Here is a 57,671-nt window from a genome sequence, read left to right as displayed (position 1 = left end):
ACCTGATTCTTCCCAAGTAAGATATGCCGGCTTTTCTACTACATTTTCAGCCGGTACAATTACATATTCAGCAAACGTTCCATCTTTTGGTCCACCTAGCACTTCCGGTAACTCCGGTACTTCAGTAGCATGTTCCCATCCAATACTAGGATTAATGATAACTTCTGTATGTAGTGTAATATTTGAAACTCCTTCTCCCATTTCTATAACCATTCCTGATCCATCTGACCCTATTACTAACGGTAGATCCATTTCTTTTCTATTATTTATAATAAATAAATCCCTATGATTTAATCCTGCAGCTTTTAACTTGACTTTTACTTCACCTGCATTAGGACTTATCTCAGGTAGAAATTTATATTCTAACCCCTCTAATCCTTTTTCATATTGATGTACAATAGCTTTCATTGCTTAATACCCCCTTAATATTTCCAATGTACTAGAAATATCAAAATAAATAAAATAGTTTGCCTCCAATAATTAGAAATTATATATTTTGTCATGAAAAAAACAAAAAATCCTCTCCCTATAAAAAGTATAGGAAGAGGTTTCAAAACTAGTTAGATAAGAATCTATAAATTTATTGAATTCTAGCCAATTCTAATATTTTTCGAATAAATGGCGCTTTTGCCTTTGTATATGAAACACGATCAAAAGCATATGTAATAGCAAGCCTCTCTTTTAATTCTCTATATTCTTTACGTGCCCATTCATGGCTTATTAGAAAGTCACGAAATAAAATATTGTTTCTCCACTCATCACTATTATAAATATAAATATGCAAATGATGAGTACCCGCTCTCCATTTTCCCTTTCTAAAAAAACGCCAATTGGTTGTATCTTTTGGAACATACTCATATCCAATTTCCGATAGAACTTCAATCCAGTTTTCAGTAATTTGTAAGTCTGTTACGCCAATCATCATATCAATTAGAGGTTTAGCTCCTAATCTTTCTACTGCTGTGCTTCCTATATGTTCAACAGCAATTATTTCTTGTCCTAACAAGGAACAGAATTTCTCTTTTTCTTTTATATACTCTTCAACCCAGTCTTTTTGATATGCTTTAATAACAATTTGTTGATCCATTGTATTCACCTCTTTATAAGTGTTTATCATTATATTTATAAAATTTTATATTATTAGCATAGGATTTCCATAAAATATGTCGAATAGTGGAATATACAACATAATTATATTAAATGTGAGGTAATCTATGAAAGATAATTCCGTGGAAATTCAGTTAAATAACGTAACATTCCAATTAAAAGAATATCATAATTTTGATTGGCTTATTAAATTAGGGACCGTATTTGCAGTTTTTGACCAGCAAGACTCAGGTAATATAAGTTTTGGTGTAGAAAAAGATGGGCATAAGAAATTTATCAAATACGCAGGAGCACAAACAATTGCATTTGAAGGAACAACGGGTCACGCTATTAAAAGGCTAAAAAATTCAGTTACTATCTATGAAGATTTAAAGCATGAATCGCTCATAAGACTAATTGATCATTTTCCAGTCCAATCTGGATATGTATTAATTTTCGATTGGTTTGATGGTGAATGTCTTCATTCGCATTGGAGTTTCCCACCTCCTGAAAAATATAAAAATCCAAACTCACCATTTTATAAATTTAGACATTTATCTGCTATAGAACGAATTCATTCCTTACATTCCCTTTTTTCTTTCCATACTTATGTAGAAAAGAAAAACTATGTAGCAATAGATTTTTATGACGGTAGTATTCTATATAATTTTAATACAAACGAGACAAAAATTTGTGATATAGATTTATACAGTAAGAAACCTTACATAAATAAAATGGGCCGGCTATGGGGTTCCTCCCGTTTTATGTCACCAGAGGAATTTGAACTAAACGCTATAATTGATGAAAGAACAAATGTATTTAATATGGGAGCAATGGCTTTCTCACTTTTAGGCGGTGAAAAAGATCGTTCCTTTATAAAATGGGAAGCAAGTAAGGAATTATATGAGGTAGCGTATCGTGCTGTAAATAAAGATCGCGCAGAACGGTATGCATCAGTTACAGAATTCTACGAAGCGTGGTTAAAAGCAGCTAACGCAGAAAAGATATAACCCTAAATTATTAAAAGAAATATAGAGTTTATACTATACTTGTTTTGTTTTCTTTGCTATTGCAAACTTCAAAAAAGCTGCAAGTAGGAGGAGGAGCGGTATTCCCTGAATAAAGAGACATCCTCCAAAAAAATCAAGCGTAGTGCTATATGGAGAGTCTGTTGCCATCACACCTATAAATAAAGCCATTGGACTTGTGAGTAGATTTATCCCTAAACAGATCATTATCAATGATAGATTTTTAGCCTTAATTTTTGATGAACCAGACAAGAAAAATAAAAATATCGCAGTACCAAATATAAGAAACAGTGTTACATAAAAACTTACCATAATATCCCTCCATGAATCTAATTGTACCATTAGAAAGGACAAATTTGAATAAATAGGATATTTATGTAAGTCAGATATAGTGTCTCTTTATCAGTGGCAAGAAAAAAGTGGATCCCTACTCTCTCACAAGGAATCCACTCTTTCTATTTCTACAACTCTATTTATATACGTTCCTCTTTTTGTCCTTACGAGAACTGCCATCACTAGATCATTAACATAATTATCTTTAGCGGAAGTTAAAGGTTTTTATTTTCTTGCTCAATTAAAGCACCTGTTAGTTAAAGATTATGGATAATTAATTTGAAAGTTTTTTATCTAAATACACCTTTTCTTTTGGAAAGCCAATCTTCTAAGGCATCTTCGTGTAGTTTTGTGAATAATTTTGGTATTTGGTCTATTGGGAAGTATTTTAAATCCAAAGTCTCAATACCATCTACAGTAAGTTCTCCACCAATTGGCTTACATTGAAAACAATGAGTGATAGTCTGAGCTTTATCTCCGTTCGGAAACTCACCAGAATATTTAGAATAGACACCTATAAGATGTTCAACTTCAACATTTAATCCTGTCTCCTCAAATATTTCTCGTTTAGCGGTTTCTTCAAGAGATTCTCCAAGTTCCATAGCACCACCTGGAAGACCCCATTCATTTCTATCTCCCCGTTTTTGTAAAAGAATTTCATTTCGTTCGTTATAAACAATACCTCCAGCAAAATTAAGAAATATTAAATCATGCCCTACTTTTCCCCGGATATAACGAATGTAGTCCTTATTTGTAGTCATAAATTCCCTCCTAATTTATATATAAAATACAAATTAATTATATATAAAGATAGAAGAAAATAGTAACAAAAATGATAATATTCCTTATTCTCATAAGGGATTTGCCCTTTACTTTTTATCAATCTATGCGTTTATTAACCATTTCTATTCTAATACCTTCATTTCCTAAATCCCCTTTCAAAATAAAGAGACCACCATTTCTTAAAACAATTTTATCGCAGTTCTAAAAATTGGTGTCCTCTAGTTTTCTAGCCGGACTATATTCTATTTTCAAGCCCATTTCTATCTCCCCATGAATAAAACTCAATGTTCTGTTTATACTACAACTACATCTAGAGACACATCACTGTTTAGAGCGGCTAGGTTTTGTTAGCTGCTCTTTTGTGTTTTACACAAATAAAATCAATAACTCAGCATATAATATCTATGTAGCTAGACTATTACCTCTGTATCGAGCAGTTAGGCTGGGCTAAATGCTCTTTTATTTATGACAAAATAAAACTTTTAAACAAAATTACTTTCGTATAACATTTTCAATCTCGCTTACACTATAACTGTAACTTTAAATTACACATCTATTACTTGTAGGGCCTAATTTTCTTTTGCGGAACAGGTGGTTAGCTCATAAATTTAACCACTTTGTTGCGTTAAATATTTTTTATTTCTCAATACTTAATACCTGGAATTATTTCTAATTTATTGGTATTAAGTATTGACATTGATTTTCCTCATATGCAATTTTTGAAAAGGCCTTTTCTCTCATATCAGGCTCTTTTATTTATTAAAAAAAGATTATTTTATATAGATTACTATAAGCATCCATAAAGCCAAAGCACCAATGATAGCGAGTACTATACGTGTTGATAGTATCCTTACTTCAAAGTCTGTTTTCTTGGAGGGTTCAGGATATGCAATTATGTAAATTCCCTTTAATAATGCAAGCCATGCAATAACCGTTAGGAATCCCTGCCAGTTGAATACCCATACATTATGTAGAATTACAGTACCTAATCCTAGGAAAATCGATAGAAAACCATACATAATACCAAATCCTCTGTCTTCAACCACTAATTTTTTTAAGTCACGTAGCACAGATGGACGGACGAAAAGTATTCCCGATACGATAACCGTCATCCATCCCCAGAACAGCCCTAAAAAAGTACTAGTTTCCATTATTATTTCACTCCCCTCAATTATATTTATATTTCAGATATTCCTTCCTTTAGAACAATTCCAGCACTTTTCACATTTACAATAACTAAATATCCCCATCTTACCAGTTTTAAAATCTTCATTGTCATGACTATTAATAAGTTTATATCTTTGTATACATTTAGGTTATTTTAATTTACCCAACCAATTTCCTAATATAAATTAATTCCTTTCCTCTCGAAGATATTCTTTCTATTCCCACCCTCTTAAGGATACCTTAGAAAATATTTCTAATTATTGTAACGTGGTAGCTTGTTTTTCTTTAAACAAAAGGCTTATTTTGTTTAAAAATTCATTCCAATTTATAACCACTATATTTTTCCTATATTTTCTATTACAATTTAATAGAAATATTTTGATAACAAAGGAGCAACCTATGAAGCATAATATAAATCTATGGTCTTTTATTTTTTCATTCATTTGCATTGCTTTTTTTCTTATATATCTTGAAATATGCACACCTGAAATGAATGCGTCGTTTATAAATATCGTTTATTTTCACCCTTTATTTTTTGTACTCATTTTTTCAATAGGAACTTTTTTTGCTGGTATTAAAGGCTTCTCTAAAGCAGGTAATTGGATAACAATGCTTAGAAGCATAGTAACAGTTCTGCTAACATTGTTATTATCAGTGTTTTTAACACTAACTTTAATCATTGGTTATGCATTAAGTTAAATGTAATTCTTCACGAATAAAACTAAATATTACGTCAATAATATATATGACATTAGATTTTCTCCTTGTTCCCCCTTGGAGATGAGCAGTTAGTTTTTGTTATCTACTCTTATTTTCTACAATTGGTTTCATTTACCTGATGTATTTAACGTAATATTAAGTTACGATATAAACGAATAAAATATATTTGGCTGTTATACCATTACCCTAGGAAACTAGGGTTTTTATTTCTATAAAATGAAATTTTTATTGTAATTACTCACCTATAGTTTTATATTTTTCAAACATTCCTTCCTGAGAGTATTTACTAGCTGCCTTATCATTAATTCCGTTCTTCCTAATGCTAAAGCAATTTCCTTCACCTTTCCGAATCCATAATACTTATATATGTAGGCTAATCCTTTCGTTGTATACGGCTTCTTATGATTCGGATGGTAATCGGGATGATACTTCATTCGGCCCTGCGCATCATATTGAACTTCCACCTTGATTACTTTCCTTTCAAATGAAGTTTTTATTAAGCTACTTGATAAGCTTTACAAACTCATGATTCATCTTCGTCTGCATCAATCCGCAAAGAATATTTCTACCTTCAATTTCAAACCATTCTTCATTACGGCCGTCGCCTCAAATACTCCGCTTATATGATCAAATTTCTTGATATCCTCGTCCTCTAACATTCCGAATTCTTCTGGGAGACTATCGTAGAATTTTTCTACTGCATTTTCTAAATCATACTGACTTTTATATGTTTATTTGTGAATTAACTGGACCTCCATTTTCATCCTCCTTTTCTAATAAAATAGCGTTTTTGTTTAGTTTCACTCTAAAAGTAAAATTTTCATTTTTTCATTCAACCAAGTTCATAACATATTCTTTTCCCCCGATAAAATAATGATTAGGTGTCCCATGCGCATTTTATTCATTGGAAATAATACCTTTCACGTACTTACGTATTAGAAACTTCATTTCTGCTTCTTCTCCACTAGCAATTTTGTTCACTTTTTTGATACATTTATGAAACATTCACATGTTATCTTCAATATGTTCTATTCTTTTTGAAAAACCATGTGAGAATACCAAAATAAGAAGCCCTAGAGCCCTAACTCTAGGGCTTCTTGTTTTCAAATAAGGATTTTGCTAAAAAACTACACATTTATTAAGAACATGCATAAAATATAATGTGGTATTCTTTTTCAATATTAATGTTTATCCGAGAGCGCCTTGAATGGCGCTCTTTAATTTCCAAATAACATTTTTAGATCATTACGAGAGCGGATTTTATTATGTTGTACAAGCACTACTTCACTTTATTAAATAGACTATATAGATATTTAAAAGAAGGGAGCTTTAAATTCATATGGCTGATTACTTTTATAAAGATGGTAAAAAATATTATAAAAACCAATCACATTCCAACAATCAAAAAAATAACTGTTTTATTGAAACTCATACGATAGCTGGTTCTGCAGAAAATGAAAATGGAAATATACCTGTGTCAGTTTTCCTTGAAACCACCGCTCCACAAACTGTATTTGAGGATTTTACAAACAATCATAACAAAACATTAATTCAGTTATTCGTTGTCGGTATGAGTGCACCCGTTCAAGTAACTATTCTAACAAGAAGATCTAGCGTACCAATTACTACTACATTACAACCTGTTCAAACAAAAATATTTCAAGTTGAAGATTTTCAAAGTCTTACTCTTACAAAGCAGGAAGGTTCTACTAGTGTAGTTAGTTTATTTGTTCAAAAAACATTTTGTATATGCTGTAACGATAATAACGATTCATGTGATAAATATTACCAAGAATGTAATTGATAGATTAAATCACCAGAAAAACCCTTTATATAAAGGGTTCTTTTCCTTTTACTCCCCTCATTTTCCCGTTTTTTATTAAAATAACGATTTTATTATGTTTCCTAACTTACAGTAATGTCCTTAAAAAACATTCATATATATTTATCAGATGCACTTTTAAATTCCAGAGTATCAAATACTTTTAAGAGTTGACTGACCAATAATATTCGAATTATCTTTAAAAACTTATTAAAAATAACTTAGATACAAAAAAGCTACGTTTTATATAGGATAAAAAATTATCTTAAGTAAAGGAGCTTGATTATTTGTGAATTATCAAAATGATAACAACTCTAACATTCACAAACCTTGTTCTTGTCCATCTCCCACGGCTAACAGTTTAAATGTTGTTCAGACTACCCCATCAATAGTTTCTGTAAACTCTGCGATTCCACTAGATACTGTGGTAAATTCTAATGGCACGGCAATCTCATTCACACCACCAACAACTGTTTTACTTGAAGGTGGAAGAACCTATTTGGCAATCTATGAAGTGCAAGTTATCATTCAACCAGGAGGTAATTCGGCAGGTATCACTATGTATCTGAATAATAATCCAATCATTGGATCAGGTACTTCTCTAGGATATACAGCCGGATTCACTTCTGTATCAGCCCCCGCAATTTTCACTACACCTCCAGGTATAACAAGTACTCTTACTGTAAATGTAGGACCATATTCTAATACATTAAATACGTTGGGCTTAACTCTTGCTGTTGTAGCATTGACATAATGAAATGTAAAACTCTCTACTATGATTTTCTTTGTCCTTTAACTGTTTTTTGGGCTAGCCTCTAGGAACTCAACATAACTACATATAGAAAAAGAACATTATTTGGTTCGATAGTACTAGGTGACTCGGCTAGCACAATTGCTGAGTCACCTATTTATCTATAACAAAATAAAGCATTTGTTTAATTTATTACTTGTTCTTTTTAATGCATTATTCTATTACAATCCATTTTCATGTTATAATTACCAACAGTACATATTTTAATAGGCACAACAAATTCCTATTATTTCTAAATGGATTAACAAATAAAAATACGTGTAGAAGAATTCAGAGTTTCACTGAATTCTTTTTTTATGGATCTTTCAAAATCTTTTACATCTTCCTTCATTCCTTCTTTTTAATAAACTTCAACTTTTATTACAATAACGCTTTTTTAAAATACAATCGTTTTTCTATAAACTTTGTAACCTTCATTTCCTTTCCTATGATTACAATTTCCTCCTAGCAACCAAGTATTGGCTATATCCCCCATATGAACACCTCAATTTTATTGGCATATACTTTGAAGGAAAAAACATTTCAATTAAAAATATACCTACAAATTCAGTTGCTAATAATTTACCAAAAATTACTTAACATTTAATTTTTTAAAGGAGGTATTTATGAGATATAATCGAAAATCAAATTCGTGTGATAAATTTCAGCAACCCTGCTTTGTTTCTATATCCCCTTGTGATCAAAGTAATTGCTGTACACCTGTTTTTTTCTCGAATGCTCAACAACAAGAATTATTGCAAATAATAAATCAATTAAATCAAGCCATCCTTTCTTTTTTCACAACACCAAATCCAACAACTATACAAATACTCCAATCAGCATTACAGGCATTAAATGATTTATTAATAGCAGTACAACCAAATACACCAAATAGAAATTTAGTTATAAGAACTATAAATCAATTAATTAATTCTTTACCTACCGCATCTCTCACTCAAATCTCAGCATTATTCCAATTTCTATTCCAAAGCTTGTCTTCACTTATAAGTTGTTCAAATATATTGGACCCCTTATTACAGCAAACATTCAACTTAATTTTACAAGGAATCTTAAATAGTTCGCTATTAAGTAACATCGGAACACCGGGGCCGACTGGAGCCACTGGACCTAGAGGATTTCCTGGACCTAGAGGCGCTCAGGGTTCTCAAGGTGTGCCAGGAATTCAGGGGCCTGAAGGACCAGAAGGACCTGAAGGACCTCAAGGTGTGCCAGGGATTCAGGGACCGGAAGGGCCTGAAGGGACTCAAGGACCTCAAGGTGTACAAGGAATTCAGGGGCCTGAAGGACCTGAAGGACCGGAAGGACCTCAAGGTGTACAAGGGATTCAAGGACCACCAGGACCACCTGGGCCTACTGGTTCAGGGACCGGAATGGGAATTCCTGGACCACCGGGACCTACTGGGCCTCAGGGTATCCAAGGGATTCAAGGACCGGAAGGACCGGAAGGGCCCACTGGACCTCAGGGTGTACAAGGAATTCAAGGACCGGAAGGACCGGAAGGAGCCACTGGACTTCAGGGTGTGCCAGGAATTCAAGGGCCGGAAGGACCACCAGGAGCCACTGGACCTCAAGGTGTGCAAGGAATCCAAGGGCCGGAAGGACCACCGGGACCTACCGGAGATTGTGATTGTCCACCGGGACCTACTGGACCGACCGGACCTACTGGGCCAACCGGACCTGCATGTAATTTCCTAGTATATGCTACAAATGCAGGACTCATAGATGACCCTACAAATGATACAGTATCTGTAATTAACACCGGAACAAATATAGTAGTTAATACAATTACTGTAGGTAATGCACCACTTGAAGTAACGGTTTCACCAAATGGAGCTCGTGCCTATGTTACTAATATTTTTTCTGATACCGTTTCCGTTATTGATACTGCTACGAATACTGTTATCGCTACCATTCCCGTTGGAACTGATCCAATCGGTGTAGCTGTTTCTCCAGATAACACAACGGTTTATGTTGGAAATCATGGTAATAATACTGTTTCTGTTATTAATGCAGCTACCAATGCAGTTATCACTACCATTCCTGTTGGCCTCGCTCCACAAGGAATCACTGTTTCACCAAATGGGACCTTTGCATATGTTGCAAACGAATTAAGCAACACAATTTCTGTTATTAATACTGCTACCAATGCAGTTATCGCTACCATTCCTGTCGGTATTCGTCCTAGAATAATCGTCTTCACACTAGATGGTACTCGTGCTTATGTCACAAATCAAAATAGCAATACTGTTTCTGTTATTAACACCGCTACCAATGCAGTTATTAATACAATTAACGTAGGTACCGAACCTGTTGGTATAGATATTACACCGGGTGGAAATCTTATATACGTTGTAAATAAAGTTAGCAATAATGTATCTGTAATAAATGTGGCGACAAATACTGTGATTGATACAATTTCTGTTGGTTTATCCCCTGATCAAGTAACTATCATACCTGATGGCACTCGAGCATATGTTACAAATCAAGCTAGTAATACTGTTTCCGTTATTGATATTGCTACGAATACTGTTATCACTAATATCCCAGTAGGTGTCGCTCCAACCGGAATAGCTACTGGAACTATTTGTGAATAAAATAAAGAAATGAAAGCCACAGATAGTTTTTATTAACATTGATAGTATGTGATATTCTTTCTTTAACTACGTTCAAACAACCAGGATAAACCTCTATATTCTGTTAATATTCTTTTCTGTTTTGTCTTACAGAACCTGCCGAGCCGCTAGCTGTTGTTAGCTGCTCTCTTTCTATAAAATCCAAATCAAATACCAATCATTTTACTGAAATTGATTTTTTTGGAATTATATTATAATATTTACCTATAAAATTATTACTCTTATACAAAGAGCTATGAGCCTTTCCACTCATGGCCCTTTTTTATTACGATTTTCACTTCACATCTACACGATCAACTTTACCGTTTATCCAAACCGCGACTTGCTCACCAAATCCACTCATTGGTGGATTGACTACTGTTACATTTCCGCCCTTCACTATTAAAAGTTTGTTGCTACCAACATCAATTTCTACTTTTTTCAAATGTCCATCTCCCTTTTACTACCGCATGTACTCGACAACATCAGTTTTAAAGCCACTTCCCAAATAAACCCTTACTGGAATTACTACACGACCTAGCGCGTCCACTTTTCTTGCAACACCTGTTTTTTCATAGCTTACTCTCCTTTAGTATTTTTATATTTATTTAGAATCTCATCCAAACGTTTCTAATTACGAATGGTTTCTGCTTATCAAGATTTAGATTTAATTAATTGTAATAAATCGGTTGGGGGTTTATACAGAAATGCTTTCAGGGAAATTTTTATAAAGAAATCAAAAATGCAGCAGTGAAAAAAATTAAAACTCATAATTTAAGATATACACACGCAACTATACTATTGAAACAAGGAGTTAACCCTAAAATTATCAGTGAGAGATTAGGTCATACTGACATTTCATTAACTCTTAGTATTTATTCTCATGTTTTATCGAACATACAGGAAGAGGGAGTAAAAAATTTTGGTAAAAGTATCATTGGATAGTTAACGTTTGCAAACTGTTTGTATTTTATAACAAAAAGCCAAACAAATCTTGTATTAACAAGGTTTATTCACTTTAACATATGTTATCATGTATAATACATATGTTAAGTAAATTTTGAATAACGAGGCAAATATTATGGACTTTGTTTATATTAATCAAAACGTATTAAATAATCTTCTATACATTTTATGTAGTATATTTGTTTTTTATTTCATATATGATAGCAGGCATTATTTGAAAAAATACAAAATATTACTGATTACCCTTTGTTCTAGTATCCCGCTTATTTTATGTATGCGATACCCTATCTATATGGATGAAAGTTGTATTCATGATTTAAGACAAATTCCGGTCATAATAGGTACTCTTTATGGTGGATTTCCTGTCGGTATCATATTGTTTACAATTTTATTAATTACAAGATTTATATTTTATGGCTTTAATATGCTGACAGTCGTTGTTTACGGAATAATGTTCATCGTTACAGCACTCGCATCTTCAAAATTTAATACATATAATAGAAAGCTTAAAGTAGCTTTTTCCATGTTTTTAACCTTTTTCCTAGCAATATTTACAACTGTAATTGTATTAACTTTATCAGATTTTGAAGTGAATAATTTGTATATTATTTATTTCATGGTATTACCGACTACTTTAATGTTATTTATTGTTTATATAAATGAAGTTATAAAAGATGCTGTATTAATGCGCTCAAAATTAATTAAAATGGAAAAAATGGAGATTGTTAGCCAACTCGCTGCAAGTATATCGCACGAAGTAAGGAATCCTTTAACGGTTGTAAAAGGATTTACACAGCTTTTGAAAACACCAAATTTAACTCCTGAATCAAGAGACGAATATATTAAACATATACTTGAAGAGTTAAATCGTGCCCAAGAAATTATCGATGATTACTTAACGTTTGCCAAACCTGCTCCAGAAAAATTAGATCAAATTTCAGTAAAACAAGAGTTAAATCGAGTTATTAATATGATATTGCCATTGTGTAATATGAATACGATACATATTACACAGGATTTTTCTGAGGCAACCATTGTTGGTAATAAACAGCACTTTCAACAATGTTTTTTAAACTTAATAAAAAACAGTATTGAAGCAATGCCTAATGGTGGTACCTTAAATATTTCCTCATCTATCAATAATAGTAAAGTTGAAATACGAATTGAAGATAGCGGAGTTGGAATGTCACAGGAGCAAATACATCGATTCGGTGAACCGTATTTTAGTACAAAAACAAAAGGAACTGGTTTAGGTACGATGGTTGCTGTTAAGATTATTGAGACGATGCATGGAAGTTTAAAAATCCGAAGTATCGTTAGTAAAGGAACGACTTTAACGATTACGTTCCCGAAATATAGTGAGAATACGCATTTAAACAAATAAAAAAGGAGCATAGTTGCTCCTTTTTTATTTGTTTCGATACATAAGTATCTTCAATGTTTTTTTAGTTTACATTTGTGAAGACTAATTAAAAATTAGTATCCTCCGCCCCAGCAGCTGCATCCTACAATTATTAATAGAATGAATAACACAACCAATAAAGCGAAACCTCCACCAAAACCACAAGAACCACCGTAACTCATATTTTCTCCTCCTTTTGGTTTGAAAACTAATAGGTAGTTGATCATTTTAACTGGTTCGTATTATACATTATGTGTATATCCCTTTTTTGAGCATGTCTACATAAAAATAAGTAAAAACACTCGTTTAAAGAGTGCTTTAAAATGGATACCAAAAGTTTTGAAATACGTTTAATTTTAAATATACCGCAACAATGAATATGAAAACACCGGCAAATAAAGCGATGAAATCTTCACGTTTCGCCTTACTTGTATAAAACCATGTACGTTTATCCTTCTTTCCAAATCCTCTTAAATCCATTGCATTTGAAACCGTATCTATTCTTTCTAGAGAATGAATGATTAGAGGCCAGAAAATTAAAACGCGATTCTTCATACGAACCCATAAACTTGCTTCTCCTTTTTCAAAAGCCACTCCTCTCGCTTCTTGCGCGTGTTTAATAATTTTATACTCAGATTGGATGTCAGGAATATAACGTAGTGCAATATTTATTGCATATGTAATCTTATAATGAATACCAAGTTTACTTAAGCTACTTACAAATTCGCTTGGATCTGTCGTGTATATAAATAGAAGTGTAAATGGTAATAACGTAAAATACTTTAATGAAAGTGTAGCTGCATAAAATAATGTTTCATATGTAATCGTTGCATATCCAATATGTAAAAACGAGGTATATGATTCAGTTAATTCAGATCCATGAGTTGGTGTAATAAATAAAATCATGACAGAGTTTAATAAACTAAATGTAAATATGACACTAAAAACAATTAAAATTTTACGAAATGGAATTTTAGCAACGCCTAGTCCAATACAACCAATAATAAATAAAATTAGCAACACCCGAAAATCAAAAAACAAAAAAGTAAGCGTCATACAAAAAATAAATAAAAACAATTTCACTACCCCATCCATACGATGAAAATATGTACTATGCACCTTCCTCCCTCCTATTACTGTCTAAATAAAGCTCTATAAATTTTTCAGGACATATAATCCCACTAAATTTAACAAGCTTGGTTAAAGAACTCTCTCTTAAGTTAGCTATTTGTAACGTTTCTTGATCACCAAATACATTAGACACTGTATTATCCGCAATAATTTTCCCTTCATGTAGAACTACTGCACGGTCTGCATATTCTAGTGCGAGATTCATATCGTGAGTAATAAAAATAAATGAAATACCCTTCTTAGCTAGTTTTTTAATAAACGACATAAATTGTTTATAATGATAATAATCTTGTCCCGCTGTCGGTTCATCTAATATGATAAGCTTAGGATTTGTTGTTAATACAGATGCGATTGTTAATCTCTTTTTTTGCCCATAGCTTAGTGCTTGAATTGGCCAATTACGAAATGGATATAAACCACAAATTTTTAAAGTTCCTTCTACTCTATTCTTAATTTCTTCCTTAGAAAAATTATGTAATGTTAATGTAAATGAAACTTCTTCAAAAACAGTAGGCTGTGTAATCATATGATTTGGATTTTGCATCACGTAAGATATGATTTTCCCACGTTTACGAATAGACCAAGAACTAATATTTTCACCTTCTAACAAGATTTTCCCGTTTTTTATTTTGTTTATGCCTATAAGACTATGAGCTAATGTGGATTTCCCTGCTCCATTATGTCCCAACAGTGCCACAATTTCTCCTTCATATATTGAAAGGTTTACATTTTCTAATACTTTTTGTTTATTAGGGTATGAAAATGATAAATTCTCCACTTTAAGTAATTCCTTGTTTTTAGTATTACCTTTTAATATGACTTGTTTCTCCATCCACTCTTTTAGAACGTTGCCTACCTTTTCTTTTTGAAGGTTTTCCATTGGATATATTACGTCATTATTACGATCAAAATGTAATCTCTTTAATGCTTCGATGTAAATAGGCTCTCTTAAGCCAATACGTGGCAATATATTTGACGCTAAGATTTCTTTTGATGTTCCTATTGCAAAGACTTTACCTTCATCAATTAATATAACTTTGTCTAAATCCAGCTTTAAAATTTCTTCTATCCTATGTTCGATAATAACAATCGTTTTATTATATTGCTCATGTATATCTTTCATAAGTTCTATCGTATGTACGGCGCTTAGTGGATCTAAGTTCGCTAACGGTTCATCGAACAATAATATATCCGCATTTGTTGTTAATAAACCAGCAAGAGAAACTGTTTGCTTTTGACCTCCTGATAATTCATGTGGACTTTGTTTATGAAACGTATGCATCTTCACCTTTCTTAATGAGTCCGAAACAATCTTTTTCATATCATCTTGCTTTACACATTCATTTTCTAAATAAAAAGCTACATCTTCTTCTACTGTCAGACCAATAAATTGAGCATCTTGATCTTGCAAAATTGTTCCTACCTGCTTACTTTGTTCAAAAATACTTCCTTCCCTCGGGTCTTTACCGGCAATTAAAACGTTACCTGTACTAGTCCCTTCGTAAGAAAATGGGATTAGCCCATTTATACAATGAGCTAATGTCGACTTTCCTGAACCACTTCGTCCAGCAATTAGTACTTTTTCCCCAGGGTATATATGAAAGGTAATATCACTTAAAGTAGGCTGCGCAGCATGCCCATATTGAAAGGTGAATTGTTCAAACGAAATAATTGGTTTCATGTTAACATCCCTACTTTTCAATTTTTAAATGTGTATGTTTCTTATTAGATTTTGTCAAGCCAATTGTAAGTGGCAATCCAACTACTAAGAAAACGATAACATCGGAAATTGTTGCTCCTAATACTTGTATAACAATTTTGTCAAATGGTTCTCCCATCACAATAATATCGAATGCCCCAGCAAATATAATAGCAATGACAATACCAACTAACCCAGTAATTGCTAAATAAGAAATATGCCCCTTGTTAAACGACCCGTTTTTCACACTAAAACCAACTCTTTTTTGAATAAGACCCATCGAAAAACCAATAATCCCTGAACCAATAACCCAGCCCCACCAAATCCCCCATCCAGCAATCGTATCTGTTACGGTATGACCGATAAGTCCGATTAAGAGTCCTGCCACTGGACCAAATAATGCTCCAAAAACAGTTAATATAGCTAATGCTGGTTTAATAAATGTATTCGGTGCAATAGAAAATCCCCAAAGTCCTAATATCCCGTATAATGCTGCTCCAATACCGATTGCTACTACTAACTTTGTTGATAATTTGTTCATTACAATTCCCCTCTCATATTAGTCAACTTTTATTACTCTATATTTAATTTAAAAATGAATTATGCATCTACACTCCCTTTCTATACAACAAAAAATGACCTCTTATATAAGAGGTCATTTTCTTTCACGTTCAAGAATCCTCTTATCTTTCAAAAAACACAACGTGTCCTCTGCGGAATTAGCACCTTCCTATAAAATTGTATAGGGGTTGCTGAGGTTTCTTAGGGCCGTTCCCTCCACCTCTCTGGATAAGTATTAATTTGTAATTCGTATTATGGCACTAAAAAGTGTAAATTTCAACACTTTTCTTACTATTTTTATTTTTTGTTAAATGGCGCATTTAAATCATTGTATTCTTATCGGAATTGTGAAATAATGAATTCAAAATCGTTTCGGGAGGAATGCATTATGAAAGTGATTGGTTTGATTGGAGGATTAAGTTGGGAATCTACATCATTATACTATAAACATATTAATACGCTTACACTCTCTCAATACGATCAAAATGCAAAGTTAGTTTTATATAGTATGGATTTTGGTGAAGTAACTACTTTATTACAAAACCATCAATATGAAGAAGTGAAAAATGAACTAGTTACAGTTGCAAAGAAAGTTGAAAAATCTGGGGCTGAATGTTTATTAATGTGTTCAAATACCGTACATCTATTTGCCGAGGAAGTAGAACAAGCAATATCTATCCCGCTTCTTCACATTGGTGATGTAAGTGCTAAAGAAATGGTAGAACAGAATATAAAACGTATCGGACTATTAGGAACAAAACAAACGATGGAGCAAGATTTCTATAAATCACGATTAGCGAAATATAACATTGAGACAATTATCCCCAATGACGAGGAAAGAACTTTTATCCACCATGTCATATTAGATGAATTAAGTAGAGGGATCATTTCAGAAACATCTAAAGAAGAGTTATTACAAATTACAAAATCATTAATTCAAAATGGTGCTGAAGGTATATTGTTAGGCTGCACTGAAATACCTTTACTCATCTCCCAAAATGATCTCACTGTTCCCGTTTTTGATACTGCTTTTTTACATGCAAATACTGCTGTGCAATTTGCTGGATAAGAATATACAAGCATAAAGGTGAGAACCTCTATGCTTGTATAAAGTTATGACTATTTATCCTGCTATTTGCAGGCAGTAAAGCCCCACCAATTAAATTTTTACTTTATTTAAAAGAGATTCAATAACTGCAATTGCTTCTTTTGAACCACCACATTCTAAAAAGCTATCATTAAGTTTTCTTATACCATGTTTATACTTTTCATTTGAAAGAACATCTGTTACGGCCTCTTTTAAAGTGTGTACATTAACATGTTCTTTCAATAGTCTATGTGCCGCTTCAAGCTCAGTTAATCTTTGCGCTATCATTGGCTGGTCTTTATCATGCGGTATTATTACAAATGGGACATTATAATGAATTGCATCGTGTACGCTATTCATACCGCCATGTGTAATAAAAATATCTGCTTCATTTAATATTTCTGATTGAGGTACGTATGGAGCAATTATAAAATTATCTGGTGCTTTCTTAATTTTAGAAATATCATTTCTATCACCAATTGCCATTACAACTATCCCATCAAAATCTGAAAAAGTATCAATACAAATATTAAAGAATGGTTCGAGTCCTTCAAGCAGTGTTCCCATTGAAATATAAATAACTTTCTTTTCTTTAAGTGATTCCAGTGGAAACTTTATATTTGTTTTACGCTTTGAAATACTCGGTCCAATAAAAATGTTATTTTCCCCGAACGATTCGCTATTAGGTTGAAAATAACGACTTGTGTATACGAGACAAACATCACCCTTATTATTCATAAATTGAAGATTATTCTTCGGTTTTACTCCAAATTTATGTTCCATCTGATTTAGTAATTTTTCAGAGATTTCCTCTGGTTGGAATGGCATATCTGCATTTGGATGAAAAGGTAATGTCTTCAAAAATTCTGGCGGAATTAAAAATATAGGTGAGGACACTACACCTGGAACTCGTAAATACTCCTTTACTAACTCTCCCGCGCCAAATATATCATAAATTACGAAATCAAAATTTATACTTTCACATAATTGTTTCGTAATTTCTAATATATATAAAGAAGTTTGAACATGCACATGAAAGAAAGCATTTAATCCAGATGAAGTTTCAGCATCAATAGAAATCTCCTTTAATAGATCTGGATGAGTATGTACAGTAGCTCCTAAATCTTCAATTCTATCCTTAAAGTTTGCCGTTGTAATATAATGTACGTGATCCCCTCGTTCAGTAAAGGCTTTTACTAAATTTAATGTAGGGTTTACATGTCCCTCTGCTGGAAAATTAACTACTAAAATATTTCGCACTTATTCCTCACTCCTTATATTTCACTGTTTTAATTAAGCATACTGTTATTTGTACATGTAATCGTCCCCTAATAGTCCTAAAATGCTTGCTACATTATGTTGATAAATAATTTTTAGTCATCAACATAAAAAAAGCATCTACCTATGTAGATGCCTAACCGTGATAAGGAGTGTTCTGTGAGGTTAGAACAAACTTTTCTGCTTGTCCTATGCTATCAATATATGATTTATTTTATAAAATGTGAATCGTTAATAGAATTATTTTATCCATTTTATATGATCAAATGGATAAAATACCATTTCTACCTTACCTATTATATTTGACTCATCAATAAGTCCAAGTGTATTCCTACTATCTTTACTATGATTACGATTATCACCTAACACAAATAATTTATGCGTAGGAACGTTTATTTCTCTAAAATTTGAAAAACGATTGGATACTTGTAACATATCTAAATGTATATACGACTCATCACGCTTTTTACCGTTAATATATACCTCATCCTCTTTTAATTGTATATTATCCCCCGATAATCCAATAATTCGTTTCACATAGTAAGTAGGCTCGTCTTCTTTTTTTATGATGACAACATCCCCATGATGAAAAGACGATAAACAGACGTTTACCTTATTAACAAGTATATAATCTTTTTCATTTAAAGTAGGTTGCATCGAAATTCCTTCTACCATACAAAATAAAAATGACTTATTAATAAAAATAACCCCTATTATAATTAAGATGTAGCTACATATGTTCCTCCAATATTTTAGAATAAACAGCTTCATATATACCTCATTTCCAATCTATTCCCAGATAAAAACGCCTCTAGTTCACATTAATGCTAGAGACGTTTCGTCCATTTTAATTCTCTTTAGAGTTATCTGTTTTTGGCGCTTCACCAGTTAATCGCTTATTTTTCAAATCAAAATAAGCATCTAAAACTTCTTTTCCAATGTCGGAGTTAATGCCCGATTTATCATTTTCAACCCACGGTACTACAATAGAAAATGCTACTTCTGGATCATCATATGGCGCATATCCAGCCAATGTTAAGTTATAACATTCTCTACGATCGCCTTTCGCATTTCGCCCAATTTCATTTTCTCCACCATATACAGTTTGTGCGGTCCCTGTTTTACCAGCCGGTTTATATGGTGCTTTTTGGAACGCTCTTACTCCCGTTCCATCTCCTTCTTGAAATACTTTTCTAAATCCTTCTTTTACTTGATTAATATATTCTTGTTTCATATCGATTCTATTTAAAACAACGGGTTCTATTGATTGTACTACTTTACCAACCTCATCTTTTTGAACGGTTTGTTCTCTAATTTCTTGAACAATTTGCGGTTTCATTCGATACCCTCCATTTGCGATAGTCGAAATATATTGTGCAAGCTGAAGTGGTGTATACGTATCATATTGTCCAATAGAATAATCTAATAAGAAACCAGGCTGATTATCTTTTCTTCCAATTTGTCCTGCAGTTTCATTTGGTAAATCAATACCAGTTTGTACGCCTAATCCAAATTGCCTGAAATAATACCTCATTTTATCAAAATATTCTTGTTTAATATCTAGTGAACTATTTTTCACATAATCCACTCCAGCAATTTTTAATGCTATATTAAACATATAAACGTTTGAAGATACTTGTAACGCTCTTAGATCGTCTATATCACCAAAATTTTTCCAAGACTTCTTCTCCTTAGTTCCTTTAAACTTCATAGGTGCATCATAAAAATGTGTTCCAGGAGTTATTGCATTTGTTTCAAACCCTGTTAACACTGTCGCACCTTTAACCGTTGATCCAAGCTCATAAGAACTAGTCAGCGTGCCTAAAGCGTAATCTTCTACTTCCATTTTCCCGTCTTTTTCTACAAGCTTTTTCCCAGCCATTGATAATACTTGACCATTTTTTGGATTCATCATCACTACGAAAGCACGGTCTAACATTGATTCTGATCCTTTATATTGTTTTAATATTTTTTCTATGCTCTCCTCTACTTTTTTTTGCAATTCCATATCTATTGTTAAAGTTAAATTTTTACCGCTTTTCCCTTCAGTAACAGTTTCCGTTCTAATAGTATTTCCTTGTTTATCAGCAATGCTTCTTACTTCTTTTTTTGTACCATGAAGTACATCTTCGTATTGCTGTTCGATATAACTTTTGCCGACCCTATCATTTCGACTATAATCACGCACTAAATAATAATCTAATCTTTCACGTGGCAATCCTTCATCAGCATTTGAAACGTTACCAAGGACAGAACGGAATAGACCATCATTTACATAGATTCTCTCCCAATCAACTGATGCATCTACCCCTGGGAGGTTCGCTAAATTTTCACTAATCACCGCATATTCCTGTTCACTAACGTCCTTTTTAATAATTTGAGGTGCCATTTGAAAACCTGAGGTCATTTTACTTTTAATAGCTAACACTTCTATATCTTTAGCTGTTAGTTCTTTAAGATTTTTATCTGTAACGCGCTTCCTTTTTAAATCTTCTATTTTTTTGTCTAGCTCTTTTCCGGTAATATCCTTATTTCGGAACTTATCTATTTCTTTTTTGGATACTAAGTCTTGAGCAAGTTCTGGATTTAATTGCATCCAAAAGTCTTTCTTATCAGTCTCAGTTAACTTATCAATATCTTCTTGTGGCATTTCAATAATGTCTGCAAGTTGTCTTGCTGATTTTAATATTTCTTCTTGTTTTACACCTTTCACCTTTGTATATGTAATCGTACGTAAAGACTTATTATCAACTACTGGATTTCCTTCACGATCAAATATTTTCCCACGTGGTACAGAGAGGCCCACGGTTGCATTTTCTCTCTTCTCTACTTCATTTTTATATGTTTCTCCATCAAAAATTTGCACTTTCCCTAACTGAATAATAATGCCAGAAAATAATAAAAATACACAAAGGAATAAAATATTTAACCGGAGAGGTACTACTCTACCACTTTTCTTCTCTTGCTTTTTCACCTTGTCATAATCTCCTCCTTACAATATTCCAAATAATAATCACATTTCTATACATTGCTTTGTACAAATATTAATATAATATTTAAAACTTAATAGAAATTAAAACAAAGGTAAAGAAAAGGTAAAGTTTACTAAATTAAATATAAAAAATACCCAATAACAAAAAGCTTAGTTTTCACTAATCGCTTTGTTATTGGGTATTAATTGATTTAAGAATTACTACTAGTGCGTATCGCTATACATTTGTCGTCACAATTAGAAAGAGATTGTTTATTTAGTACTTTCGGTAAGTAAATAGTTACTGTTGTCCCGACCCCAACCTCGCTCCTGATACTAATTGTCCCTTGATGACTTTCAATAATTTTATAACTTAACATTAATCCAATACCAGTCCCTTTTTCTTTCGTACTATAAAAAGGTTCACCTAATCTCTTAATTCTTTCTTCAGGTATTCCTATTCCTTCATCTATTACATGAATAATGACACCATCATCATTTATTTCTTTTATGTGAATTGAAATTCCCCCACCATTTGGCATAGCTTCGATTGAATTTTGCAAAATATTAATAAATACTTGTTTCAATTGATTTTCTGAGCATTCAATAATTATATCTTTGTCACCCGTAAAAAGTTCAACTTGAATATTTGTCATAATTGCTTTTGTATTCATTAACGATACGACATTTTTAAAAATTTGATATATATTTTTCTTTTCTGTATTTATCTCATCTGTTTTAGCGATTGATAGAAATTCTTGTAGGATTGCTTCTATCCTTTCAATTTCAGAAAGCATAAGATCAAAATATCTTTCTTGATCTTCTTTATTAATTTGAAATAACTGTATAAAACCTTTAATTACAGTTAAAGGATTTCTTACTTCATGAGCCACGCCAGCTGCTAATTGACCAATTGCTGCAAGCGTATCTGATTTGTTTAACAATTCTTCTGTCTTTTTTCGCTCTGTAATGTCGCGTACAATAATCATAATTTTATCACGTAATAATGGTAAGCACCTAGCTTCAAAGAAATCAATACTTCCATTAAGTGTGAGTGGATATTCTACAATTACATTCGTTCCTTTTTCCTTCACTTGATTGATGGCTTCCTGAAACTGCTGCGCTACTGAAGATGGTAATACTTCGTAAAACTTTTTTCCCATAAAGGCTTCTGCGGGTACGTAAAACTTCTTAGGAGATCCTGCCTTGTAATCAATAATCGTGCCATCATCTTCTGTTAAGAAACATAAATCTGGTAAAGCTTTAAAAATTAATTCCAGTTCAGATGTTTGTTGTTTTAACTGCTCTTCTATCGCTTTTAAATGCGTAATATCTACACCAACAGCCCAATAACTATATCCTGTTACAGGAAACTGTTCTGATATATTCGACCACATTATTGTTTTGATTTCACCATTTTTACATGTTAAGTGCATTTCCCAATCTCTGAAATTTTTTCCACAAGTTAAAAATTTCTTTTGTATTTGATGGCGATAATTATGATCAGGATACAATAATTGCAGTGCATTTGGATTTCCAATTATTTCTTCAGCGGTATAACCTGTTACGATTTCGCATTCTCGGTTCCACAAAACAAAATCTCCATTATAATCAAGCGCATCGACCATAACAGGCATGTTTTGTAAAATCGTATGTAGTTCCTCCTCTTTCCGAGAAAGCAACGTTGTATTTTTACTTTGAAATACCTTTATTGCACCATCTAAAATTAAACTTGAGAGCATTTCAAAGTATTTTTGACAACTGAAAATTTCACTTTTTTTGGACCATACAACAAAAGATCCTAAATGTTGATTGTATAAGAAAATGGGGATTTCAATCTTTGGAAGTTTACTCTTTTTTATCTCATTCATTCCGAATGAAAAAACACACTCTTTTTCAGCATCAAGAAGTTGATGTGATATGTTAGTTAATTTATAAAATTGTTCTGCCATGGTTTCTATTGTACTCACATCAATAAGTTCCATTAGCCGCGAATTCATTCTTTGTTCACCTCAATATGTAAAATTAATACAAATCTAAAATTCATACTTCTCCATTATACGAAGAAAGCTAGTGTAGGTATATAGCTGTAGAATAATTATTCGAACAAATTTTATTTTTCAATTAAAACAAGAAAAGAATATATTTCGTCCATTCCTCATTTATTGTCTAGCTAACTTGAATTCCTCCTTACATTCACTGAATTTTCACTTGAGAGTCATACGCGTCACTAATAGCGGTATAAACATGCAATAAGTATAAAGTTCATAAAATATTCACAATTTCTATGAAAAATATACACATTTATTCCAATATATTCTATATAATGAAATGTAATAAGGCTTCTATGAATCTCATAGAATACCTTACCCCTAATAAAAAAGAAAAAAGAATCCATTTGGATTCTTTTTTCTTTTTTTAATTACATTACATATTTATATAAAGCATGTGCCACACCATGTTCTTCATTTGATAACGTTTCGTATTTACACATTGCTTTTATTTCTTCAACTGCATTTCCCATTGCAATTGATATATTCGCTTTTTCCATCATAGAAACATCGTTTAGTCCATCACCTATCGCTACAGTGTTTTCAACCGGAATATTAAGATGTTCTGCTAAAGTATATAATCCATTCCCTTTTTGAGCATCTCGATGATTAATCTCTAAATTGTGCCAATATGAAGATGTAATTGCTAAATCTGTATTATGAAGAAATGTTTCTTTTAGTTTTTTTAATTTCTCAATATCATAAGAAAATGGTAATAGTTTATGCACATGTATATCTGTTTCTACAATTGGTTTACAACTTTCCGTACTATGAAACGCTGTATGCTCAAGATATAATGCTGCGATTGTTTCTAACTCTTTCAAGTCGAAATTTTCTTTTGAATTCTTCACATACTCAATTTCATTACGTACACTCTCTACTCCATAATCTGGTACGTACACACCTTTATCAGTATAAAGCTGATAATATAAACCATTCTCTTCAAGATATTCTACAATTTCAAGTGCCTGCATATTTTGAATTGGATATCTCTTCATCATTTTTTTATCTTTATATATAAGAGCCCCATTTTCCGCAATGATTGGACACTCTAAATTAACTTCTAACAATAATCGCTCAATGTCAACAATAGAACGTCCTGTACAAATTGCTACAACATGGCCAGCTTCTTGACATGTTCGAATTGCTTCTGCATTTTCTTTACTTATCATTTTATTCCCCGAAAGAAGAGTTCCATCTAAATCAATTGCGATTAATTTCATTATTTCTTCACCACTTTCTATAAATACACGAGTTCTAACTAATTATTAGGTATCGTTTCCATACAATCCTCGTGAGGTACTTCTTATTTATAATTTATGAAAAGCGTTTCAGGTCAAGAAATAATTAAAAATAAAATCCAAAGCTTTTCTTTTTAAAAAAGCTTTGGATTTTAAACTATGAATTATAACTAATGTATTTTGTCTCACACATGTACACGTTTTTTTCTTCAGTTGGGATATATACTTTAAACTTTTCTAATCGTTTTCCATAGACATGAATCGTAATAACGCTTTCATTTTTGCTAATTTCAAGAATATGACAATCTGCTGGTGGAATTACTTTATCAGTTTCTCCTTCTCCCAAATAAAGATTTCCTGTATGTGTTAAATAAACAAGTGAATTTCCAAGTTGTTTCGTTTGTATAAAGTTCTGCACCATTATCCTTCCTGAAAAAACGCCTTCTACTCCCCATGTGCCGTCATGATCATGTAAAGGTGTAGATTGTCCATCTTTCCATACGAGAGCTAGTACTTCAAAACGTTTGAGCGGATCTTCATACAATAAATGTCTTGCATATTGGGTCAAATTGGCCTTCTGTTTTTCTAACGGAAGCCATGTTTTCTTTTCTAAAAGTTCTTCTAGTAATTTTTCAATGCCACACACTATTTCTTCTTCAAATAAACCGTTTTCCATAAGATCTGTAACACCTTTAATAAACTTTTGAAATGATTTACTTCCATTACAAGTCAACATAAGAATCCTCCTCTACGTTTTATACAATTCCATATTAAGGTAATTGCCGAAAACTCACAATTGAGAAACAAAAAACAAGATGCAAATGTATGCACCTTGTTAAGATTTTTATTTGGCTTTCAATCGAATAGGTAAGTATTTTAATGTTTGTTCATTTTCCAATATACATTTTTCTAAACAGAAAGATGGAGATAGCTCTATTTTTTCAAAAGCATTTATAAAGGTAGTTAATGCAATCTCAGCTTCTAAACGTGCAAGTGGTGCTCCTAAGCAAAAGTGAGGACCTTTCCCAAAGGTTAAATGCTTTTCATTTCCTGTTCGATGTACATTAAATTGAGAGGCTTGTGAAAATTTTTTCTCATCTAAATTCGCTGCACTAACCCACGCAACAATCATCTGATTCTTTTTCATGAAAGGACCAAATATATTTGTATCCTCTGTAATCCTCCGGGCCAATGTAACAGGAAAGCGATAGCGTAATACTTCCTCAATCGCTTTTAAAATTAAGCTAGGTTCTTTTCTTAACTCTTCATAAATTCCAGGTGAATCTACTAAAAAGCAATAAAAGCTATTAATAATTAAATTTGTAGTGGTTTCATTCCCAGCCGCTAGTAAACCTAATGAAAAGGTTACAATTTCTTCATCGGTTAATCTTTCGCCTTCATATTCAGCTCGAATTAAATCAGAAATGATATCATCGGTTAAATGATATCTCTTTTCCTGAACAATCGGTAGAAGGTATGCTTTGAATTCATGTAATGCTATCCCTTTCTCAGCATCCAGATCATTAAACTTTTCTTTACTATACGGCATAAATAAAATATCAGACCATTCTTTAATTTTTTTACGATCTGTTGTTTGGACTCCTAATAAATCGGAAATAACGGTAACAGGTAAAGGTGCAGCAAACTGTTCAACGATATTAACTTCACTACATTTTTCGATATGTTGTACAAGTTCATCTGCGATAGCCTGTATTCGAGGTTTCCACTGTTCTAAACTTCTTGGAGTAAATGCCTTAGAAACAATGGAACGTACATTGCGATGTTCTGGTGGATCTGTAGAGTTTATATTTATTCTAGTTTCTAAAGGAGGGATTGAGAATTGTCTGCGCTCCCTTCTACTTGAAAATAAGCGATAATCTGATAAAACACGATTTACATCATCATATAAAAAAACATTCCATACATCCTGCTCTTCATCATAATGAACTGGGTGATTATCCCTCATCAAACGATACCATTCATATGGATTCCATAATTCTTCTTTTGTTTTCAGCTTTGAAATTTCATGAACTAAAATAACATTTTCAGGTGAAGCCATAGTTCTTTCCTCCCTTTTCTTTTACAATAAAAGTGATAGGTCGGCAGTCCAAAGTTGTATAAACTATCATATGTTATTTTAACATATACCAAAGGGGATTTTTCATTAGAGAACTTGAGAAATATATAAGGGGGATTTTTATGTACGTTGACATTTTACTACTAGCAGAATTAACGACAGGACCAAAACATGGATATGAAATTAAAAAAAATGTTCAAAATCGTTTAGGTGAAAATTTCGAATTAAATCACAACATGCTTTATCCTGCCCTTCGGCGCTTTGAAAATATGGGTGCTATAACGAAAAAAATACATAAACAAGTCGGAAAACCAAACCGAAATATGTACGATATAACAGAAACAGGAGAAGAAATTTTTTCTGAAATGTTACGAGAGTTTCCCGAAAAACTTGCGACAAACAATACAGAATTTCTTGTTCGTATTGCGCTATTTGAAAAACTTGACTATGAGGATAGAAAAGAGATTTTGACTGTACGTCAAAACGTACTATATAATCAGCTTACTGCTATTCAGTCTCTAGATGTTACCTCATCTTTTATTACTGAAGTCATTGAATTTAGTAAATCACGAATTGAACATGAATTGAGTTGGATTACATCACTTATGAAAAAAATATGAAAAAATAACAAGAAAAGTTAAAAACAATGAATGAAAATGATATTTATTATCAATACTATAATTAATAAAAGGGCAACCACGATTTGGCTACCCTTCAAACATTTACACTTCTGGATCGAAAGTTTTGCAATCTGTTTCTTCCGTTGTAGATGCATGTTTACCTTTATGACTTACTACGTAAATTGCCTCTGCACTACATTTATTACCGTTCGCCCAAAATTTACAGTTATTTACTTCACATAAAACGTCTTGTGCCATAGTATCACACCTCCTTGTTCTATTATCATTAACAAAATTCGGAGGTATGATACTCTTTGTCATGCATTTTTTATTCCCTTTTTAGCTTTCTTAATGGTTCAATATCTCCTCGTACAATCACATCTATATTTTCAGTTATTTTTTCAATGTCAAAATGCCACCATTGAATTTGTAATAATTCTTCTATTATTTCATTTGAAAATCTCTCTTTTATTTTATTTGCTGGATTTCCACCAACAATTGTATATGGTGCGACGTCTCTAGTCACAACAGATTTAGCTGCAATGATTGCACCATCTCCTATTTTTATTCCGGGCATAATAGTTGTGTCCATACCAATCCAAACGTCATTTCCTATAACTGTATCGCCTTTGTAAGGTAAATCAGACAAACTAGGTGTATACTTCTCCCACCCATTTCCAAAGATATTAAATGGATATGCCGAAAATCCATCCATCCGATGATTCGCTCCGTTCATAATAAAGTTAACTCCAGATGCAATACAACAAAACTTTCCAATAGTAAGGCGATCCCCAAGAAATTCATAATGATGTAATACTCGATTTTCAAATGTTTCTCCATCTTTCGCATCATAATAAGAATAGTCACCAACAAGTATATTAGGTTTTGTTATTGTATTTTTTATAAATTGAACGTTTTGATTTCCTTCAATAGGGTATTTAATATTTGGATTAGGATTCATTTTGTACAGCACTTCCTTTACCACTTATTTCACTTTCTACCGCTATTACTGGCTTTAAATTGTATATAGGTAAAATAAACAATAATCCAATTATAAAAAGTAAAGCCGTCCCTTCATACATCATACTTAATGAAAACATCTCTTTTAATGAGCCAGCTATACTCATCGTTACTACCATTGAACCGGTAAATAGCGGACTTAAAATACCATTTACACGACCTATAAAATCGGTATCGCTATTTTGAATAATAAGCGTATTAATACCAATTTGGATACAAGGAAGAGCTAAGCCACTAAAAAGCTGAGCTGTAAGTGTCACCCATAAATTTGTAGAATATCCTATAATGCCAATACCAATTGCTTGACCAAGCATACCGATAATTAACATCTTTTGCGGAGCAACGTTTTTCGCAAATACCATTGCTAATGCTCCGCCAACAATCATTCCCGCACCATTTACTGTTAGTAGCCACTGTAAACTCTCTTTTGATAATCCTAGCTGCTCAGTCACAATAAATATACCTAATGGTTGAATTAATCCTATACCTAGTCCTGCAGCCATAAAGCAAAGCCCTAGCAAAGTTAATGCTTTTTTCTTTTTGACATACTTAATACCATCCTTCATCTCCTGCAGCAGAGTGATATCTTTCTTTTCTACGTCGTTTTCAAGATCTTTCGGAAGAAATAACAATACAACTGCCGCAAGTAAAAACGAGATACCTGTTATGATGATTGAAATATAAATTCCAAAACTATGAAAGATAAATGTCCCTAGAATTGGTCCTAATACCATAAATATTGCAAATATCGTTTGATATATAGACATCGCTAATTGAATTTGTTCCGTTGATAAATGTTGTTTAAACAACTTCATTCCAGATGGTTGTGAAAACTGTGAAAGGATTGCAGAGATGAGTGTCACAAAAAACACAATTTTCCACGTTCCAAACATAAGCGTAATTAAGACAGCGAATACTGAAATGGAACTTAACGTTTCACACCATATCATTGTCTTCTTTGGCTTCCACCTATCAGCAAAGGTACCGCCAATAAATGAAAAAATAAAAATTGGAGCGAATTCAGCAACTGAAATCATGGAAATAGCAAAAGCATCACCTTTTGTCATTTCCATTACATATAGTAATACCGCAAAGTTTCGAACCCATATTCCTATTTGTAAAAATAATGCTGATGCTAAAATCCCTTGTACAAACCGATTTTTTAATACTTGTGATACCCCATTGTTTTGTTTCGTTACTACATTCGTCGACATAAAAAAGCCTCCTATTTCATGTTCTGAACAGGAGGCAGCACAAATCATATAAAAAGACTATATATTCGCAGAGCGAAATACATCCCTTTTCTATAAATGTACAGACTAACCCTATTCAGAAGAATATTTCGTTTTTTAACGAAGATCTCTTACAAATAGAATTAGTTGATCATTGGGATGTCTTCACCCTTCCGTTTCGAATTTAAATAACACATACATACTCTATGTAAATCATTTTCGATGTATGCATGTCTACTTTTAACTATTCTAGAAAGTTAAAGGCAATTCCTCTAAAGAACGCATTAAATAATTACCTTGCCATTTAATTTCTTCACGATTCCCTTTTATTTTTAGTTCAGGCATTCGATTAAACAAAGTAGTAATAGCAATCTTTGCTTCTAACCTCGCAAGTGGAGCTCCTAAGCAGAAATGGCTACCATGACCAAAGGCAATATGGCGATTATTTTCCCGAGTAATATCGAATACTTCTGGGTTTTCAAATACAGTTTCATCACGGTTTGCAGAAGCTAAGGCAATGACAACCATATCTCCTTCTTCAATTTTTCGATCATGAATTTGAAAAGGTTCATCTGCCCATCTTGAAGTTGTAACCTCAACTGGAGAATAATATCGTAATCCTTCCTCAATAGCGGCATCAATTAATTTTGAATTTTCTTTCAATAAATGTAATTGATCTGGATTTTCAAGAAGTGCTAATACCGTATTTGTAATTAAATTCACTGTCGTCTCGTGTCCCGCCACAATTAGTAACATTATCATTGAATATAGTTCCCGAGCGCTAAGTTTATGTCCTTCACTCTCTGCAAGTATTAAAGCACTCACCAAATCTTCTTTTGGCTCTTTTCGTTTAATATCAACTAAATATTTAAGGTATGTAATAAACTCAGATAGTTGCTTTTCAGTTTCTCTTATTTCTTCTGGTGTTTCTGGGTAAGCAATGACAGCATGAGACCAAATTCTAAATTTCGCTTGATCTTCTTTTGGAATACCGAGCATTTCACTTATTACAATGATCGGTAAAGGGAATGAATAATCATCAACAAGATTTAATAAATTCTTTCGCTCGACTTCATTTAACAAATCATCTGCAATATCCTGTATTCTTCCTTCCAATTGCGTGATCATCTTCGGTGTAAAAGCTTTTTGTACGAGTGATCGTAAACGATTATGGTTAGGTGGATCTGAATTTAACATATGAGTAGTTAAATGATCACTATTGTCAACGGTAAGAAACACATTCAATGCATCTTGAGAAAATACATTGGCTGGATCTTTTTTTAAGCGACTGTCTTTTAAAAGCGGCAAGGCATCTTCATATCTTGTGATAAGCCATTCCGCACCTAGTTCAGTTTTATTCACAAATAAGATAGGTTGCATTTTTCTAGATTCTTTATAAATTTCATACGCATCTTCTTTAAACTGAGCTGAAGCTAAATTAATGCCATCCTCTATGCTTAACCCAACTTTGTTTTTCATTGACATTGTATTCCCTCACTCTCATTTGTTTTTGAAAACCAACCAACATATGCATTATACTCTAATAAAAACGCGAAAATTGTAAATTTTCAATCTAAATCTTACTTCGTATATTGAAAAATAAAAAAGTGAGAGAGTACAATCGTTTTACTCTCCCACTTCTCTTTATGCGAAGCACATAAAATTACTAATTTGTTGATAGCGATAACTTACTTTACGACGACGACCACCTTGCCAAGTGTAACCTGATACTCCGCTTCTTCTCACTTCAGTCGGAAAGAACCATAAATCCCTTCCAAAAGGTCCAGGACGATGTAAACGTAAATAGCCCCATCTTCCTAAACAGTTACACATCCATGATTTCATATTGCCTGGTTGTGCTGGAGAAGCAAATGTAGACGGTAACGATGGCGCTTGTGACGGTGGTGGTGACGTTGGAGCATCCTCCGCATCATCTGGTCTGTAATCTTCTTGTTCAATATCTCTCACTTCATTTGTAGGTTCATACCCGTAGTTTTGTGGATTATAATACATCGCTTGATCATATGGATAATTTTGTTGGTTATACATATTAACAAATCACCTTCTTTTCATTCATTACCTTTATCATTCATATGTGATATGCCCTCTCTGGGAAGCTTATGTATAGCCCAAATTCAACTTAAAAAACTCGTATTATTAAAGATACGAGTTTTTCAAAAATAGAATATTTTTATCATCTCCTTAACTTCACACTATAAAAACGCATTTCATCTAACGAACCTTCAAATTCAAATACTTCTTGTTTAATTAATTGTTTCAAGCGATATTCTAAGAAAGTATCTCCAACCAATTGTTCAACAAGACCAAGTGCTTCACCAATTACTCTAGGAGCTTTGAGGAACTCTCGATCAGCACCCACACTTTTCGCGCATTCAATTATAAATTGATCAAAATAATCTTCTTGTACAAAATGCACTTCATTTTCTTTCCACACTCTTAAACATTCTATGCTTTCCGATAATCTATCCCACTCATGTTCACACTTCATGCGCTTCTCTTCAGTTAAATAAGGTAACTTTATAAAACTTTTTTGGAATAGAGCTAAACTTTCAGGTGGTAATTCTCCCGTTCCACGAATATCATACTCTTGTTTTAATATTTCTCTACTTGCTTCAGACGTATTAATAACTCGAATGTTTTTCTTATCCTTTAATTGTGCTATTACAAAACTTAGGCCTACATGTTCATGTGCATTATCAGCCTTCCAAATTGTAATAGGTGTTTCAACAGGAATAGTATGTAGTTCTTCTATAGTTGCTATAAATCTTAATAAATATTCTTCTTCAAAATAACTATCATAAGCAGTTAAGTTATTTATTAACCACTCCTGTCTTGCTAGTTGCCCCTCATTCGTATGCAACCTATATATCGGTCCAATTGAAAAAAATTCCGAAAAAGCAACAACACTCTCTTCAAATAATTCTTCTTGACTTAACATATATTTTAAGCAACCAGCCGTTGAATCATCAAAAGCAATATGTACGTGCGTACTTTCTTTTACATTCCTTTTATAAGTAGGATTACTTGTTAATTGTTTCGGAATATCCATCAAATTTTTAATTGTATCTTCACTATAGTTTTCTTCTAATAAGTTTAAATGTATGAGAATACTTTGAAGTAAATCTTTAGCCTCATCTTCGTACATATCCTCTACAGCATTTTTAATTTTATCTATCACACAAATCCCTCTATTCATTTCAAAAATAACGTAGATTATAGTGTATCATTTTAGTATAGTTCTTTAAAGTCAAATCCAGATTACTACAGCAATCTGGATTTTTAACAAAAGCTCTTCTTATATTTTTGAATTGCTAAATATTTTTACTTTGAAAATCCTTGTATCTAAATGTATAATTATATAAAAACAAAAATATAGGAGCTATATTTATGGATAAAGTACTTACAAATTATAAACATTACTTAAAAAATTGGAGATTTATATTTATTTGCATACTACCTGCTATCGCCTTATTCGTTACTTTCTATGTCATCTTCGAACTACTGTTTCATCAAGATTTCTACCTATCTAACTTAATTTCTGCTATCATATTATTTTTAATATTTATTAACGTTAAAGATAAATTTAAAATTAAAGGCTAAAAAACACTATTTCAAAATAGCCCTTTATTATTGCATCCTACTATAAAATAAGGCTCGTAGTAGATTTTCATAAAAAATAAGAGCACCCTGCAATTGGATGCTCTTATGTGATTAGAGGTTTTTTCTGAGTATTAAATAGGACACGAAGATCTTGTCCTACTACATAATATATGCTTGTACTTATTATTTCGTGCATATATTATGCAACATGTTCAGGTACTTAATATATGCATAGTCATTGCTATAAAATTTACTCAAATATTTACTGTACGATTATCATATTTATAAATTAAAAAACATCCCCAATGGATGTTTTTTATCTAACATTTTAAGCTTCCATAAACTTAGCCGGTACACCAATTTTTTCAACTACAGAAGATATATTAGTAGGATTAATCATTACATTTTCAATACATACTAATTTATTTTCTAATATCCCATTCTCTGTAGTAATAAGTTCTTCAAACCGATCTAAAGTCATTGAGAATTTGTGTTCACTTCCACCATTCATACTAACTTTTACATACTTCATAGTGTCACCGCCTTTCATAATAATTTACATTTCGACAAGAATGCGCTTACATCCTTTTTATTTACTCTTAGATTTCTCACGTTTACATGTATTTTGAGAAAAGAAACTACTATTATTTACTCACAAAATTATTGTTAATAAGAAAGATAAAGATAACAATGCACAAAGTGGAATATATAAACCGGTATCCATTCTAGCAAAGTGTGTATCTTTTTGTCGTTTAAAGATACCAAAATAATTGAACTCACCAATTACTCTAATAGAAAAGACGATCATACAAATCCAGGAACCGACTTGAATAATAACATTAGGAACTGCAAAATGAACAATTTTTGCTTGTTGCAACAAAATTATTGCTGCCATACTTAATAATAATGCAATGACCAATGTCATTCCGGCATGAGGTGTAAACGCCTTTTCCCCTGCTTTAGTTGGAATAACACTATTTGTCCCCCAATTACCTCCGAAAGCCCAATATACATGTAAAAAACTAACTAAGAATAATATACAAGCAGATATATATGTAATGATAAGCATTTTATCCTCCCCTTATTTCATTTTGGTTCCCACCTATAAAATATGCTGTTCCCCCCACATTAGCAACCTTCATTTCATTACATAAAAAAACCGTAATGATTTATCAATATTAAGATAAGTCATTACGGGGTTATTAAACCTCATTATGCATTATACCTATTTCTTCGGCGTTCCATCCTTGTTTGACCTTGAACTGCATTTTCTTTGTATGGATCTATTTGCTCTGTCATTTCATATGTTGCAACTGGTTCTTCGTACTTATACTCATGGATCTTTTCTGGCATTTTACTTTTAGATTCTTTCCCACCAAACTTAAATAGTTTCATCTTTAATTTCGGCAATCTTGGAAGTCGAATCTTAATTGATAATCTTTTGCGTTTCTTTTTTGGTCCAAGTAGATTTATATTTTCTTGATTATCTTTCTCTTTGCGGTGAATGAACATCGCAAGTAATCCTCCTAATACAAGTCCTCCAATTAATAGTAATATATATACATAATGGCTTGTCATTAAACTCGTTATGCGTTCAAGTATGACTAACGACTGTACTTCTTTTATATCCCATAGTAAAGCGGCCCATAATGAGAATAAGCCCAAAGTAAGTCCATATGTACGAAAACGGAATAAACATGGAATTAACGCGACACATGCAGCAATTTTCGCATTTGCTATGATTGAGCTTGTTGCAATATCTTGATGCCAAATAACTAACAGTAGTGTTATAAATGGCGCATACGCTATCCAACTGCATATACGTGAATACATCTTTTTAGCAAAATAACTACCGAAACTAGTAAAAAATAAAAGCCCTCCAATATATATAGATTGTTCTAGAGGGATTTGCTTTGTAAGTCCTGCAATTGGAAAGAGGCCGCTCAATAGCATTAAGAGCACATCTAATTTCTTCACAATTCCCCATTCCTTTCAAATTTTTTCAATTAATAAAAATCGTTTTTCCATATGAAATAGTTTTTGTATTTCTAAAAAACATATTAATCCTGTCTGCACATAAAGTAAATATGTAAACGAAAAGATACTTGACAAAGGATATCCTTATTTACATAAAAAAATGACAAATCCTGATCGATATAACGAGCAGGATTTGTTTACTAGTATTTAAAGTAGAATAATTGAATCTTTCTTTTCTACTTTTACTACATCTACATCCAATTCATCATCAAATTCTTTAAACTCTCTTGCATCTATGTCAGTAATATAACTCTTTATTACTTTTTCCATATGCATGGAATATGTAATGTGTACATTCTTTTTCGAAAGCATACTAGAATTACAGCACATGTAATGTATCATTTTAGCGATATAATCCCTTTCTACAGGTTTTACACCCAATGGTAAAATTTCAAGTATATATCGCTGAAAAATCCCACTACAATTAAGTGAATATTCACCAGTGCTATAATACATCCCTTTTTGATCTGTATATAAGCCAATGCTATCTAGAGCATCATCAGATTCTATTACACCGTAACTTGGTACATCAAAACCTGTATTTATTCTAATAATATTTAAATTTGGAACCTTTAACACCTCTGGAACAATATCAGGTAAAATATCTATATTAATTTCTTTATTTTGTAACTCTTTTATCCAATATTTTCTCAAATTTGCATCTACAATGAAGTAAACTTGTTCATTTTGTTCTTTTGCATATTGTACAATTTCCATTAATGTTTCGAAAACATATTGTTTAAAAAGAGCCCCCATATCATTTCTCTTTGATGGTTGTGGTAAAAATGCATTATGTTTATTTATATTTAATAATACGTAATCAATCGTTTGCCACTCTGTACTCCCATATAATTTATATAAAATTTCTTTTCCTTTTATTTTTGAAAAAATAGGTAAGAAATCGAATTTCGATATTCGTTCAATTGATAAACTAACATATGTACAAGGTAAATTTATCTTATTCCAACTACGCCTCAAAAATCCTTTTTGTTCTAATAGACTAAAAACACTATTTACAATTGTTTTACGAGATACATTTTGTCCTATAAATAAATTAATAAATGTTGAAATACGGTTTGTTCGTGCAAATCCCTCTCTAATGATTTGTTTTGGATCAATTTTTTCGCGTCCATCACAATTTTTCATTGCGATTAATGCTAATGTCGCATCACTGCGCTTACCCGCGGTAGCATAGACAGCTTTCTTAACATCATCTACAAGATTTGTTTTATATTTTTGGCAATATTGCATTTTATATGGATTTTGTAACACCTTTTCAATATTGTATCTCACAATCTTTAATAACACTGGAAAATCTGTATTCAATACATACGAATTTTCACCAACTTTAGTCAAAACAATTTCGCTATCAAGTAATGCTTGTTCTATTTCCAGCGCTATATTTTCAGACCAAACTTCTAATGTTAATGTCTCTAATCCTTTTGGTGCAAATAAAGGAAATAATTCATTTTTGTTATTTGTTGCTACCTTTTTACATTCTGGAAGTATTGTGAAATAAGAGAATTTACGCTGAAATTCTTTAAATAAATACTCTCTTTCCTTTACTGTTATACCCGGTTCTATTTTAGTACCTTGAACTTTATAAATTCTCTCATTGTATGGAAATAACACCCTTTTATTTTCTCCTACAATATAATCTTTCGGATATTGGAGAATATGGTCTAAATCCACCTCTCCCCCTATTTGAAAATCATCTTTTAAATTTCTAAATATCTTAATCCATTTCATGCCGGTTGTAGCTTGTTGTATTTTTAGTTTTACAAACCGTATTTTTTTATTATTTGACGCAAACTCTGAGGTAGAAATCAATATCATGCCTCGTTTTCGTCTTAAAAGTAAAGGAATATCTGGATGATTATATTCTTGATATTAAGAATGGTTTTATGAGCGTTTCGTACTAGTGTGTTCTAGTTGATTATGGCTATTATTGAGGCAGGCATATCAGCGATAATTTATGTCTATTTTGTATAGGTGTTAGCAAGTTCGTTTGCAAACTTGTTAGCACTTTTTTGTTCAGATAATACACATACTCCTTCGTATATACTGTATGATTAATGTTAAATTTGTCTAATTATATAACATGGAAATTCTACATAATTTTATTAAAAAGTAAACTACTAATACTTGTTTTAATACTTTACTTCAAAGCATTAAAACAAATTTACTAACTACGGAACAAGGAGGCATCACTGTGGACATTCGTGAAGGATTAATTCCAACAGCTCTAGGTACAGCAGTGACAGCAGCAGGTTATGCTCTTAAACAAACTCGTGGAACTAATAAAATGATTGCAAATACAGTATTTGGTTTTGGTTTAGCTCACGTCGTTTTAGGTGTAATCGACCTTGTTGAACATCGTCGTTAGAACGAAAGGCAAGCATTGGTATATGCTTGCCTTTTTGGTAGTGCATTTATTATTCATTTTTCAAAGTATGTTTGTATGACATAATCATTATCAATGAAATTAAATAGATACTTCTGAAAGAGATCTATTATATCGTAGCAGGAGTTATATTTACAGCTGTAATTTTACAAGTTGAAATAGCAAACCTAACGGTTGTAGTTGGATTTATAGGTAATGTACCTAGCACTATACCAAGTCCTGTTTGTTCCACGTTAAAATCTGCTGCAATAGAACCATTACTTGCTAAAAGACTTACTGTAGATCCAATAAACACATCCAATAATTGTCTAATTGGTCGTTCACGACATTCACACTCACATCCTACATCGACAGGTGGAAGTAATGTGATAGGTGGTCCTGGTGGTAAAAAACCTACCCCTGTTACATCAGAAATATTAACCACGAAGGTTGTGGTGCCATCTGTAACTGTAACTAAAAAATCATTTACGGAAGTGATAGTAAATAGAAAGAAAAGTGGGGGCGTGTTTGGTGTGTCTGCAATAGTGCCGAGAATCACAGTTTCTCCAATAAGTTGTTGTAAGACGCTTTGCATAGGGAAAACACAGCAATCACACAGACAACCTTCAGTCCCTCCCGTTGGACCCGTTACTCCTGTTGGACCCGTTATCCCTGTTGGACCCGTTACTCCCGTTGGACCCGTTACTCCTGTTGGACCCGTTACTCCTGTTGGACCCGTTATCCCTGTTGGACCCGTTACTCCTGTTGGACCCGTTACTCCTGTTGGACCCGTTACTCCCGTTGGACCTGTTATCCCTGTTGGACCCGTTACTCCCGTTGGACCTGTTATCCCTGTTGGACCCGTTACTCCTCTTGGACCCGTTACTCCCGTTGGGCCTGTCCCTCCTGTTGGACCCGTGGGGCCGGTTGGTAAAGTAAATGGTGGGATTGGTGGGAGTGTGGGACCAATTAAATTTGGGGTTAATGCATTAGTTTGAAATATCCCATTTGTTTTTTGCATTTCATTTTTATCAAACACTTAACTACCTCCTATGAGTGTACTATACTGTGGTATGACTGTTATCTTACATATACATAAACTTCATTTATCGTAATATAATATGTTTTCCCTATACTATTGTGCACCTTAAATTGTAGTGAACCGTTCACATTTAACTTCCCATCAATTGTAAATCTCTCACCTGCATCTACGAAACCAGCAACATCTTTGTCCTGCCAAGATGGAGCATCATAGAAACGTAGATTGTTAACTTTTGAAATAACGCGCTTTCCAACAATAGAAGAATCTACTGTACTTTTCTTGTTAAACTTCACATAAGATGGATCGTTCTTAATCCACTGATCTCCACCAAGATTTAACCACCCTTCTTTTTCAGCCCACACAATATAAGACTCTGGTTTGTTTAACTGACGAATCTTAGAATAGCTTGTGCCAGGTCCTTTACGTAAATTAACGTTATAACCTTCAATATAAGCAATCCCATCTGTTACGGATGTTGGTACTTCCGCTGGTTTAGATGGCTTCTCAGGAACAGAAACATCTACACTAGAATTATTATATGCTCTTTGTACATCTGCTCTAAATTGAGATTCTGAAACACCATGAGACTTTAAGTAGTCAATTGGATCTTCATGATCCGTACCGCCAAGGTAATGAGTTACATCGCTGTGTGTCCATAATCCTTTTTCTACAGCTAACCCACGGTCACGTAAGATTTTAGCTAGTAACTTAACGTATTTGTCATAGCTGCGTTTGAATTTTGTATAATCAGCTGTTTCGCATAACTCTACATGTACAAAGCGCTTATTCGCAGCAGGACCGCCGCCATAAGCAATGTATTTTGTATCAGCAATTTGGATTGTTTCGTCCCAATCGACTGCATAGTGAACAAATGCATTTCTCCATGTACGAGACTCATATTTTTGAATGTTAATAGCTGGAGCTTCTGGAGTTGCTGTAGAATGCGCTACAACGCCCTCATAAGCACCTACACCATAACGGTAAGGTTGTTTCGGTAAATCAGGAATAATAAGCGTTCTATCAGCAAAAGCACTTGTAGCAAAAGAAACAGCAAGTACTAGAATCATAAGGAACGAGGTAATATGTTTCATTGTCTTTTTCATTTAGCATCAACATCCTTTTTTATAATTTTTGTGTGGTCAAATAATCCACTTGCTGACAGTCCAATGATGATTCCTTGAAATACATTTGTTTTGATATCTCCGCCCAAAAATAAAACGCCTAGCACAATGCCAAACGTTAAATTCAATAACGGAACATATTTTGTTTGTAATCCAATTGTTTTTACGATCTGCGAAAGGCCAACTACAATTCCAATCATTACAGTAATTTCAAACATTACATACCACCTCCTTTCATTAAGAAAGTGAGAATGCCACCAACAATTCCGCCAACTATAAGTCGCAAAATCCAGGTAGTATTGGCGCTGATTTTATCTAGCTGTTTGTTGATATTGATAATGTCTTTCTCGTTACCTGTTGTCCGCATTTCTAAACTTTTAATCTCTAAGCGAATGTCCTTAATATCTTGCTTTATTTCTTGAACATCACTTCGTACATCTTGTAATCCTTCCACTTTGACCACCCCTTTTAGGCAATAAAAAAAGACCAGCTTATAGCTGCTCTGGTTTCTCACTAATTAATTTTTGAACTAAATCTGTTAATGTGGACACATCGCTTGCTAGGGTCGTAACCTGCTCTTTTAGTTGTTTATTCTCACTTTTAACAGTAGTTAACTCTTCGTTAAATTGATGATACTGCTGTTGGAAAGCTACAATAAAGATTGAAACAGTATTATATAAATTTATAGCCCGTTTCTCTTTATCTGTAAATATAGCGTCCGTATCGTCTGCAATCATACCGAAATACGTTTCAATTTCTTTTGTTGTATATGGTTCTGTTTGTTCTTCTGGTTTGTTCACACGCATTTGATACAAATCATACATGTCGTCTCTGAAATTGTACTGTTTTATAGCCAAACTCATGATTTTATCAAGAGCTGAGAAAGGAATATCTTTTATATTCTCTTTCATATTTCTAGCTGACGTAGGATTAAATGCTTTCGCCCACATTTGACCATTAGCATTTATATTTTCTTGCGCTCGTAGTGTTCTTAATTCTATATCTTTCCATCCTTGACCCATCATATCTTTAATCTGTAATCCGTTGTTATAACCTTGTACAAAACTTGATCTTATCATTGCATTACCCATGATTAAATCATGATCGGTGGCGCCGTTTATGAAATGTATTTTATAGTCACTGCCTTTTCTTTTGAAAGTAAACTGTCCCTTGTTATTGTTAAAAATATGCGGTTCAGTTGTAGTTACAGAGAAGTAACCATATCCTGGAGCCCATCCTTCAGATTCAAAAATAATATCATTCAAGTTTTGAAAACGAAATTGTCCATCTGAATATACGCTCAGATGTCCACCGTCATTCTGCATTTGAATATAATTTGACCAAATATTAGTTCCTTCTGCATTTTCTCCTTTAGAAACCCCAAATTTTGCATACGCTTTAGAAGGTTGATCGACTCCATTAATTCGCGGCATGACTTGATAAATATAAAATGATCCTGTACCAGCGTATTTTCTATTATCAGAACCAAGGACTAATGAAGGTTGAATACTTCCATCATTTGTCTCCATAAATCCTATATAACCACGTGGCTTATCTAAATCGAAAATCTTCATGTCTTGTTTATTTATTTCAACAAATCTGTTTCCACTCGTTTTAAGTGTTACTCCCTCTAAAACTTGCCCTTTGATATGATCCGCTGTAATAAAACCTCTTAAGTTAATCCTATTCGCATTCAAAGTAATGTTTTCTTTACTCATATTGAATGCTGCGATTACATCATTTTCTTTTACAGATATACTAACACCCTTTTCAGTTAACTGAAGACGGGTTTCCATATCTCTTATATAAGATGATGTGGCAAATTGCCCATTTGCTTGTTCTTTTGTATATACCTCTGTCTTTTTGGCTGAAGCATTAATCCCCTGTTCATTGATAATAAAGCGGTTATCAATCAAAGTCATTTTTTGATTAAATTGCTCAGTTGCAAGTTTGTTAGCTAATTCGCCCAACAAATCTTGTTTATTTTTATCGACTGTTTGCTTCAACTCAGGTATCTTAAATCCAGCAACATAATTTTCTACTTGTTTAAGCTCAACTTTTGCACCAATTGCTGTTGCATGTTGTTCGAGTTTTGTATTTGCATCAGTAAGCTTTTTCCCTTGATCTGATACAACATTGTTTAAATCGTTCACTGTGGAAGATAATCCAGTTGCTGTTTGTTCTACTGTAGTTATGCGCTTTTCGAATCCAGCTTGACTATTCTTCACCTTAGATACAGTATTTGTTACACCATCCACATTTTTTTCAATCTCGGTTGTTTTTTTAGTGAATTCATCATTCGTTACTTGATTTTCTGGAGCTGGTGTCCAATCCTGTGGCTTATTACCTTTATATAAAGCGACCCATTCTACAGTGGCTTTTGTAGTGTTACTCGGAAAGTTATATAGGCTCAACTTTCTTTCATTTCCACTCGTTACTGCTACAGCTTTAAAAGTTACATAGGTAATTCCATTCGCATAAACACTTGTTGCATATCCAACATTACTAGACCCACCATTCATCCAAATACCAAACTTTTGACCTACAGGTACACTCCCTTTAATTACAAAAGTATATTCTTCACCTGCAACAAAATTTTCAGTTAGCGAAAATACATTGATTAAATAATCCGTTTTTTCGTATTTAGCATTTGAATCTAATAACAGATTACGTCCACCGGCTTTATCGCTATTAACCTTTGTTTCTACAGTTGTTAACTTTTCACTAATCTTTCCTGCTTGTTCTTTAACTTCAGTTGTGGCCTTCTTTAGATCATTAGTTGTTTGTTGCACATCAGAAATAGCCCTTTTTGTACCTTCCGCATTTGATTCGACAGTATTTAATTTATTACTAATTTCAGTATCTTTTTTCGTTAATGATTCAATAGAAGTTTTAAATCCATTAGAATCCTGTTCAAACTTAGTTACTTTCTTATCAATTTCACCTTGTTTATTTTCAATATTAGAAATTGTACGGTTGACACCTTGTAAACTGTCCTTTACTTCGTTGAATTGTCCCGTCACCTGATTTTGTGTCTCTTGAACCTTTTGATTTAATTCTGTTTTTGTTGATTCAATATCTTTATTAACCTGATCAAGTGTTTCTTTCTTAACGGATTCAACATCTGGTACAACCGATTCCCAAGCTGCGCCTGTCCATATTTTCAAAATACCAGGCTTCCCATTACTAATATCACGCCAAAGTGTTTTATAAGGTTGCATCCCCGTTGTCGGTGGATTCTTAGCTTCAATGATTTCTACCGTGTTATTTTTAAGATTCTCTTGAACCTTTTCAGCCAGTGTTTTCGCTGCTTCGGATTCTTTCTTAGCATTACTAGCTGTTTCATTTGCATCTTTCACTAATTTATCTAACTGATCTATCAGCTCTTGTTTATTGCCTAATGACCCTAAGATTCGATTATAAATTTTTCGTAGTTCTTCGTTTGGATCAGTAATTTCGCGATAATCACCAAACACATATTTATCTTGTGTAAGGTCCGTAAAAGATTCATCACCAGCAATTACACGTGCTTCAAGGTATAACTTAGGTGTGAATCCTGTATCTTTGATTCGGATCGTATCTCCCTCATTAATTAGTTCATGTGCTAGTCCGAAAATACGTCCAATCGATTGTGCTTCTACTTCATAAGAAACTGAAGAATTGACACGTTTTTTTAATTCTATTTCCATTAAAGTCATTAAACGTTTTGGAGTCATGTCTAATTCTTCAGTTTCTGGTGTATAAAAACCAAATTTATGTTTACCACGTTCATTCCATCGTTGAAATGCATCATTATCAACAATATAGGGAAGTCCCCTATTGATACTTTCAATAGTAATTACATTATCGCCTTCACCTTTCACAAAGCCAACTAGTGCTGTACAAATATCCCTTGAATGTTCAATACGTGTAACACCTATTAAATCTTTCCCCAGTTCTATTTCTTTCCCCGTGTCTCGACCACGCCTTTGAATCATATCAACATACCATCCAATGATTTGTGAACCTTGAATCTCAACTCGGTACTGGATTTCTAATTTAAATAAAGAAGCTATTTTTTTTAAAAATGTTAACGGATCAATAAATTCATCAATAGTCATCGTGTGGAATCCTGCATAATCTGTTTTTCCACGTTTCCATTTCATTCCTACTAGGGCCATATCAATGAATTCGTTTACTGTTTTACCTTCTATTCGTTGTGGTTTTATAATGCCTGACTTAGCGATTTGAACCCAAGCTCCTGAAGCATATGTGGTAATGGATCGTTTATCCGAATTCTTCTCAGCTTCTGTAATAACATATGGTACAATTCTTCCGTCTCGTACTTCTTTTAAAACAAGGTTTTGTTGTTGTAACGTAGCCGAATGAGTTGTGCCATCAAAAACTGTAAAATCCAACATATCAACATTGTTTTTGATTTCCCAATGCCTTTTATCATCCCAATAGTCCTGCGGCTGAATAGCTGCAACGATTTGATTTGTTTTAAAATCCACAATATGCAAAATGCCGCTTGGTGTTCTCATCTATATCTCTCCCTATAACTAACAGTCGCTTTAACATCTGCTGGCATTATATTGATACGATTCTCACCACGTATTACAGTTGGAAAATTACTAAAAATGTCTTTTAAATTAATTGCATTCTTACCGTTAATTGTTACAAGACTTTTTTCTGTATCAATAATAATTTTGTCCCGTGTGTCAAAAATGTAAGGCGGATCGTTTTTTGTATTTAAATTCACTTTCCAAAATTTCAAATCACTAACTGACATCGCTTCTACTGGTGGAACTTCTTGCCATTGCATAATACTAATCTGAAGTTGTGCGGCTTTTTCCATATGGTAGTTATTTTCATCTGTCCACCGTGCAAAACGTTCTGAATCATCTTTCTCTGTCCCTGGCAAGAATTTTGAAATATATGCTTCCCATACATTTCCGGTTCTAGCTATCCACAATCGTCCGAAATACTGATTCCAGGTATTCGGATAATCACCACTCTCATAAATCAATCCTGTTTTCCCTGGCTTGTTATCATATCCAATAACCATCGTTCCAAAATTTTGCTCAGCTTGCCAAAAGAGATCGTTCATAGCAATTTTTGAAAGAACCTTGCTATTTTCATCGAGTATCGCTATCTCAACTCGGCCCATTTCATTAATCTTTTTACTCTTACATGTAACATAGGCTTGCATAATAAAATCTTGTACTGGACCCCCAGGTATGTTCTTTTTAACAGCTGCACCATGCCATCCTTTGCCTGTACTGGTACCAAAATCAGAACAAAAGAATTGGTATTTATCTGACTTCATTTCACCAACTGGATTACCATCTTCCATTGAACTGACTTTACTCCATCCTACCGTGGTAGCCATTTCGTCCCATATAAGTCTTTGATTTCTTTCTACAGGTAATTGCTCTGTTTTCAAAGGATAACCAATTCTGAAGTAATCACGATTATATGGATGCTCACCAAACCACACATCTAAAAATGTACTTGGTTTCTGAGCTTCGACTTCAATAATTGGAGATGCTTCTATATTCCCTTGATTGGTAAAAGAAGTTGCAACTTCAGTAGAACCATTTTGAGAGAACGTATGGGTATTTTGTTTTCCTAATTTATATGGCATTGGACAAACAAAAGTAATAACCCCTTTACCTCTATTAACTATTTCATCCAAGTCTACAGAACCATCAATTAATGCTAGATAAGTCCTATCTAATTCATCATCAAAAATAAGTTCGGCTGGTTGCTCTGTATATAGCCAATCCGCTAAATCTTCTTTTACCTTTTGTAAATCAGCCATATCTTTTTTCGCTTTAATCACAAGAGGAACATCAATACGCCTTTCCTCTGTTTCTGTATTAAGAAAAAGAGCCCCTGCTCGATGAGGGACTCTTACTAATTTTCTTTTAACTGGAGCCCAGGAAGGGCGTTTTCTTCCAACTAGCATTTGAATATAATCTTTTCTAATCTTATTAAAAGTAAAACTGAGTTTCTCCAACTTGCTCACCACCCTTAAAATTCCGCTCTTCTTTTTTGGTCACGATCTTGAAGCTTTGTAGTATATGCGTAACTTCCGTTTGCTAATTCTTTTCCATCTAAAACGTTTGTCATATTTACCGTTAAATTCAGTTCTTGTTCTCTACCTGATCTATCCGAGAACATAGTTTTTGCTGTAGGTGCGTTGTTATAAAGTGATTGTGGTTGCGTATACCCATTAAAATCACCCAGTGCATTATGCGGGATACTATAATGCGCAGTTTGGAATCCCAAATCAAAAACAGATGGCATATTACTCATTTGTTTTTTAACAGTTCCAACTACATTTTTTGCTGCATCCACAACAAAACGTTTCCCTTTATCCATACCAACCCCAACGCCTTCTGGTACTGCGCTACCGACTGGAATCATCACTTTAGATGGACTGTTAATTTCTAAAGCTCCAGAAATAGTCTTTTTAATGTCATTTGCAATTCCCGCTGCCTTACTGAACAGACCGCCTGAAGCATCATCTAATCCTTTACCAAGCCCTTCTATAATTGATTTACCGATGGAACGTAGATTTATAGTACTAAAGAATTTTTCGACTGTATTCCACTTATCCTCAATGTCATGTTTTATTTCTGACATTTTATCTTTAACAGCTTTTTTCTGTTCCTCAAATTTTCTTGAAACAGTATTTTTGATTTCTTCTACTTTATTACTGGCTGCATTTTTCATCTCGTCATATTTATTGGAAACATCCGAACCCATTTCTTTCATTTTTCGAACAACATCATCTTTCATAACTTCAAACTTAGATTTTACTTGTCCAGTTTCCCAATCTACTTGATTCGCATGTTCCCCAGCTTGGGATTTTGCTTCACTCACAATTTCCTTATGCTTATCTCTTGCCGTGGAAACTGTACTATCATACTGACGTTTTGCCTCAGCAATGATTGCATTCGCTTCATCAGCAGTAATTGTTTTATTTTCATCACGCTGACGAATTGCCTCTGCAATTTTTTCATCGCGCGTCTTTTTCGCATCTTCAATAACTTTATCTCTTGCTTTGGCACTATTCTCTACAACTTCCGCTGCCTGTCTAGCTGAAATCTCACTAGCCTGTACGCGCATATTTTCAAGAATAACTTTTTGCTCCATTTGATTTTTAGACATATGCTCTACAGCAACTCTGTCCATTTCATCTTGTAAAGCTTGCAAGGAGATGCGTTCTGATGTTGTTAACTCTCTGTTTTCTCTCGCTGCGGTTTGAAGAATTTCTTTGATTTTATTTTCTTTTTCTTGGGTCTTTAATTTTTCTTGTTCGTAATGCTGATTTAGTTGCTCGATACGCTTATTTTCTTCTTCTGCTGTTAAAACGTATGAATCAGCGAAAAACTTTTTAAGGCCTTCAATCTCTTTTTGTTGTCTTGCATTTGTTTTTTCTATAATTGTATTAGCTAACTTGTCATATTGTCCGATTAGCTTTTGTGACTGTTCTTCAGTTATCACTTCATGATTCAATCTAATTTCAGTTAACTTTTGTCTAATACCATCAGATAACTTAAAATACTCACCAAGAACTTTCTTTGTGGACGAGCTAACTTTACCTTCTGTATTCGTAGCAAAACGATCTACCGAAGCGATACTGTCCTCTGTTGCTTTTTGATATGCTTTATATGCGACAACACCAGTTCCAATGAGAGCGGCTGCAATTAAGCCAACTGGTCCAAATAATAAACCTATTGCACTTCCTAAGAATCCAACCGCAGCACTAGCAAGACCTGCAGCACCACCAACAATCCCTAATGATGTTGCCAATGCTCCAATCCCAGACATGATCATCCCAACTGCAGCAAGAACTACACCTATTGCCGTTGCTACCGCCGTTAGCGCAAGAACAATACCACCTGTAATTGCAATGGCCTTTTGTACTGGACCTGGTAATGAGTTAAATCCATCTACAAGTTTCTGCAATCCAGCAACAAAAGCACTAACCACAGGGGCAAGTGCGTCACCAATTGTCTTTTTCATTGTAGAAAATGCCGAGTCTAATAATGTAATTCGTCCTTGTAGAGTATCAATTTTAGTTGCTGCAACATCAGCTGCTGTAACCTTCGACATGGAATCCCACATCTCATTAACACCCTTTGCCCCTTCTTTAAAGAGAATAGTTGCACCACGTACAGCATCCGAACCGAATAATGTTTCTAAAGCCATACTTCGTTGTTGGTCTGTTAAATCTTTCATAGACTCATGAAGTGTTCCTGAAATATTTTCTAGACTTTGAATATGCCCTTGTTGATCATAAAATTTTGATGATAAGAAAGCCGAACTCGTGGCTAACTCACGGAATGCTGTATCACATTTATCGTTCCACTTTGTAACCCCTTCGGTTTTCATTACGTATTTTTCTAAAGCAGCTTCTATATCTCCTACATTTCTTGAAGCTGGTTGAATACCGTTTTTAACTAAGAAATCAAAACCCGCTTGGGCGTTATATGTGATAAGACCTAAATCTTTCATTTTGTTATACGCTTCTTTAGTAGATGGGTTTAACCGCATAAGCATTGTTTTTAGTGAAGTACCTGCATCAGACCCTTTTACATTCGTTATATATGAGCTCTTTATCTCATATTCTCCAATTTTCACTGGAGTATCGGACTATATCATCATCCTCGCCTTACACGTTAGGATGGGACGCGCTCGTGGGGTTTTACTGTCCGTTCTGGACTCCATACCCTAGTCTCTGAACCCTTCATTTATTCCTAAATGACTCGGCTGCTGATTAGCATAGTTATATAACCTTAGATTCCCAGCAATTCACGTCCTTTACGCTGCGAATCTCTCCGCAACGGGGCTATATGTTAACCCATTCTGAGCAAATACTGCAAGAGTCGTAGCTGTATCTTTAAACGTCATTCCAGCCCCTGCTGCTACTGCTGACGATGCCGCTAAACCATATTTTAGTTCACGTACATCTGTAGCTGATGCATTTGCTGCACCTGATAATATGTTAGCTGCATCTGCTACTGAAAGATGATCTGCTTTAAATGCATTTAAGGCTGTGGATGCAATCTCTGCCGCCTCGCCTAATTCTAGCTCTCCTGCTGTAGCTAAGTTAAGAGCACCTTCTAAACCACCATTTATAATATCTGTTAAACTAACTCCGGCTTTTATTAATTCCTCTATACCTTGTCCTGCTTGAACACTAGAGTACTTTGTCGTTTCTCCCATGTTAATAGCTAATTCACTTAACTTTTTCATTTCTTCTCCAGTAGAACCAGATACTGCTTTAATGTTCGCCATTTGTTGTTCAAAATTCATTGATTCAGTAACCGCGGATTTTAAACCACGTCCTATCGCATAAGTCATTCCGCCAAACACCATACCGATTTGCATTCCTGCATTTTGCAAATGGTTACCTAATGTCTCCATACGATTACCAAAATTCAATAAACGATTACCTTGCTGCTCTAATTCTCGATTTGACTGCTGCAAACCAGTTTCAAATCGATTAAGCTCAGCTGTAGCGCGATGAATTTGTTCAGCATAATGTTGTGCCGATTGACTTGCTTCGCCTTCTTCTGTTTTTGCACGATTATATGCTTGTTGAAGTTCCCTAATCTTTTCTTTCTGCTTATCCACCATGCGAGTGAGAACATCAATTTTTGCCCGTGTTTGCTCTGTTGCATTAGAAAAACCGCCCATGCCTGTTGTAATAGACTGAAATTCAGCCTGTAATGATTTCAAAGAATTATTTAACTTATCCATCCCTTTTTGTTCAGCTTGACGGTTTACTTGTTTTAATTCATTTTCAAATCTATTTAAATCAGCAACCGCTTTATTGACCTGTGAAGCATATCGTTGAGTTGCTGCATCATTTTCACCCAACTTAGCCTTATTTTGATCATAGGCTTGGCGTAATGCTCTAACTTTTTCTTTTTGTGCTTCAATCAATCTATTAAGTGCATCCGTTTTGGCTCGTGTTTGCTCACTAGCGTTTGCAAAACCACCCATACCAGTACTAATTGATTTCAATTCATTCTGTAAAGTCCTTACTGCACGTCCTGAATTCGCAATACCTTGACGAAAGTTCACATTATCAAGGGAAAGCCTAACTACTAAATTATTCATTTCATTCGCCAATGTCTCACCCCCTTGCTAGATAATGTTTTCTGCTGGAACTTCAATTTCATTCGAATTCTGATTTTGGCTATTCGATTCATCTTGTTCACGGTATTTCTGATTTAACCTTAAATAATGCCAAATATCCATTTCATTATCGATGTGATAATGTTTATATCCTTGACGTAATAAAGAGAGGTAGAGCTCATCCATAAACTCACTGAATGTTAGCCCTCCTCCCTCTACGCGTTTGGGTTTTCTTCTTCTCCAGATCCAGAATTACCACCAGCCGCTTCCACTGTTTCATTAATAATTGCATTAATTACATCTGAAGTAGTTGATAAGAATTTACGTGCATCCACACCATCCCAATATTGATCTAATGTAAATTGTCCATCGTATACTTTCACTACAAATTTGACCATCTTATCCATATCCTCTGGACCAGGATTATTTGGAATTTCAGCAAGCTCAGGTGCCTGACGGATTAGACGAGCTGGAATGAACTCCGGTAAATTAAAAGTTTCATTTTTCTTATTGATTCGTAAAGTTAATTTCATAATTTATTCCTCCTTAGTTAATAAAAAAGAGAGAGCTTTTGCTCCCCCTTACTTTCCTGTTGGTGGTGTTACTGGTTTTTCATATACCTTTTTAAACCAATTATCACCAATGGCTTTTGTGAACGTAGGCTCATCAGCATCAGCCGTAAATTTCGGTCTATCATCAAAATCACGTTCAATGAACGATCCTTTAAGTTTTGTAGTCTGGAAGTTCGGTTTATCCTTCTTAGTTTCGGCTTCTTCTTCCTCTTGCGAAAGCTTACCTTTGAGCAACCAAACATACCGATACTTACTATTTGCTTTTAAAAAACGATAACCGATTGCTAAATATGGTTTATCACCTTCACGCTTTTCATCTAATACACCATCTGTAACTTCTGGATATCCTTCAATATCTGCTTTTGCTGATAATGAAAGTCCACGAACTTCAATTTCAACTTCTACTTCTCCATCAGATTCGGCAATCTCTGATTTTTTGTTATCACTCCACATAATTTCTGAAGCTACTTTTTTAGATGTTTTAACCTTTACTGCCCCTTCTAATTTTTTTACATCTCCATATGAAACACCTGACGCATCATCTTTTACTAGTTTTGCATAAACAAGACTATCTACACCGACAGTCGAACTAATTGTAATAATTTCTCCAGCCATCTATAACTCCACTCCTTTCGCGAATCGCATCGCGTAATGAAAAATCTGTGTATCATCTTCATATAAATCAGCAACCGCATAACGTGAGAAACCAATACTTTTCATGATTTCATTCACTTTTTGATGAATCACTGTTGTACTACTCTTTGACCAAATGTCGATTTGAAATGTGATTTCACTTTCGCTTTCATCATTATCTGCAAATCCATCTGGCCTATTATCTAATTCAAAAAATGTAATACGTGGAAACTCTTCAGCATTTTTGGCTTTACGATAATAAACACGTTTTCCACCTAATAAAGAAACAAGCCCCTGATTATTTTCAAGAGCTTGCACAATTTCGGGGCGTAAATTCATCATATATTTAACCTCATTTCATTCTTCAAAATATCTGTCATAGCACGAATTGCTGCTTCTTTTGAAGAATTAAAACCTGGTTCTATAAATGGTTGAGCTGGCATTTTAGATGTTCCCCATTCTAAGAACTTCCCATAAAAGAATGGAGAGCGATCTGCTTTATCTATCCCGATTTTAATAGTTTTTATGCCGCCTTCCATTTTAGCTTTTGTAACTCGTATATTATCAGCCAAATGTTGTCCTGTACGCCACGGTTCACTTTTTGTTGCTCTTTTAGGACTATCACTTCTTGGCGCTATTTCGGAAATAGCTTTTCGAATAGGTTCTCCACCTGCTGCAAGAGCTTTATCTTCAATCTTTTCCCCACGTAGACCCATTTGCTCTAATTCAGATATCAAGCGATCAAAGCCTAAAAAATCAACACCATCAGCCATTCATTCCACCACGCTTCCACATAATTGATAAGGTGTGTTTTTCAGTTGGAATAACTGAAACAATGTCATACATTACGTTCTTATATTTAATCTTCATATCAGCATTCACATCAGAACGATATCGGATTTCTGTTTCACCTTGAATTTCGCTATTAGCTGCCGCGGCTTCAAAGTATTTTCTTCCCTTTAAAAAAATAAAAGAGCCCCATACAGTAAAGGAATCCTTGTAACCTTCTATTGGATCACCGTCCGGGCTCTTTGCTTCCTCGTCTTTCACTTGAAATGTAAGACGTTTATCTAATTTACCTGGATTCACTTGAATCACCACCACAATATTGCAACTGAACTAATATCGACTGCAAACTAAATGCCAATTGTTCAGCTTTTCCAACCGCTTCACGGTTTTCATGCCAATGAGCAATTAAAATACGAGCTGCTAATTTAGCAAGCTCGCTTTTTAAATCCACATTTTTACTTGTAGCATTTTTAATATATATTTCAGCTGCGATTACGAAAGATGTAATGAGATCGTCCTCCTCATCCCCATCCACACGAAGATACTTTTTTGCTTCCTCTAATGTTAGTACCAAGAAGGACACCCCCTACCTTATTAAGCTCCTGTTTTAGGTGCAACCGTAATTTGTCCATATACAACTGCTTCTGTATCCCACGGAGTAACATCTTCGCGCTCAATTGCTCGGAACTCAGAAGTATTTGTTCTCCAAGCGTTTCCACCTTCTTTAGTCATATCAATAGACAATTGTTTTCTATCCCAAAGAATAATAGCTTCTTTTAAATTACCAACAATGAAAGGTGCTTTCCCATCTTTATCTGTAGCAATTGTCTTGTTTGATAAAGTAATAACTGGTTTTCCTGACAATAAACTACGTGTTGGATTTGTTGGGTCTGGTTGAAGAAGCGGACGACCATTTTTATCTTCTAATTGATCTAAGTAATTGAATCCATCTTGATTAGTGAAAATATTAGCTCCAGCTGCAAATGCCGGGTCTAATGTAACATTTAACGCTGTTTTAATGCCTTTATAATCCTTAAAATCAACCTTTGTCAATTTGTTGAGTTCTTGTAAAATTAGATAGTTACGAGTAGCAATAGATTTCTTAGCGATCCATTGGCGTAAATATTCTTCTAAAGCTTGATCAGTATCATCTAATAAATCATTTGGTACTGGTAAAAATCCTGCGTAATCTTCAATAGCATAAGATAAACGATCAAATTCAGGAGAAGCAATTTCTTGCATCGCATTCGGCTTACCATACTCAGATAATGGCGCAAATGGTGTTGATGCCGCACGCTTTTCTAATGTACGAGCCCCTTTATTTGTTGAAACAGGTTGTACATTTACATATTGTTCTAAGTTATCAACTGTTTGTTTTAACTGATTAATAGTTGTAGTAATATCTTCTGGAACAATATAACCGCCATCTTTACCTGTATTCTCAGATAAAGCTGCTTTATATTCCTGCATAACACTTGCTTCTTCATGACTCAAACTTTGGCCACGAATAGCTTTCATAAATACGTCTTTGTATGATGGATCTTCATTTTTAACTGATGCTGGAGGTAATACTCCTGCCTGTGAATTTACAGGCTCAGGAACTTGAATTTGCTTCATTGTTAGATAGTTATCCAATTCATTTTTCGCGTTTTTCGCTTCCTCAATTTTTGCCTTTGCCTCTTCATATTTACCACTATTGTTAAATTCTTCTGCTTTCGCTTTTAAATCAGCAACTTTTTGACGTAACTCTTGTTCACGTTTATCCATTCGGTATTTCCTCCTTGTTTTGGCACAAAAAATAGACCTAAAGCTCTAACAGGTCTAGTGCGTTTTGTATTTTTAATTGTTCGCTATTATCCTTTTTGGGAATAGAAGGAGCCTTTGCTACAATCTTATTTGGTGTTTTTTGATATTTATCAAAATAATCACTGCTACATGCTGCAACTTCTTTTGCTTCCACAACTTCTATATTGAAGTATTTTTCGGCTTCTTCACCACTTAACCAAGTCTCAGCATCTACTAATTGTTGAATTTCTTCAATTCCGATGCCCTCTTTCAAGTTTTCCTTGTATACATTCATAATTCCAGACTCAAGGTTATCCAAATCCTCTGCCATTTTACGAAGGACATTTGCATTACCTCTAGTAACAGTCCATGGTTTATGAATCATTAAAAATGCATTAGAAGGAACAACAACGCGATCACCAGCTAGGGCGATTACGGAAGCAATTGAAGCTGCCACACCATCTACATAAACAGTTTTTTGAGCCTTATTGCGCTTTAACATATTATAAATAGCTAAACCAGCAAATACAGAACCACCACCACTATTTACATAGATATTAAGGTTACTTTTATCATCTAATTGCCCTAAAATGTTTTTCACATCATCCGGCATAACATCCGAATCATCCCACTTCCAGCCAGTATTATTTACAATATCACCGTAGATAAATAGATCCGCTGATGATTCCGTTTGATTTTTAATAGTGAATACATCTTTAATCGTCCTCACCTCCCTTCTGTATTGCCCCTCCATTAGCTTTCGCTAATTGGTATTCATCGGCAATCTCAATAGATACATGGTTTAAGTCAACACGATGTTTATCACCGTATTCCCCAATTCCATCCATATCTTCAAGCTCTAATACTTTATTGATTGAGAAAGCACCAGCATCTAACATGATTTTGTAGAATTCCGCTCGTGATTTAGAATCAGCACGTAATAAGCTTGTCAGATTGAATTTTAAATAATATCGTTTTTGCTCATTAAATGAAAAAGCTTTGTAAGAAAACTCTTCTTCGTACTGTATAAGAATTGGGCTCAAAGTATTTTGAATAAAGTCCAACGCCTGTTGCTCAATATTGGAGAAAGTAGCACGATCTAACTCATTAATCATGTGCAAAGGAATATTAAAGATATTTGCAATCTCGCCCTTATCAAATTTCATACCTTCAATAAATTGGGCATCTTTTAAAGGCATTCCAACCTTCTCAAATTCTAAACCAGCATCTAAAATAGCAATTCTTTGAGCATTATTTAATCCTGTATTTGCCTCTTCCCATGCATCACGAAGTACTTCTTTCGCCTCTTTACCAAGTGCTTGTTGTGTTTTTAATATCCCACTATGCGCTGCACCGTTTGTAAAGAACTTACCTTTAAACTTTTGTGCCGCCTGTGAGCTACCTATTGATTCTCTTGCAATCTGAATAGGTGGTTTACCCTTCAAACCATCAGTAGACAATGTAGTAAGATGAATTATGTCATCATCAGGTATTTTTACAGGTGTACCATCTGGAAGACTAGTGAAATACCATAACTTATTTGTCTTTAAATCAACAGTTGGAGTTGTAACAGCTGGATTTAATACCCACAACTCTTTCGGTCTGCCATCCACACCCCAATGGATATTGATATAAGCATTCCCCCATGTATTACGATGTGTTTCAATTAAATGTTTGAATTTAAATGGGCTTTGATAAGGATTTGGTCTTCTTTCTAGAACAAATGACACTTGATGCGCCTTATCCCGTTCCCTACCCTTCGCTGTCTTCTTAAACGTTTGAAAAGGTAGCATCGCAACACTATTTGCAAGGATGTTAATGCACCGATAAACCGTCGGAACACCTAAAGAGGACTCAACCGTTACCTTTTCACCACTTGCGGCTTGATATCCAAATAAACTTTTGAACCAAGGAGAAGGATTTTTTAAATCTGTCGTATCCTGATTTCTAAATAACTGCCGAAAAATCAAATGTTTCACCTCCTTTCTATCTTCTTATCATTACCACCCCCAGCATTGTGAGAATAATCCCTAATAGATACCATCCATAAATCGGATTAACAAAAAAAGTCGTCCCTACAATAATGGACAACCCCGAAATCAATAGAATATCTTCTAAAATACTTATGAAAAATAATAAGAATCGCATGTGATTCCTCCTAGAATGAGAAATCTTGACTTAAAATATAGGAGTTTAAGTCCATCTCACCAGAATTAAGCATGCATCGAACATGCGAGTTAATTACAGCCGCTATCGGATCAATTCTTTCTGTTGTTTTTGACTTGTCCAACATAATGTTTTCGTTCGCATCCTGTTTTGTTATAGCGTTACTCGTTGCCCAATTTAATACAGGATTGTTATTGTGGATGACTTTCTTTAAATACACTTGTTCTCTAAAATCTTTTGTAGGACCTGATAAAGTTGCCATCCCTTGGCGTATTTCTATCATCGTATACCCTTCCGCTTCCATGTCTTGCATGAATTGCGTTGCATTCCAAGGATCCGCACATATTTCTTTAATCTTAAATTTATGGTCTTTTTCCATATTTCTAATATGTGTTTTGATAAATTCATAATCAACTACCGCACCAGGTGTTGTGGTAATCCATTTTTGTTGTACCCACAAATCATAAGGCACTTTATCCGTTTGTCTCTTTTCAACTAACGTATCTTCCGGCATAAAGCTATGACTTAACACGATATACTTATCATCCTTTTTAAACTCGAATGAAATACTTGTTAAATCAATTTTTGCTGATAAATCGACACCTACTGTACATTCCAATCCTTTTAATTCGGATAATTCCACAGTTTCTTTACAATTTTTCCATTTTTGCATGTCCATGTACCCATTTTCTTTCATGTCCACCCAACGATTCATGTTTTTAGTCAGGAAATTCCGCATTTTTTCTGGGACATCTAATGCTGATTGAAGTTCTCCTTTTAAAAAAGATTGTCCTTCTTCATAACTACATAAAATAGGATTCGCTTTCTTCCAGACTTCAGGATTCGTAATTTCATCATCCTTATCTAATTCATTGACCATCACAAAATATTCTTCATTTTCAATATCAATGTTCGGGTCTAAAATCTTAGAAACATATTGATACTCCACACGATAGCAAGGATGGCTCAAGTTGAAACCAGCTGTTGTAATAATCATCATGAGTGGATTCGGACGAGCACCTGAACCTGACACCAGAACATCATAAATTTCAGAGGTAGGATGGGCATGATACTCATCAATAATCCCGCACTGAACATTTAGTCCATCCCCAGATTTTCCCGCATCTTTTGAGAGCGCGGAAATAAAAGAATCTGTTTTGAGATGCTCAATTTTCCCATACGCAATATTGAATTTTTCTTTTAGGTCTTCGCACCCATTCATTTGCGCTTTAATTTCATTCCAAACAATTTTACTTTGCTCTGTTTTTGTGGCACCAACATATACTTCCGACATATTCTCACCAAAGGCCATTGCTTCATATGAGCCCACGCACGCTAAAGATTGTGACTTTGCATTTTTACGCCCTACTTGCCAATATGCCTTTTTAAATCGACGTAACCCTGTATTTCGGTGCACCCATCCATAAATATTGCTAAACACGAAAATTTGTATGGAATGTGGTTCAATTCTCTGACCTGCTAATTTTCCTTTTGTATGTTTAAAAAGAGACATCCACTTTAAGAAACGAAGCGCTTTTTCTTCCTTAAAAACATATGGAAAATCTTCAGAACCTTCACGCTCAATATCTCTTAAAAATCGTTTACACGCTTGTTTATGCTTCTGACAAGCAACAACTTCACCATGTAATACATCATCACAGTAGTCCATCATCCATTGTCTGATCAT

Annotated in this window: 55 protein-coding genes, 4 pseudogenes and 1 riboswitch (1 of these 60 running past the window's edge); of the genes and pseudogenes, 11 read left to right on the top strand and 48 right to left on the bottom strand. The window is 33.8% G+C overall.

Annotated features, from left to right (window positions below):
• A protein-coding gene (locus QCI81_RS00295) for a zinc-binding dehydrogenase (RefSeq protein WP_071732187.1) crosses the window boundary here: on the bottom strand, positions 1-408 show its 5' end (the start). It extends 582 nt beyond the left edge of the window; the window shows 408 of its 990 coding nt (coding positions 1-408); it begins with the start codon at positions 406-408; its stop codon lies beyond the left edge, outside the window.
• Positions 409-580: 172 nt separating this feature from the next.
• The gene (locus QCI81_RS00290) at positions 581-1,087 is read right to left on the bottom strand and encodes a GrpB family protein (protein ID WP_071732188.1); all 507 of its coding nucleotides are present in this window, start codon (positions 1,085-1,087) and stop codon (positions 581-583) included.
• Between the two features lie 127 nt (positions 1,088-1,214).
• Between QCI81_RS00290 and QCI81_RS00285 the strand changes: the two genes are divergently transcribed.
• The gene (locus tag QCI81_RS00285; protein ID WP_071732189.1) at positions 1,215-2,096 is read left to right on the top strand and encodes a protein kinase domain-containing protein; all 882 of its coding nucleotides are present in this window, start codon (positions 1,215-1,217) and stop codon (positions 2,094-2,096) included.
• 33 nt (positions 2,097-2,129) lie between these two features.
• Here the strand turns inward: QCI81_RS00285 and QCI81_RS00280 are convergent, their stop codons facing one another.
• From QCI81_RS00280 to QCI81_RS00270, 3 genes are all read right to left on the bottom strand, one after another.
• A complete protein-coding gene (locus QCI81_RS00280) occupies positions 2,130-2,426 on the bottom strand; it encodes a hypothetical protein (RefSeq protein WP_000253417.1) in 297 nt (98 codons plus the stop codon).
• A 311-nt stretch (positions 2,427-2,737) separates the two neighbouring features.
• Positions 2,738-3,208, bottom strand: coding sequence for an NUDIX hydrolase (locus QCI81_RS00275; protein WP_000210489.1), 471 nt, complete (start codon positions 3,206-3,208; stop codon positions 2,738-2,740).
• A 792-nt stretch (positions 3,209-4,000) separates the two neighbouring features.
• Positions 4,001-4,381 (bottom strand): hypothetical protein, encoded by a 381-nt coding sequence (locus tag QCI81_RS00270; protein WP_000450247.1) that lies wholly within the window; start codon positions 4,379-4,381, stop codon positions 4,001-4,003.
• 415 nt (positions 4,382-4,796) lie between these two features.
• Here QCI81_RS00270 and QCI81_RS00265 point away from each other — a divergent pair, with 415 nt between their 5' ends.
• The gene (locus tag QCI81_RS00265; protein ID WP_053564331.1) at positions 4,797-5,096 is read left to right on the top strand and encodes a hypothetical protein; all 300 of its coding nucleotides are present in this window, start codon (positions 4,797-4,799) and stop codon (positions 5,094-5,096) included.
• Positions 5,097-5,351: 255 nt separating this feature from the next.
• On the opposite strand, the pseudogene QCI81_RS00260 reads toward QCI81_RS00265, so the two are convergent.
• Positions 5,352-5,581 (bottom strand): annotated as a pseudogene (locus QCI81_RS00260) (DNA-entry nuclease).
• 59 nt (positions 5,582-5,640) lie between these two features.
• A pseudogene (locus QCI81_RS00255) lies at positions 5,641-5,875 on the bottom strand (hypothetical protein).
• Positions 5,876-6,456: 581 nt separating this feature from the next.
• Between QCI81_RS00255 and QCI81_RS00250 the strand changes: the two are divergent.
• The 3 genes from QCI81_RS00250 (at position 6,457) to QCI81_RS00240 (ending at position 10,344) form a co-directional block, all read left to right on the top strand.
• A complete protein-coding gene (locus QCI81_RS00250) occupies positions 6,457-6,921 on the top strand; it encodes an exosporium protein D (protein ID WP_071732191.1) in 465 nt (154 codons plus the stop codon).
• A 307-nt stretch (positions 6,922-7,228) separates the two neighbouring features.
• A complete protein-coding gene (locus tag QCI81_RS00245) occupies positions 7,229-7,693 on the top strand; it encodes a hypothetical protein (RefSeq protein WP_001109242.1) in 465 nt (154 codons plus the stop codon).
• A 662-nt stretch (positions 7,694-8,355) separates the two neighbouring features.
• Complete coding sequence (locus QCI81_RS00240; RefSeq protein ID WP_353810586.1) at positions 8,356-10,344, top strand: YVTN family beta-propeller repeat protein; 1,989 nt, start codon at positions 8,356-8,358, stop codon at positions 10,342-10,344.
• 313 nt (positions 10,345-10,657) lie between these two features.
• On the opposite strand, the gene QCI81_RS00235 is transcribed toward QCI81_RS00240, so the two are convergent.
• Positions 10,658-10,807: a DUF3954 domain-containing protein gene (locus QCI81_RS00235; RefSeq protein ID WP_000754941.1), complete on the bottom strand. Its 150-nt coding sequence runs from the start codon at positions 10,805-10,807 to the stop codon at positions 10,658-10,660.
• Positions 10,808-11,112: 305 nt separating this feature from the next.
• Here QCI81_RS00235 and QCI81_RS00230 point away from each other — a divergent pair, with 305 nt between their 5' ends.
• Positions 11,113-11,307, top strand: a complete 195-nt coding sequence (locus QCI81_RS00230; protein WP_071730388.1) for a tyrosine-type recombinase/integrase — start codon at positions 11,113-11,115, stop codon at positions 11,305-11,307.
• A gap of 136 nt (positions 11,308-11,443) precedes the next feature.
• On the top strand, positions 11,444-12,712 hold the full coding sequence (locus tag QCI81_RS00225) for a sensor histidine kinase (protein WP_053564335.1): 1,269 nt from the start codon (positions 11,444-11,446) through the stop codon (positions 12,710-12,712).
• A 92-nt stretch (positions 12,713-12,804) separates the two neighbouring features.
• On the opposite strand, the gene QCI81_RS00220 is transcribed toward QCI81_RS00225, so the two are convergent.
• The 4 genes from QCI81_RS00220 to QCI81_RS00205 form a co-directional block, all read right to left on the bottom strand.
• On the bottom strand, positions 12,805-12,912 hold the full coding sequence (locus QCI81_RS00220) for a YjcZ family sporulation protein (protein WP_000120182.1): 108 nt from the start codon (positions 12,910-12,912) through the stop codon (positions 12,805-12,807).
• 136 nt (positions 12,913-13,048) lie between these two features.
• Positions 13,049-13,849 carry an energy-coupling factor transporter transmembrane component T family protein gene (locus QCI81_RS00215; protein WP_071730390.1) on the bottom strand — a complete coding sequence of 267 codons (801 nt, stop codon included), beginning with the start codon at positions 13,847-13,849 and terminating at the stop codon, positions 13,049-13,051.
• Positions 13,842-15,542, bottom strand: coding sequence for an ABC transporter ATP-binding protein (locus QCI81_RS00210; protein WP_071730392.1), 1,701 nt, complete (start codon positions 15,540-15,542; stop codon positions 13,842-13,844). Before QCI81_RS00210 ends, QCI81_RS00215 begins: the two co-directional genes overlap by 8 nt.
• Before the next feature lie 10 nt (positions 15,543-15,552).
• Complete coding sequence (locus tag QCI81_RS00205; RefSeq protein WP_071730394.1) at positions 15,553-16,101, bottom strand: ECF-type riboflavin transporter substrate-binding protein; 549 nt, start codon at positions 16,099-16,101, stop codon at positions 15,553-15,555.
• 139 nt (positions 16,102-16,240) lie between these two features.
• A riboswitch (SAM riboswitch) is annotated at positions 16,241-16,356 on the bottom strand.
• Positions 16,357-16,509: 153 nt separating this feature from the next.
• Between QCI81_RS00205 and QCI81_RS00200 the strand changes: the two genes are divergently transcribed.
• Positions 16,510-17,190, top strand: coding sequence for an aspartate/glutamate racemase family protein (locus QCI81_RS00200; RefSeq protein ID WP_053564339.1), 681 nt, complete (start codon positions 16,510-16,512; stop codon positions 17,188-17,190).
• Between the two features lie 90 nt (positions 17,191-17,280).
• Here the strand turns inward: QCI81_RS00200 and QCI81_RS00195 are convergent, their stop codons facing one another.
• The 7 genes from QCI81_RS00195 to QCI81_RS00165 all read right to left on the bottom strand — a co-directional run bounded on the left by QCI81_RS00195 (position 17,281) and on the right by QCI81_RS00165 (position 26,808).
• Positions 17,281-18,468, bottom strand: a complete 1,188-nt coding sequence (locus QCI81_RS00195) for a macrolide family glycosyltransferase (RefSeq protein WP_071730398.1) — start codon at positions 18,466-18,468, stop codon at positions 17,281-17,283.
• Between the two features lie 258 nt (positions 18,469-18,726).
• Entirely contained in the window at positions 18,727-19,257 is a 531-nt protein-coding gene (gene lepB / locus QCI81_RS00190; protein ID WP_071730400.1) for a signal peptidase I, read from the bottom strand.
• Positions 19,258-19,333: 76 nt separating this feature from the next.
• Positions 19,334-21,460, bottom strand: a complete 2,127-nt coding sequence (locus QCI81_RS00185; RefSeq protein WP_071730402.1) for a peptidoglycan D,D-transpeptidase FtsI family protein — start codon at positions 21,458-21,460, stop codon at positions 19,334-19,336.
• Positions 21,461-21,669: 209 nt separating this feature from the next.
• Entirely contained in the window at positions 21,670-23,457 is a 1,788-nt protein-coding gene (locus QCI81_RS00180; RefSeq protein WP_071730404.1) for a PAS domain-containing sensor histidine kinase, read from the bottom strand.
• 422 nt (positions 23,458-23,879) lie between these two features.
• On the bottom strand, positions 23,880-24,731 hold the full coding sequence (locus QCI81_RS00175; protein WP_071730406.1) for a Cof-type HAD-IIB family hydrolase: 852 nt from the start codon (positions 24,729-24,731) through the stop codon (positions 23,880-23,882).
• A gap of 175 nt (positions 24,732-24,906) precedes the next feature.
• The gene (locus tag QCI81_RS00170) at positions 24,907-25,485 is read right to left on the bottom strand and encodes a cysteine dioxygenase family protein (RefSeq protein WP_071730408.1); all 579 of its coding nucleotides are present in this window, start codon (positions 25,483-25,485) and stop codon (positions 24,907-24,909) included.
• Between the two features lie 108 nt (positions 25,486-25,593).
• On the bottom strand, positions 25,594-26,808 hold the full coding sequence (locus QCI81_RS00165; RefSeq protein WP_071730409.1) for a cytochrome P450: 1,215 nt from the start codon (positions 26,806-26,808) through the stop codon (positions 25,594-25,596).
• A gap of 140 nt (positions 26,809-26,948) precedes the next feature.
• Between QCI81_RS00165 and QCI81_RS00160 the strand changes: the two genes are divergently transcribed.
• Positions 26,949-27,446, top strand: coding sequence for a PadR family transcriptional regulator (locus QCI81_RS00160; RefSeq protein WP_000289127.1), 498 nt, complete (start codon positions 26,949-26,951; stop codon positions 27,444-27,446).
• A 102-nt stretch (positions 27,447-27,548) separates the two neighbouring features.
• Here the strand turns inward: QCI81_RS00160 and QCI81_RS00155 are convergent, their stop codons facing one another.
• The 6 genes from QCI81_RS00155 to QCI81_RS00130 all read right to left on the bottom strand — a co-directional run bounded on the left by QCI81_RS00155 (position 27,549) and on the right by QCI81_RS00130 (position 32,897).
• Entirely contained in the window at positions 27,549-27,704 is a 156-nt protein-coding gene (locus tag QCI81_RS00155) for a DUF1540 domain-containing protein (protein WP_000046095.1), read from the bottom strand.
• A gap of 70 nt (positions 27,705-27,774) precedes the next feature.
• Positions 27,775-28,407 carry a Vat family streptogramin A O-acetyltransferase gene (locus tag QCI81_RS00150; RefSeq protein ID WP_001069204.1) on the bottom strand — a complete coding sequence of 211 codons (633 nt, stop codon included), beginning with the start codon at positions 28,405-28,407 and terminating at the stop codon, positions 27,775-27,777.
• On the bottom strand, positions 28,397-29,680 hold the full coding sequence (locus QCI81_RS00145; protein ID WP_000106396.1) for an MFS transporter: 1,284 nt from the start codon (positions 29,678-29,680) through the stop codon (positions 28,397-28,399). The genes QCI81_RS00150 and QCI81_RS00145 overlap by 11 nt, the downstream gene beginning before the upstream one ends.
• 267 nt (positions 29,681-29,947) lie before the next feature.
• Positions 29,948-31,183, bottom strand: coding sequence for a cytochrome P450 family protein (locus QCI81_RS00140; protein WP_071730411.1), 1,236 nt, complete (start codon positions 31,181-31,183; stop codon positions 29,948-29,950).
• Positions 31,184-31,342: 159 nt separating this feature from the next.
• Positions 31,343-31,747: a hypothetical protein gene (locus QCI81_RS00135; protein WP_000282689.1), complete on the bottom strand. Its 405-nt coding sequence runs from the start codon at positions 31,745-31,747 to the stop codon at positions 31,343-31,345.
• A 145-nt stretch (positions 31,748-31,892) separates the two neighbouring features.
• On the bottom strand, positions 31,893-32,897 hold the full coding sequence (locus tag QCI81_RS00130; protein WP_071730413.1) for a DUF1835 domain-containing protein: 1,005 nt from the start codon (positions 32,895-32,897) through the stop codon (positions 31,893-31,895).
• 209 nt (positions 32,898-33,106) lie between these two features.
• Between QCI81_RS00130 and QCI81_RS00125 the strand changes: the two genes are divergently transcribed.
• Positions 33,107-33,319 (top strand): hypothetical protein, encoded by a 213-nt coding sequence (locus QCI81_RS00125; protein ID WP_000362069.1) that lies wholly within the window; start codon positions 33,107-33,109, stop codon positions 33,317-33,319.
• Positions 33,320-33,647: 328 nt separating this feature from the next.
• Here QCI81_RS00125 and QCI81_RS00120 read toward each other — a convergent pair whose 3' ends face one another.
• From QCI81_RS00120 to QCI81_RS00105, 4 genes are all read right to left on the bottom strand, one after another.
• A complete protein-coding gene (locus tag QCI81_RS00120) occupies positions 33,648-33,851 on the bottom strand; it encodes a hypothetical protein (protein ID WP_000878369.1) in 204 nt (67 codons plus the stop codon).
• 120 nt (positions 33,852-33,971) lie between these two features.
• Positions 33,972-34,388 (bottom strand): DUF3995 domain-containing protein, encoded by a 417-nt coding sequence (locus QCI81_RS00115; RefSeq protein ID WP_071730415.1) that lies wholly within the window; start codon positions 34,386-34,388, stop codon positions 33,972-33,974.
• A 143-nt stretch (positions 34,389-34,531) separates the two neighbouring features.
• Positions 34,532-35,296 carry a DUF3959 family protein gene (locus QCI81_RS00110; protein ID WP_000732180.1) on the bottom strand — a complete coding sequence of 255 codons (765 nt, stop codon included), beginning with the start codon at positions 35,294-35,296 and terminating at the stop codon, positions 34,532-34,534.
• 207 nt (positions 35,297-35,503) lie between these two features.
• Complete coding sequence (locus QCI81_RS00105; protein WP_071730417.1) at positions 35,504-37,186, bottom strand: RNaseH domain-containing protein; 1,683 nt, start codon at positions 37,184-37,186, stop codon at positions 35,504-35,506.
• Positions 37,187-37,568: 382 nt separating this feature from the next.
• Between QCI81_RS00105 and QCI81_RS00100 the strand changes: the two genes are divergently transcribed.
• Complete coding sequence (locus QCI81_RS00100; protein WP_000354585.1) at positions 37,569-37,742, top strand: hypothetical protein; 174 nt, start codon at positions 37,569-37,571, stop codon at positions 37,740-37,742.
• 127 nt (positions 37,743-37,869) lie between these two features.
• On the opposite strand, the gene QCI81_RS00095 is transcribed toward QCI81_RS00100, so the two are convergent.
• From QCI81_RS00095 to QCI81_RS00005, 19 genes and pseudogenes are all read right to left on the bottom strand, one after another.
• Complete coding sequence (locus QCI81_RS00095) at positions 37,870-38,778, bottom strand: exosporium leader peptide-containing protein (protein WP_353810585.1); 909 nt, start codon at positions 38,776-38,778, stop codon at positions 37,870-37,872.
• 41 nt (positions 38,779-38,819) lie between these two features.
• Positions 38,820-39,884: an N-acetylmuramoyl-L-alanine amidase gene (locus QCI81_RS00090; RefSeq protein WP_016081455.1), complete on the bottom strand. Its 1,065-nt coding sequence runs from the start codon at positions 39,882-39,884 to the stop codon at positions 38,820-38,822.
• Complete coding sequence (locus QCI81_RS00085) at positions 39,881-40,120, bottom strand: hypothetical protein (protein WP_016081456.1); 240 nt, start codon at positions 40,118-40,120, stop codon at positions 39,881-39,883. The genes QCI81_RS00090 and QCI81_RS00085 overlap by 4 nt, the downstream gene beginning before the upstream one ends.
• The gene (locus QCI81_RS00080; RefSeq protein ID WP_016081457.1) at positions 40,120-40,356 is read right to left on the bottom strand and encodes a hemolysin XhlA family protein; all 237 of its coding nucleotides are present in this window, start codon (positions 40,354-40,356) and stop codon (positions 40,120-40,122) included. Before QCI81_RS00080 ends, QCI81_RS00085 begins: the two co-directional genes overlap by 1 nt.
• Positions 40,357-40,393: 37 nt before the next feature.
• Complete coding sequence (locus tag QCI81_RS00075; protein WP_353810584.1) at positions 40,394-44,425, bottom strand: phage tail spike protein; 4,032 nt, start codon at positions 44,423-44,425, stop codon at positions 40,394-40,396.
• Positions 44,422-45,903, bottom strand: coding sequence for a distal tail protein Dit (locus tag QCI81_RS00070; RefSeq protein ID WP_226605277.1), 1,482 nt, complete (start codon positions 45,901-45,903; stop codon positions 44,422-44,424). Before QCI81_RS00070 ends, QCI81_RS00075 begins: the two co-directional genes overlap by 4 nt.
• Positions 45,904-45,917: 14 nt before the next feature.
• Positions 45,918-48,488 (bottom strand): annotated as a pseudogene (locus QCI81_RS00065) (phage tail tape measure protein); the annotation flags it as partial.
• Positions 48,489-48,752: 264 nt separating this feature from the next.
• Positions 48,753-50,033: pseudogene (locus tag QCI81_RS00060) on the bottom strand (phage tail tape measure protein); the annotation flags it as partial.
• A 15-nt stretch (positions 50,034-50,048) separates the two neighbouring features.
• Positions 50,049-50,225 (bottom strand): hypothetical protein, encoded by a 177-nt coding sequence (locus QCI81_RS00055; RefSeq protein WP_226605280.1) that lies wholly within the window; start codon positions 50,223-50,225, stop codon positions 50,049-50,051.
• Positions 50,226-50,254: 29 nt separating this feature from the next.
• Positions 50,255-50,572, bottom strand: coding sequence for a phage tail assembly chaperone G (gpG, locus tag QCI81_RS00050; protein ID WP_016081462.1), 318 nt, complete (start codon positions 50,570-50,572; stop codon positions 50,255-50,257).
• Between the two features lie 48 nt (positions 50,573-50,620).
• A complete protein-coding gene (locus tag QCI81_RS00045; protein WP_097820525.1) occupies positions 50,621-51,226 on the bottom strand; it encodes a major tail protein in 606 nt (201 codons plus the stop codon).
• Positions 51,227-51,586, bottom strand: a complete 360-nt coding sequence (gene gp17, locus QCI81_RS00040) for a tail completion protein gp17 (RefSeq protein WP_000981497.1) — start codon at positions 51,584-51,586, stop codon at positions 51,227-51,229.
• On the bottom strand, positions 51,583-52,017 hold the full coding sequence (locus tag QCI81_RS00035) for an HK97-gp10 family putative phage morphogenesis protein (protein WP_098137898.1): 435 nt from the start codon (positions 52,015-52,017) through the stop codon (positions 51,583-51,585). The genes gp17 and QCI81_RS00035 overlap by 4 nt, the downstream gene beginning before the upstream one ends.
• Positions 52,010-52,333: a phage head closure protein gene (locus QCI81_RS00030; RefSeq protein ID WP_205190468.1), complete on the bottom strand. Its 324-nt coding sequence runs from the start codon at positions 52,331-52,333 to the stop codon at positions 52,010-52,012. The genes QCI81_RS00035 and QCI81_RS00030 overlap by 8 nt, the downstream gene beginning before the upstream one ends.
• A complete protein-coding gene (locus tag QCI81_RS00025; protein WP_016077615.1) occupies positions 52,320-52,607 on the bottom strand; it encodes a head-tail connector protein in 288 nt (95 codons plus the stop codon). The genes QCI81_RS00030 and QCI81_RS00025 overlap by 14 nt, the downstream gene beginning before the upstream one ends.
• Before the next feature lie 20 nt (positions 52,608-52,627).
• Complete coding sequence (locus QCI81_RS00020) at positions 52,628-53,800, bottom strand: phage major capsid protein (protein ID WP_016081467.1); 1,173 nt, start codon at positions 53,798-53,800, stop codon at positions 52,628-52,630.
• 37 nt (positions 53,801-53,837) lie between these two features.
• Complete coding sequence (locus QCI81_RS00015) at positions 53,838-54,548, bottom strand: head maturation protease, ClpP-related (RefSeq protein ID WP_226605289.1); 711 nt, start codon at positions 54,546-54,548, stop codon at positions 53,838-53,840.
• Complete coding sequence (locus QCI81_RS00010) at positions 54,535-55,788, bottom strand: phage portal protein (RefSeq protein ID WP_016081469.1); 1,254 nt, start codon at positions 55,786-55,788, stop codon at positions 54,535-54,537. Before QCI81_RS00010 ends, QCI81_RS00015 begins: the two co-directional genes overlap by 14 nt.
• Before the next feature lie 188 nt (positions 55,789-55,976).
• Positions 55,977-57,671, bottom strand: a 1,695-nt coding sequence (locus QCI81_RS00005; RefSeq protein WP_353810582.1) for a terminase large subunit, incomplete at its 5' end; no start/stop codon positions are given.

Origin of the sequence: Bacillus cereus group sp. MG20 (assembly GCF_040459885.1) — a bacterium.
In the GTDB taxonomy this organism is placed as follows: Bacteria; Bacillota; Bacilli; order Bacillales; family Bacillaceae_G; genus Bacillus_A; species Bacillus_A cereus.
The sequence above is the reverse complement of the archived record's forward strand: the minus strand, read 5'-3'. Positions and strand labels throughout refer to the sequence as shown.

Excerpts from the sequence above, each read along its gene's own strand:
- QCI81_RS00290 (WP_071732188.1), bottom strand. The coding sequence starts at position 1,087 with ATGGATCAACAAATTGTTATTAAAGCATATCAAAAAGACTGGGTTGAA.
- QCI81_RS00285 (WP_071732189.1), top strand. The coding sequence starts at position 1,215 with ATGAAAGATAATTCCGTGGAAATTCAGTTAAATAACGTAACATTCCAA.
- QCI81_RS00280 (WP_000253417.1), bottom strand. The coding sequence starts at position 2,426 with ATGGTAAGTTTTTATGTAACACTGTTTCTTATATTTGGTACTGCGATA.
- QCI81_RS00275 (WP_000210489.1), bottom strand. The coding sequence starts at position 3,208 with ATGACTACAAATAAGGACTACATTCGTTATATCCGGGGAAAAGTAGGG.
- QCI81_RS00270 (WP_000450247.1), bottom strand. The coding sequence starts at position 4,381 with ATGGAAACTAGTACTTTTTTAGGGCTGTTCTGGGGATGGATGACGGTT.
- QCI81_RS00265 (WP_053564331.1), top strand. The coding sequence starts at position 4,797 with ATGAAGCATAATATAAATCTATGGTCTTTTATTTTTTCATTCATTTGC.
- QCI81_RS00250 (WP_071732191.1), top strand. The coding sequence starts at position 6,457 with ATGGCTGATTACTTTTATAAAGATGGTAAAAAATATTATAAAAACCAA.
- QCI81_RS00240 (WP_353810586.1), top strand. The coding sequence starts at position 8,356 with ATGAGATATAATCGAAAATCAAATTCGTGTGATAAATTTCAGCAACCC.
- QCI81_RS00225 (WP_053564335.1), top strand. The coding sequence starts at position 11,444 with ATGGACTTTGTTTATATTAATCAAAACGTATTAAATAATCTTCTATAC.
- QCI81_RS00220 (WP_000120182.1), bottom strand. The coding sequence starts at position 12,912 with ATGAGTTACGGTGGTTCTTGTGGTTTTGGTGGAGGTTTCGCTTTATTG.
- QCI81_RS00210 (WP_071730392.1), bottom strand. The coding sequence starts at position 15,542 with ATGAAACCAATTATTTCGTTTGAACAATTCACCTTTCAATATGGGCAT.
- QCI81_RS00205 (WP_071730394.1), bottom strand. The coding sequence starts at position 16,101 with ATGAACAAATTATCAACAAAGTTAGTAGTAGCAATCGGTATTGGAGCA.
- QCI81_RS00200 (WP_053564339.1), top strand. The coding sequence starts at position 16,510 with ATGAAAGTGATTGGTTTGATTGGAGGATTAAGTTGGGAATCTACATCA.
- lepB (WP_071730400.1), bottom strand. The coding sequence starts at position 19,257 with ATGAAGCTGTTTATTCTAAAATATTGGAGGAACATATGTAGCTACATC.
- QCI81_RS00180 (WP_071730404.1), bottom strand. The coding sequence starts at position 23,457 with ATGAATTCGCGGCTAATGGAACTTATTGATGTGAGTACAATAGAAACC.
- QCI81_RS00175 (WP_071730406.1), bottom strand. The coding sequence starts at position 24,731 with ATGAAATTAATCGCAATTGATTTAGATGGAACTCTTCTTTCGGGGAAT.
- QCI81_RS00170 (WP_071730408.1), bottom strand. The coding sequence starts at position 25,485 with ATGTTGACTTGTAATGGAAGTAAATCATTTCAAAAGTTTATTAAAGGT.
- QCI81_RS00165 (WP_071730409.1), bottom strand. The coding sequence starts at position 26,808 with ATGGCTTCACCTGAAAATGTTATTTTAGTTCATGAAATTTCAAAGCTG.
- QCI81_RS00160 (WP_000289127.1), top strand. The coding sequence starts at position 26,949 with ATGTACGTTGACATTTTACTACTAGCAGAATTAACGACAGGACCAAAA.
- QCI81_RS00155 (WP_000046095.1), bottom strand. The coding sequence starts at position 27,704 with ATGGCACAAGACGTTTTATGTGAAGTAAATAACTGTAAATTTTGGGCG.
- QCI81_RS00150 (WP_001069204.1), bottom strand. The coding sequence starts at position 28,407 with ATGAATCCTAATCCAAATATTAAATACCCTATTGAAGGAAATCAAAAC.
- QCI81_RS00145 (WP_000106396.1), bottom strand. The coding sequence starts at position 29,680 with ATGTCGACGAATGTAGTAACGAAACAAAACAATGGGGTATCACAAGTA.
- QCI81_RS00140 (WP_071730411.1), bottom strand. The coding sequence starts at position 31,183 with ATGTCAATGAAAAACAAAGTTGGGTTAAGCATAGAGGATGGCATTAAT.
- QCI81_RS00135 (WP_000282689.1), bottom strand. The coding sequence starts at position 31,747 with ATGTATAACCAACAAAATTATCCATATGATCAAGCGATGTATTATAAT.
- QCI81_RS00125 (WP_000362069.1), top strand. The coding sequence starts at position 33,107 with ATGGATAAAGTACTTACAAATTATAAACATTACTTAAAAAATTGGAGA.
- QCI81_RS00120 (WP_000878369.1), bottom strand. The coding sequence starts at position 33,851 with ATGAAGTATGTAAAAGTTAGTATGAATGGTGGAAGTGAACACAAATTC.
- QCI81_RS00115 (WP_071730415.1), bottom strand. The coding sequence starts at position 34,388 with ATGCTTATCATTACATATATATCTGCTTGTATATTATTCTTAGTTAGT.
- QCI81_RS00090 (WP_016081455.1), bottom strand. The coding sequence starts at position 39,884 with ATGAAAAAGACAATGAAACATATTACCTCGTTCCTTATGATTCTAGTA.
- QCI81_RS00085 (WP_016081456.1), bottom strand. The coding sequence starts at position 40,120 with ATGTTTGAAATTACTGTAATGATTGGAATTGTAGTTGGCCTTTCGCAG.
- QCI81_RS00075 (WP_353810584.1), bottom strand. The coding sequence starts at position 44,425 with ATGAGAACACCAAGCGGCATTTTGCATATTGTGGATTTTAAAACAAAT.
- QCI81_RS00055 (WP_226605280.1), bottom strand. The coding sequence starts at position 50,225 with ATGGATGAGCTCTACCTCTCTTTATTACGTCAAGGATATAAACATTAT.
- gpG (WP_016081462.1), bottom strand. The coding sequence starts at position 50,572 with ATGAAATTAACTTTACGAATCAATAAGAAAAATGAAACTTTTAATTTA.
- QCI81_RS00045 (WP_097820525.1), bottom strand. The coding sequence starts at position 51,226 with ATGGCTGGAGAAATTATTACAATTAGTTCGACTGTCGGTGTAGATAGT.
- gp17 (WP_000981497.1), bottom strand. The coding sequence starts at position 51,586 with ATGATGAATTTACGCCCCGAAATTGTGCAAGCTCTTGAAAATAATCAG.
- QCI81_RS00035 (WP_098137898.1), bottom strand. The coding sequence starts at position 52,017 with ATGGCTGATGGTGTTGATTTTTTAGGCTTTGATCGCTTGATATCTGAA.
- QCI81_RS00020 (WP_016081467.1), bottom strand. The coding sequence starts at position 53,800 with ATGGATAAACGTGAACAAGAGTTACGTCAAAAAGTTGCTGATTTAAAA.